This window comes from Methylobacterium sp. NFXW15, assembly GCF_049887755.1.
GTDB lineage: Bacteria > Pseudomonadota > Alphaproteobacteria > Rhizobiales > Beijerinckiaceae > Methylobacterium.
Genome location: NZ_JAGEKG010000005.1, coordinates 168,316 through 223,723, shown reverse-complemented (window position 1 = coordinate 223,723; position 55,408 = coordinate 168,316). Strand labels below are relative to the sequence as shown.

Below are 55,408 nucleotides of genomic sequence, written 5' to 3'. Positions count from 1 at the left end.
TCGGCGAGGCCATGCTGGCGGGAAAGGCCGATCTCCACGATCTCAACCGGCGCTCTCTGGCGTGGCGGGGCAAGCTGGGACGAACCGCATGAGCGCGCCCATCAACGTCGTCGGCGGCGGAGCCTGGGGCACGGCGCTGGCCAATGCCGCAGCTGCGGCAGGCCATTCCGTGACGCTCTGGCTGCGTGATGCGGAGGCCGCTGCGCGGATGCAGACGGAACGCGAGAATCCTCGCTACCTGCCCGGCGTGCCGTTGCACGCCCATGTCCGTGCGACGGCCGTGGCGGAAGACCTCGCGGGAGCCGGGGCGACCCTGCTCGTGGTTCCCGCGCAGACCTTGCGCGGCGTGCTCGGGCAACTCGCCGGGCCGCTCGCGGAGGCGGGGCCGGTGATCCTCTGTGCCAAGGGCATCGAGCGGGGCAGCGACAGCTTCATGAGCGCGGTGGCCGCCGACGTGCTCCCCACCGGGACGCCGGTCGCCGTCCTGTCCGGCCCGAGCTTCGCCGCGGATGTCGCCCGCAACCTGCCGACCGCCGTGACGCTCGCCTGCACCGATGCGGGGCTCGCGGCTTCGCTCAGCGCCCTGCTCTCGGGACCGACCTTCCGGCTCTATCACACCGATGACGTGCGCGGCGTCGAGATCGGCGGCGCAGGGAAGAACGTGCTCGCTATCGCCTGCGGGATCGTCGCCGGGCGCGGCCTCGGGGAGAGCGCCCGCGCCGCCCTGATCGCCCGCGCCTTCGCGGAGCTGATGCGCTTCGCGCGTGCCTTCGGCGGACGGCCGGAGACGCTGATGGGGCTGTCTGGCCTCGGCGACCTCGTGCTCACGGCGGGCTCGCCGCAATCGCGCAACTTCGCCTTCGGCCAGCGTCTCGGCGCCGGGGCAAGCCCCGAGGAGGCGTCGGGCGGCAAGCTCGCGGAAGGCGCCTTCACCGCCGCCGCGCTCACCGGCCTCGCCCGGGCGCGCGGCGTCGAGATGCCGGTCGCCGAGGCGGTCGCCGCCCTGGTCGCGGGCGAGACCGGTGTCGACACGGTCGTCACCAAGCTCCTGGCCCGGCCGCTGCGCGGCGAGATGGATTGAGGATTTCCAAGGACAAGTCCTTGGGTGGGGTCCGGAGGCGAAGCCCCTGGGCTATGCAGGGCGCCGCCCTGCACCCGCCAGAGGGCTCAGCCCTCTGGACACCCATGACTTCCGCGAGACCCCGATGGCGTTTTGGTTGTTCAAGTCCGAGCCCGCGACCTGGTCATGGGACCAGATGGTCGCGGCCGGGAAGGACGGCACGTTCTGGAACGGCGTGCGCAACCACCTCGCCAAGAAGCAACTGATGGCGATGCAGGTGGGGGAGAAGGGCTTCTTCTACCACTCGAACGAGGGCAAGGCCGTCGTCGGCGTGGTGGAGGTAATCCGCCCCTATTACCCCGACCACACGGACGAGACCGGGCGGTTCGGCATGGTCGACGTGCGCGCCGTCGAGCCGATGAAGGTCCCCGTCACCCTCGACGCGATCAAGGCCGAGGCGGCGCTGAAGGACATGGTGCTCGTCAACAACTCCCGGCTGTCGGTGCAGCCGGTGAGCGAGAGCGAATGGGCGCTGGTCCGCGCCATGGGCGGCCTGGGCGCCTGAGGGTCGTCAGCCCCGGCGCAGGGCCTTGGCCTTGCGGGCGAGGTAGCGGGCGTCGCGCTGGGCCTTGAGTTCGGCCTGACGGGCGATGGCGCGCTCCTCGGCGGCGATGCGTTCGGCCTCGACCCGCTCGGCTTCCGCCAGACGCGCGGCTTCCGCCTCAGCTTCGGCCTTGGCGATGGCGGCCAGACGCTGCAACTCGCGCTCGGCATTGCGGACCTCGCGGGCCTCGACGAGGGCGCGGCGGGCGGACTGACGGGCGAGGACGGCCGGATCGTCGGCGGCGGGCCGCGCGCGGAAGCGGGCCAGGGTCTGTGTACGCGCCTTGGTGGCGGCGGCGAGACGGTCGGTCAGGGCTTGGCTGTTCTGAAAGCTCACGAAGTCTCCGGATCGGGCGGGCGGGAGGCGCCTGCCGCTCTGTCGTATCGGAAAAAAAGGAAGCCGCTCCGGAGGGAGCGGCCCTGTCTGGCTGACCCACGATGCGTCCGGCCCGCGAGGGACCGAAGGCACCTTCAGGGATTACTCGGCGCGGAGCTGGCCGGCGGACTTCTTGCCGCTGCGGCGGTCGGTTTCCAGCTCGTAGGAGATGCGCTGACCCTCGTTGAGGGTGCCGAGCCCAGCGCGCTCGACGGCGGAGATGTGCACGAACACGTCCTGGCCGCCATCCTCAGGCTGGATGAAGCCGAAGCCCTTGGTCGCGTTGAACCACTTCACGGTACCGGTCGACATGGATTGGTCTCGATCTTCGCGGGGTCAGGGGTAGAAACGTCGCCGCGAAGCCGCGTGACGTCGGGTCGAACGATAGCGATAGGAGGAAAGAACCGCCCCGCGAAGGAAATTACGGCCCAAAACATCCGAAAACGTACCGATAGAACAACCGTATGCCCCTGCGGAACATTTTGCAAGGGCGCCGAAAATTTGGATTATTTTTGAGAAATCACTTGTATTTTCAGAGATGAACCACTGTCGATACGGCAGTGTCGGGTCGCGTGGCTGAGAAGTTCGGCCCGATCATCCATCCGTCAATGCAGTCCGTTGGACTGTCTCAAGCGGCGCGGCTCACGGGACGTGCGGACTTGGTCCGTTGCGGCGCCTCGATCAACGGCTCCGGCTCTTCGAACGATTCGGCCGGGAGCGTGTCCATCACCCGCGCGGCGGGCAGCGTCACGACGACCTCGGTGCCCTCGCGGGGGCGCGACACGAGATGGAACTGGCCGCCATGCAGTTCCACGAGGCCCTTCACGATCGGCAGGCCGAGGCCGGAGCCCTGTTCGGCGGTCTTGATCGCCAAGGCGCCGCGGCCGAACGAGGACATGACGGTGCCGAGCTCGTCCTCGGGGATGCCGGGGCCGCTGTCGCGCACGGAGAGGTACTGTCCTCCCCGCGCGGTCCAGCCGACCTTCAGCCAGATCTCGCCGCCGGGCGGTGTGAACTTCACCGCGTTGGAGAGCAGGTTCAACACGATCTGGCGCAGAGCCCGCTCGTCCGCCCAGAGCCGCGGCAGGCTGGTGTCGACCATGTCGTGGACGGTCTGGCCCTTCGCCTTGGCGCGCAGGGCCATCATGTGGCGGCACTCTTCCACCACGCTCGCCAGCAGCACCGGTTCCTCGTTCAACTCGTAGCGCCCGGCCTCGATGCGCGACAGATCGAGGATCTCGTTGATGAGGTTGAGCAGGTGCATCCCGCTATCGTGGATGTCGTTCGAATATTCCCGGTAGGCCGGGGCGGTGTGCTGGCCGAACACCTCGCCCTTCATCACCTCCGAGAAACCGAGAATGGCGTTGAGCGGCGTGCGCAGCTCGTGGCTCATCGTGGCCAGAAAGCGCGACTTGGCGAGGTTCGCCTCCTCGGCCCGGCGGCGGGCCTCGTCGGAATTGGCCTTGGCCTGCTCCAACTCGCCGAACACCGCATCCTTCTCGGCACGGGAATGCAGGGCGCCGACCGTGGTGGCGTAGAGCCGCCGGGCGAGTCCCAGGAAGAAGACCTGCGTGCCCGCCGCCATGGCGACGAGCATCAGCGCGTCCATGCTGCTGGAGAAGGCGGTGAGGGAGATCGTGGCGACCGTCAGCGGCACCAGGGCCGCAACGGCGGCGGCGGGCACGGTGGCCGCGAGCATGGTCGTCACCGCCGCCGCGATGACGAGGCCGAACAGGGCGAAGGTCCAGCCGCCCGTGCCGCCGATCGCGGCCATGCCCGACCACGACAGGCCCTGTAGCACCTCGCCGATCACGAAGCGGCGGCGCCAGCGGACGAGGTCGATATGCTCCGGATCGGCCCCGAGGAACTGTCGGCTCAGCACCGAGGTGAGCGTGATCATCAGGAACACGCACAAAGCCCAGGCCGCCGCGAACACCATCGGGACCCAGTAGGTCGCCGCGCCCGCCAGCGCGACGGCGAACAGCCCGAGGGGAATGCCGGATTCGGCCCGGTACTGGGCGTAGTGGCGCAGCAACTCGTGATCGAAGGCCCGTTCCAGCCCGGTGAGCGAGGTCAGCCGTTCGCGGGCCGACCGGATGTCGCGGGCGACACCGAGGCGCCGGGCGGCCTCCTCAGTTGAGGGACCCCGCCCGCGCTGGACCATCTCGACAGTGAGATCGGACATGCGCTCAGGAAGACCGGATTTTCGGGTTTTATTGACGAAATCCGCCCGAGGATGCGGCGAAACTCATAAGAAGCGGTTGCCGGGATCTCTCCAATCGTCCCTAAACGGGGCGGCGTCTCGTTTACCCCCAGCTTCTGTGCGCTGGCGCACCGCCTGGAGGCGGGACGGCGGGTCTAGTTGTGTCTACACGTTCGCGTCAGGCCTGCGAAACCGAAGCTCCGCCATGCCCCAGATCACGATCAACGGCGTGCCGCGTGCGGTCGACGCCGATCCGGACACGCCGCTCCTGTGGGTGTTGCGCGACCACCTGACCCTCACCGGCACGAAATACGGCTGCGGTATCGGCCAGTGCGGCGCCTGCACCGTGCATCTCGACGGGCAGCCGGTGCGCGCCTGCCAGACTCGCCTCGGCGATGTCGGCACCGCACCGGTGGCGACGGTCGAGGGTGTTTCGGGCCGGGTCGCGGAGGCGGTGCGGGCCGCGTGGCGCAAGCTCGACGTGGTCCAGTGCGGTTATTGCCAGTCGGGCCAGATCATGTCCGCCATCGGCCTGCTCTCGGCCAATGCCCGCCCGACCGATGCCGACATCGACGGCGCCATGGACGGCAACATCTGCCGCTGCGGCACCTACCAGCGCATCCGCGCCGCGATTCACGAGGCAGCGAGCCACCTCGCCTGACCGTCCCGCCGGGCCATCTGGGGCTCATGTCCAGCGTAAGCGGGCGGGGAGGACAGCCTCCGCGCCCGTCACGACCGATTCCCTTCACGGTCCAGACCGGAGCATCGCCGCCATGCTGAACGTCCGTCGGCCGACCGGGCCCCACTCCGGCTCCTTGCCCGCCCCCCGTCCGAGCCGCCGGGGCTTCCTCGCCGGGGCCGGTGCCATCGTCGTGGCCTTCCGTCTGGAGACCGGGTCCGCCCGTGCCGCCGGGCTCGACCCGTCCGGCATCCGGCCCGATCCCAACGCCTTCCTGCGCATCGGCGCGGACGACACCGTGACCGTGGTGATCAAGCACCTCGACATGGGCCAGGGGAACACGACCGGCCTCGCCACCATCCTCGCGGACGAACTCGGGGCCGACTGGTCCAAGGTGCGCACCGAGTTCGCCCCCGCCGACGCGGCCCGCTACAACAACCTGCTGATGGGCCCGATCCAGGGCACGGGCGGCTCCACCGCCATCGCCAATTCCTGGGTGCAGTTGCGCAAGGCAGGCGCGGCGGCCCGCGAGATGCTGGTCGCCGCAGCCGCCTTCCAGTGGCGCGTGCCCGTGGCCGAGATCACCGTGGCGGACGGCCTCGTCCGCCATGCCGCCTCGAACCGTCAGGCGCGGTTCGGCGAGCTCGCGGCCTCCGCCGCCACCCTCCCCGTCCCGGCCGAGCCGAAGCTGAAGGATCCGAGCGAGTGGCGCCTCATCGGCAAGCCCGTGAGCCGCCTGGATTCCGCGGCCAAGACGGATGGCTCGGCGGTCTACTCGCTCGACATCCGCCGCCCCGGCCAAGTCACGGCGATGATCGCCCGCGCGCCCGTCTTCGGCGGTACGGTGACGAGCGTCGATGACGCCGCCGCCCGCAAGGTCGCGGGGGTGCTCGACGTGGTGCGCGTGCCCTCGGGCGTGGCCGTGGTCGCGAAGGACACGTGGTCGGCCATGCAGGGCCGCAAGGCGCTGAAGGTGACCTGGGACGAGTCCGCCGCCGAGACGCGCTCTTCCGAAGCGATCCTCGCCGATTACCGGGAGCGGGCGAAATCCCCCGGCCTCACCGCGTCCAAGCGAGGCGACGCGCAGGCGGCGCTGAAGGGCGCGGCGACGGTCATCGAGGCCGAGTTCACCTTCCCCTATCTCGCCCATGCGGCTATGGAGCCCCTGAACGCGACCATCGAGAAGGCGCAGGACGGCAGCTACGACGTCTATGCCGGCTTCCAGTTCCAGACTGTGGAGCAGGCGACCATGGCTGCCATCCTCGGGGTGACCTCCGACAAGGTCCGGCTGCACACGACCTGGGCGGGCGGCTCCTTCGGCCGCCGCGCCACGCCGACGGCGGATTACGCCGCCGAGACGGCGGCCGTCTTCAAGGCGAGCGGCGAAAAGGCGCCGGTCCATCTCGTCTGGACGCGCGAGGACGACATGACCGGCGGCTATTACCGCCCGAGCGTGCTCCACAAGGTCCGGGCGGGCATCGATGCCAAGGGCGCCATCGTCGGCTGGGACCATGTGATGGTCGGCAAGTCCATCATGATCGGCTCGCCCTTCGAGGCGATGATCGTGAAGGACGGCATCGACGCCACCACCGTCGAGGGCGCCTCGGACACGCCCTACGCCCTGCCCGCCTACCGCTTCGGGGTCCATAACGGGCGCGAGGGCGTGCCGGTCCTGTGGTGGCGCTCGGTCGGCCACAGCCACACCGCCCATGTCATGGAGGTGATGATCGACGACCTCGCCCATGCGGCGGGGGCCGATCCGGTCGCCTACCGGCTGGGGCTGCTCGGCAACGCTCCGCGCCTCGCCGCCGTGCTGCAACTCGCCGCCGACAAGGCGGGCTGGGGCGGCGCGCAGGCGAAGGGCAGCGGCCTCGGCGTCGCTGTCCACGAATCCTTCGGCTCCTACGTCGCCATGGTCGCGCAGGTGAGCGCGGGCCAGGGCTCCGTGAAGGTCGAGCGCATCGTCGCCGCCGTCGATGTCGGCATCGCCATCAACCCGGATGTGATCCGGGCGCAGGTCGAGGGTGCGGTCGGCTTCGCCCTGTCCTCGGTGCTGCGCAACCGCATCACCCTGAAGGACGGACAGGTGCAGGAGGCGAATTTCGACGCCTACGAGCCGACCCGGATCAGCGAGATGCCGAAGGTCGAGGTCCATATCGTGCCGAGCGCCGTCGCGCCGACCGGCATCGGCGAGCCTGGCGTGCCGGTCCTGGCGCCCGCCATCGCCAACGCGGTCTTCGCGGCGACGGGGCAGCGGCTGCGCTCGCTGCCGCTCGACCTGTCGGGCCTGAGGGGCGCGTGAGGAATCGCACAATATTTCAGCCTGGGGAGGCGTAGACCGGGTTTGCCTTCCCCCAAGGCAAGAGACTCCACTGCAACGGCGCGGCGCGACCCGCGCCGTTTCTTTTTGCGGTCGTCGCGGCGCTGCCCCGATACCTCGCCAAAGGGCTCGGCCCTTTGGGATCCCTATATTCGCTCCATGCAGCCCTTCGACGAGACCGCCGCGCGCTTGCGCGCTTGCCGCATCTGCCGGGATACGCCGCTCTACGGGCCGCCCTTGCCGCAGGAGCCGCGGCCGATCATCCAGGGCTCGACGGGGGCACGGCTCTGCGTAGCGAGCCAGGCGCCGGGAACGCGGGCGCACCGGACCGGAATGCCGTTCATGGACCCCTCCGGCGTGCGGCTGCGCTCCTGGCTGGGGCTCGACGAGGCCCGGTTCTACGACCCACAAAACATCGCCATCGTCCCGATGGGCTCGTGCTTTCCCGGTCTCGACGAGAAGGGGGGCGACAAGCCCCCGCGCCGGGAATGCGCCGAGCGCTGGCGCGCCGACCTGTTCGCGGGCCTGCCGAACCTCGACCTGATCCTCGTGATCGGCTCCTACGCGCAGACCTGGCACCTCGGGAAGCTGGAGGGTGGGCTCACGGGCACCGTGCGGCGCTGGCGCGAGATCCTCGCCGAGCCCCGCCGTCCCCGGGTGCTGCCCCTGCCCCACCCCTCCTGGCGCAACAACGGCTGGCTCAAGCGCGAGCCGTGGTTCGAGGCCGAGTTGTTGCCGGTGCTTCGTGCGGAGGTCGCGCGGGTGCTGGCCGATTGAGCCGGGTTCGCCGCTATTGCGAGCGGATGCGAAGCAATCCAGGGAACCGCCACGGTTTGAAACGTCCCGCTGCCCTGGATTGCTTCGCTGCGCTCGCAACGGCGTAACGGGTCTGGCAGCTTCCGCTCGACCTCCCTCGGAGACGCCCATGCTGCTCTACGAGCACCCGCTCTCGTCCTATGCGCAGAAGATCAAGATCGCGCTGCGCGAAAAGGGCGTGCCGTTCGGGGCGGAATTGCCGGAGAGCTTCGGCACCGGCCGCCTGGACGGGCCCTTCGCCGCCGCCAATCCCCGCACCGAGGTGCCGGTGCTGATCGACGGGGACGTGACGATCTTCGAATCGACGGTGATCCTCGAATACATTGAGGAACGTTGGCCCGAGCCGCCGCTCCTGCCGCGCGATCCCGCCGCCCGCGCCTTCGCCCGCGTGACGGAGGATGTCTGCGACACCCAATACGAGGCGGTGAACTGGGGCTTCGGTGAGATCCTGTGGTTCAAGCGCGCGACCGGTGATCTCGCCGAGCACCTGCGGGCCGAGGCCGCCGCCCAGACTCGGACGCTTCAGGATTGGCTGACGAAACGCCTGGGCGCGGCCGATTGGTTCGGGGGGGCCGGCTTCGGCTGGGCCGACGCGGCGGTGGCGCCGATGCTCAACCGTTCGGTCCATTACGGCCTCGGGCCGGAGCCCGGGACGCCCCTCGCCGTCTGGCACGCCCGCGTGACGGCGCGCCCCTCGGTCGCCCAGACCTTCGCCGAGTTCGACGCGGCGGCAGCCAGGATGGCGGCGGCCTCCGAGATGTACACGACCGGCGGTCGGCGCCGGGAATACCGGGACCATCGCCTCGAATGGATGATCAAATCCGGCGGTGTCGAGGTGGTCCTTGCGGGTCTGCGCGACGGCAATATCCGCTTCCCCTGGCCCGGCGGCACGCATTGACAGGCCGCCCGCCCCCGTGATCCGTGCGCGCATGAGCCAGACCGACCCGAGAGACCGCCTGATCGTCGCCCTGGACGTGCCGGGGGTGCCCGAGGCCGAGGCGTTGGTGGAGCGCATCGGCGACGCGGCGACCTTCTACAAGATCGGCTACCGGCTGGCCTATGCGGGCGGGCTGGCCCTCGCGGAGCGGATGATCGGCCAGGGCCTGAAGGTCTTTCTCGATCTCAAGCTGCACGACATCGGCAACACGATCGAGGAAGGGGTGCGCTCGGTCTCGGGGCTCGGGGCGACGTTCCTTACGGTCCACGCTTATCCGCAGACCATGCGGGCGGCGGTGAAGGGCCGGGGCAACGGCCTGAAGATCCTCGCCGTGACGGTGCTCACCTCCTACGACGACGCGGATGCGCAGGAAGCGGGCTACGCCCTGCCCGTGGCCGATCTCGTCGCCAAGCGCGCCGCCCAGGCGGCCGAGATCGGCATCGACGGGCTCGTCTGCTCGGCGGCCGAGGCGGCGGGGGTGCGCGGTCTCGTCGGCCCGGACCGGCTGATCGTGACGCCCGGCATCCGCCCGGCGGGGGCCGATGCGGGCGATCAGAAGCGGGTGATGACCCCCGGCGATGCCCGCCGCGCGGGCATCGACCATGTGGTGGTCGGCCGCCCCATCACCGGTGCCGCCGACCCGAGGGCGGTGGCGCGGGCGATCGTCGCCGAGATGGCCTGAGGCGGCGCCCGCCTTATGTGAAGGGCCTCGCCGCCGGGGCGAGCGAAGGGCAGCACCGATGGTCAAGGGTTACTGGATCGCGCGAGTCGATGTCCGCGATGCCGAGGCGTACAAGGAGTACGTGGCGGCCAATGGCGCGGCCTTCGCTCAGTTCGGCGGGCGCTTCCTGATCCGCGGCGGGCGTTACGAGGCGGTGATGGGGCAAGCCCGCAGCCGCAACGTCGTCATCGAATTCCCGAGCTACGAGGACGCCCTCGCCTGCTGGAACTCGGATCTCTACCAGCAGGCCAAGGCCAAGCAGCACGGCGGCGTCGAGGCCGAGATCCTGGTGATCGAAGGCTATGACGGCCCGCAACCGTCCGTCTCGGAGCCCGCCCCGCCCTCGACCCCGGCCTCCGAATAGGATCAGGACCGCGCCAGGGATCGCAAAAGGAAGGCGATCATCGTTTCCAGCGGCGGGATCGGCGGTTGCAGCGGCTGCCCGACCAGCAGCGGATGGGTGTAGCGGGCGATCCCGACATGGATGCAGCCCGCTGCCGCCGCCGGGTCGGAGGTGGCGAATTCGCCCTCGCGGACGCCGTCGCGGATGATGCGCTCGAGCACCGCCGTGAGCTTGGCGACGTGTTCGCTGCACACGTCCCAACTCTCGGACATGGCCGCTTCGACCATTTCGTGGATGCGGGGATAGCGCTCGTAGCGCTCCATGCCGTGCCGGTGGAGGGCGTGAATCGCGGCGACGAGCCGTTCCGTCGGCGTTTGGCCCGGACGCTCCGCGATGGCGATGAGCATCGCCTCGACCTCACCGATCAGCCGTTCGAGCACGGCCTCGTTGATCGCCTTCTTCGAGTCGAAGAAGCGATAGACGTTCGCCGGGCTCATCTTCAGAGCCCGGGCGATGTCGGCGACGGTGGTCTTCTGGTAGCCGATCTCGTGAAAGAACGTGCTCGCCGTCGCCATGATGCGGCAACGGGTGGTCGGCGCGCTCTCGTCGGCGATCGTCGGCTTGAAGTCGGCGGGATGCATGACCCCTGGTAGGGCAGGCGGCCAAACCCGTCAAAACCGGGCCGTCAGGGCCCGGCTTTGGTTCCGCAATCTATTGAGCGCCGGATCAGGATCCGAACTGAGAGCCCAACCGCTCCAGGTACTCGGCGAGGTCCACACCGCCGACGCGCTTACCGTAGTCGAAGCGCATGCCCTGACGGATGTCGACGCTCGCATTCGGCGTGGTGAGGGTGAACGGCCGGACGCAAATCCAAGCCCCATCGCGACGATGCTCGAAGAAGCCCAGGATGTCGTGCTTGGCCATTGTCCCCACCCTCCCGTCGCCCCCCGATTCGCGATTCTGGCGCGAATGAGGCGTCGACCTCGTTGTCTCCTAATTACAACGTCGTTGCAGTTAATTGGTTCTCACCATGCGGCCGATTGTCGTTATTCATCGGGCCGGGCAGCGTTGACCATCTCCGGCGGCTCGACCTCCGGCAACTCCATGCGCTGCGACGGGTCGGGGCGACGGCTGCGGTCGTGGGGTGGAAGGCTCTGCGTCTGTCCGGTGGCGAGCGCCCGCTCCACGGCTTCGAGGATGCGGATGTCGCAGAGGCCCTCTTCGCCATCCGGCTCCGGTACCCGGTCGTTCAGGATGCAGTCGGAAAAGTAGCGCGTCTGGCCGCCGAACTGGTCGACGCTCGGATAGGCGAGGGGCTCGGTCGTACCGCCCCGCGTCAGCCGGCCCGCGAGGCCCATGCCGAACAGGAAGGCGGGTTGCAGGTGCAGGTCGCCTTCCGTGCCCGTGACCCGGTAGGCATCGACGGCCTCGGTCTCGTAGGAGACGGTGAACTGGGCCAGCCGCCCGCTCGGGAAGCGGAGGGTGACGGCAACGGTGCCGTCGAAGGGAAACGGGCTGTCGGGCCGTCGGCTGCCGATGGCCGAGACCTCTACCGGCTCCTCTCCGAACAGATTGCGCGCGGCGTTGATCGGATAGGTGCCCATGTCGGGCACAGGGCCGGCCCAGTAGCCCTGCTTCGCCCGGTGGTTGGCGGCGCTGACCTTCTGGCCGAAGGTCGCGGTGAACATGCGCGGCTCACCGATTGCGCCCGCGCGGATCCGGGCGATGGCATCGAGCGTGCCCGGCTCGAAATGCAGCCGGTAGGCGATCATCAGCTTGGCGCCGCTCGTGCGAGCCGCCGCATTGATCGCCTCGCATTCCGCGACGCTCACCGCCATGGGCTTTTCGAGGAGCACGTGGCACCCGGCGTCCAACGCGGGCACGGCGTAGTCCCGGTGCATGCCGTTCGGCAAGGCGAGATAGACCGCGTCGAACAGGTTCGAAGCCAGGGCTTCCTTGTAGCGATCGTAGGTGAAGGCGGTCAGGCCGTAGGTGTCGGCGAGTGCCTTGCCCTTCTCGGGATCGCCCGTAACGATGGCCGTCATCTCGGAATTGCCGGTCTGGGCCACGCCCGGCATGAAGGCCGCCTGGGAAATCCAGCCGCCGCCCACCACGGCGTAGCGTACCTTGCGCCCCGATACCCGTTTCGCCTGCATGCCCATCTCCGCTGCGGTGCGAAGGCGGAACGCGGGACCAAGCAGGTTGATCCGAGAAGTTCCTGATGAGAACCGCCGCTTTCGGTCGCGTCCCCACGGGGCGGCGCTCACCTATGTGTGCGCTGCAACGGACGGGTTCGACCCGCCTCCCCTCCTCTCAGGAAAGGTCACCATGGCCCTGTTTCACTGGATCGGTCGCATCGTCCGCTTCGCCGGGCATCTCGCCGCAACCGCCTTCTTCAAGGTCGTGATCCTGTTCGGGGCGTCCCTCGACCTCGTCCTCGCGCTCGTCACGCGGGCCTACGAGCGGTTCGATGGGGGCTTTTCCGACCTCGCCGCCGAGTCGCGGCGGCGCAGGGCGGCCAAGGTTCGCGTGGCCGCCCCCGCCGAGTGACCGGCTGATCCAGTCTACTGCACAGTCTTCAGCGCGCCGGTCTTCTCATGGAAGTCCGGCCCGTTGATCGTCTTGGTCACGTGCCCGGCGCGGATCAGGTAATCGCCGAAATGCTCGCCGGCCTGCTTGCCCTTCGCGAATTCGGCGAAGAGCGGATCGAGCGTCGAGACCACCTCGGCCGGTGAAGCATCCTCGCGGTAGAGCTTGCCCAGGCGAGAGCCGTCGAAGGCCGCGCCGAGATAGAGGTGGTAGCGCTCGGGGCCGCGACCCACGAGGCCGATCTCCGCGATGAAGGGCCGGGCGCAGCCGTTCGGGCAGCCGGTCGAGCGGATGGTGATCTCCTCGTCCTGCAGCCCGTACTTGGCGAGGCTCGCCTCCAGATCGTCCATCAGACCCGGCAGGAACCGCTCACTCTCGGCGAGCGCCAGGCCGCAGGTCGGCATGGCGACGCAGGCGATGGAGTTCCGCCGCAGGGCGCCCGCGCCCTTGGTCATCCCGTACTCGTCGACGATCGCCTCGATCGCGGCGCGCTTCTCGGACGGAACGTTGGCGATGATGACGTTCTGGTTGGCGGTCAGGCGGAAATCGCCCTCGTGCTCCTCGGCCACCCGGCGCAGACCCGCCAGGAATTGCGGACCGTCCTCGTAATCCTTGATCCGGCCCGAGGGGACGTAGAGCGTCAGGTGGTGGCGGCCGTCGTCGCCCTCGGTCCAGCCGAAGCGGTCGCCGTTGTTGGTGAAGGTGTAGGGCTTGGGCGCGCCGAGCGTCTTGCCGATGCGCTTCTCCACCTCGGCCCGGAACGCGTCGAGACCGTACCGCTCGATCGTGTACTTCAGGCGGGCGTTCTTACGGTTCTTGCGGTTGCCCCAGTCGCGCTGGACGGTCATCACCGCCTCGGCGACCTTCAGGGCGTCCTCGGGCTTCACGAAGCCCATCACGTCGGCCGTGCGCGGGAAGGTATCCGGCTCGCCATGGGTCATGCCCATGCCGCCGCCCACCGTGACGTTCCAGCCGGTGACAGCATTCTTCTTGTCGAGGATCGCGATGAAGCCGAGATCGTGGGCGAAGATGTCGACCTCGTTCGAGGGCGGCACGGCCACGACCGTCTTGAACTTCCGCGGCAGGTAGGTGCGCCCGTAGATCGGCTCGATCTCGGGGTTCTCCTCGCCGCCGATGACGCGCTCGCCGTCGAGCCAGATCTCGCGCCATGCATTGGTCTTGGGCAGGAGCGAATCCGAGATGTCCTTGGCGAGCTGGTAGGCGGCCTTGTGCGCCTCGACCTGGGCCGGGTTGGTCGCGGCCATGACGTTGCGGTTCACGTCGCCGCAGGCGGCGATGGTGTCGAGCAGGGCCGCGTCGATGGCGGCCATGGTCCGCTTCAGGTTCGACTTGATGACGCCGTGGTACTGGAAGGTCTGGCGGGTCGTCGCGCGGAGCGCATTGCCGGCATAGGTGCGGGCGATGTCGTCCAGCACCAGCCATTGCTTGGGCGTCACGATACCGCCCGCGATGCGCAGGCGGATCATGAAGCTGTAGGCCTTGTCGAGCTTCTTCTTGGTCCGCTCGGGGCGCAGGTCGCGATCGTCCTGCAGGTACATCCCGTGGAACTTCACGAGCTGGCCGTCATCCTCGGAGATGGCGCCGGTCGCGTGCTTCAGAAGCCCGTCCGCGAGGGTTCCGCGCAGGTAGCCGCTGGCGATCTTGATGTGCTCGTTCGCGGCGAGTTTTGCCTCGCGTGCGGCCTCCGCCTCGGTGATCGGGCGGTCGGTCGGCGGGGTCTCGTAGACGCGCTTGGAATTGGTGCCGTCGGTCATGGTGGTCCCGGTATTCTGTGTCGGCGGCGACGGATCCGATCCGCCTCATCCTGAGGTGCCGCAGCGAAGCGGAGGTCCCGAAGGAGAGCTCCAGGCATCGCACGGCCTTGGGAAGTCTCCTGCGGGGCACGCTGGCGCGGGCACCGCAGGATGAGGGCGCGGGTCGGACGAGGGTCGCGATTGACGGTCGGTTCGTGTCAGTAAACGTCCTGCTGGTACTTCTTCGCCCGCTCAAGCCCGGCGACATGCGCCTCGGCCTCGGCGGCGGAGAGGCCCTTCACGGTCTCGAAGGCCCGCACCACGGAGGCGCGCACGTCCTTGGCCATCTGCTTGGCGTCGCCGCAGACATACAGGTGGGCGCCGCCATCCAGCCATTCCACCAATTCTGCGGCGTTCTGGTCGATCCGGTTCTGGACGTAGATCTTCTCCGGCTGGTCCCGCGAGAAGGCCACGTCGATCTTCGTCAGCGCGCCCTCCTCCAGAGCCTCCTGCCATTCGAGCTGGTACAGGAAGTCGTGGGTGAAGTGGCGGTCGCCGAAGAACAGCCAGGAACGGCCGGACGCTTCGGTGGCGCGGCGCTCCTGCACGAAGGCGCGGAACGGAGCGACGCCGGTTCCGGGGCCGACCATGATGATGTCGGTCGCGGGGTCGGAGGGCAGGCGGAAATGCTTGTTCGGCTTCAGCCGCACCCGCAACTTGGCGCCGTTCCTGATCCGGTCCGCCACATGCACCGAGGCGACGCCGGAGCGCTTCCGCCCGAAGGTCTCGTAGCGCACGGCGGCGATGGCGAGGTGAACCTCGTCGCCGACTTCCTTGCGGGAGGAGGCGATGGAATAGGCCCGCGGCGGCAGCGCCCGGGTGATGCTGCCGAGATGCTCGGCCGTGAGCTTGGCCGGGAACCGCTCGATCAGGTCGATCAGGTTGCGGCCCTCGATCCAGGCGCGAACCTCGCCGCCCTCCACGAAGGCCTTGGCATCCTCGGAGCCGGTGGCCTTGGCGAAGCGCTCGATCGTCGCTGCCGAGAGGGTGGTGATGTCGCGCTCGGCCAGCAGCGCCTTGCGCAGGGCCTCGTCCCCCGACAGGCCCGTAGCGGTCAGGATCTCGTCCACTAGCTGGGGGTCGTTCTCGGGGTAGATCTCGAGGGAATCGCCCGGCTCGTAGGCGGGCGCGCCGTCCTCGAAGGCGAGCGCGAGGTGGATCGTCTCCTTGTCGGAGCGCGAGGAATTGAGGTTCACGTGCTCGATCACCTCCACCACGACGGGGTCGCGGCTCGGCTCGGCATCCTCGTCGCCGCCCGCGCGGGCGAAATCGACGGCCACGACGTTGTCGGTGGCGGCGGCGGGCGCCAGCGCCTTGAGGGTGCCCTTGATCCACTCGGCGGCCGGGGTCTCGAAGTCGAGGTCGAGATCGGCCCGCTCGGCGGCGCGCTTGCCCCCCAGGGCCTCGAACCGCGCGTCGAGCGCCTTCCCGATGGCGCAGAACTCCACGTAGGACGTGTCACCCAGCGACAGCACCGCGAACTCGACGCCTTCGAGGCGCGGGGCGCCCTCGCCCATCAGCTCGCCATAGGCCCGCACGGCACGGGCCGGAGGCTCGCCCTCGCCCCAGGTCGCGGCGATGGCGACGAGCTTGCCCGCCTTCGGCAAGGTCGCGACGTCGAGGTCGGCGAAATCCACCACCTTCGGCTTGAAGCCCTGCTTGCGGGCGAGTTTGGCGACATCCCCCGCGAGCTTCTCGGAATTGCCCGACTCGCTCGCGTAGATGACCGTCAGCGGCTCGGAGGCCTTGGCGGCAGGAGCCGTGGCGGCTTGGGGCTGCCCCCCGGCAGCGTCGAGGCCGGCGAGGAAACCCGCCAGCCATGCGCGTTGGACCGGGCTCGCATTCACGAGAACGGCGTCGAGGCTGGCGCGCTCGCCGTCTCCGAAAGGAGCGGTGCGCGGAAGAAGAGCAGAGCGAGACATTACCGGACCATGTCGTCGGGCGCGGGGCCCATGTCAACCAGAAACGTTCTTTTTGCAGAACGGCACGAAATGAGGAGATCGCGTTTGCCGCTCGTGGCGTAGGGAGAAGATCATTCTCCGACCGCAGCGAGGGCCGGAGCCAGTTCCGGCAGATGCCGCGTCGCCTTGGGGGGCGCGGGCAACGGCAGGGCCGTGGTGGATTTCACCTTTTCCATAGCGAAGCGGGACGTGACGTTCTTCAGGGGAAGGACCGAGATGAGGCGCTTATAGAACGCATCGTAGGCCTGCATGTCTGCGACCACGACGCGCAGCATGTAGTCCACATCTCCGGCCATCCGGTAGAATTCCAGTACCTCCGGCATGGCCGAGACCGTATCGGCGAAGCGCTGCAGCCACTCCTGCGAATGGTCTGCGGTCTCGATGGAGACGAAGACCGTCAGCCCGAGGCCGAGCTTCACGGGATCGAGCACGGCGACGCGCCGGTCGATCACCCCGTCCGCCTCGAGACGCTGGATACGCTTCCAGCACGGCGTCTGCGACAGGCCGACCTTCTCGCCGATGGCGGCGATGGACAGGGTCGCGTCCCGCTGGAGCAGGGCCAGGATCTTCAGGTCGATGGCGTCCAAAAGGAACCTCCGCGGGTTCGCCGCCCACTTTCCGGGAAGAAGGAACTTCCCGCTCTATAGGGCTCATGCCACAATTTTGAGAATTATTTTTTACAAACAGGCGGGTGCCGATCGCATTCCATGTGCGTTGACGCACCCGATATCGGCATTCCGTGGGGTGCGAATCGGCCCCCTTGCCTTGACTTCGTTCGGTATAGCGAACATTTCGACTCCATCACAACCGGCGCGGCCCGCCGCTTCCACAGGGCCGACGCAGGAGCTGACCATCATGTCATTGACGGATTCCAGGGCGGCCGAGGCGCAGGCCGGCGAACTCGCCGTCCGCCTCGCCACCCTCGATCTCCCTGCCCGGCTGGATCTGATCGCCCGCGAGGTGCCGGGTCGGCTGGTCTTCACCACGAGCCTCGGCATCGAGGATCAGGTGCTGACCCATGCCATCGCCCTGGCGAAGCTCGCGGGCACGCGGATCGAGATCGCGACCCTCGATACCGGCCGCCTCTTTCCCGAAACCTACGAGACCTGGGTCGAGACCGAGGCCGCCTACGGCATCCGCATCCACGCCTACGTGCCCGAGCGTGAGGCCGAGGAGGCGTTCGTGCGCGAGGAAGGCATCAACGGCTTCCGCAAATCGGTCGCCGCACGGCAGGCCTGCTGTGGCTTCCGTAAGGTCGAGCCGCTGGGCCGGGCGCTCGACGGCGCCGTCGGCTGGCTCACGGGCTTGCGGGCCGGGCAATCGGCCAACCGCTCCGCGACGCCGCTCGCGGCTTACGATGCCGAGCGCGGCCTCGTGAAGCTGAACCCCCTCGCGGACTGGACGCGCGAGCGCGTCGATCTCTTCGTCCGCGAGAACTTCGTTCCCTACAATCCGCTGCACGACCGGGGCTTCCCCTCGATCGGCTGCGCCCCTTGCACCCGTGCGGTGAAGGTCGGCGAGCCGGAGCGCGCCGGGCGCTGGTGGTGGGAGCAGGAAGACAAGAAGGAATGCGGCCTGCACGTCGGCCGCCCCGGCGCCGCGGTGCAGCCGGGCCAGGAAGCCGCCGTATTCGAACCCACATCTGAAACCCGCCAGCCGGAGTTCGCCCGATGAGCGCCGCAACGGCCGCCCTGCGGCCCGAGACCCATGCCCCCTCCCCTGCGCGCCTGAGCCATCTCAAGCGTCTGGAGGCCGAGGCCATCCATATCTTCCGGGAGACGGTCGCCGAGACCGAGAACCCGGTGATGCTCTATTCCATCGGCAAGGACTCGTCGGTCCTGCTGCACCTGGCGCTGAAGGCCTTCGCGCCGGGCAAGCTGCCCTTCCCGCTCCTCCACGTCGATACGACGTGGAAGTTCAAGGAGATGATCGCCTTCCGCGATGCCCGCGCGAAGGAACTCGGCCTCGATCTCCTGGTCCATACCAACCAGGACGGGCTCGCCCGCGGCATCGGCCCGGTGAGCCACGGCTCCGAGGTCCATACCGACGTGATGAAGACGCAGGCCCTGCGTCAGGCCCTCGACCAGCACAAGTTCGATGCGGCCTTCGGCGGCGCCCGCCGGGACGAGGAAGCGAGCCGCGCCAAGGAGCGCATCGTCTCCCTGCGCACGGCCCAGCATCGCTGGGATCCGAAGCGCCAGCGGGCCGAGCCCTGGCATCTGTACAACCTCAAGAAGAAGCGCGGCGAGTCGCTGCGGGTCTTCCCGCTGTCCAACTGGACCGAACTCGATATCTGGCTTTACATCGAGCAGGAGAACATCCCGATCGTGCCGCTCTACTTCGCGGCGCCGCGCCCCGTGGTGGAGCGCGACGGGCAGCTTCTCATGGTCGATGACGACCGTCTGCCCCTCAACCCCGGCGAGACCCCGCAGCAGCGGGTGGTCCGCTTCCGCACGCTCGGCTGCTACCCGCTGACCGGCGCGGTCGAGAGCGAGGCCGCGAGCCTGCCGGAGATCATCGCCGAGACGCTGGCCGCCCGCACCTCGGAGCGTCAGGGCCGGGTGATCGACAAGGACGGCGCGGGCGCCATGGAACGCAAGAAGCAGGAGGGCTACTTCTGATGACCATTCATCAGTCCAAGGACGCGTTCCAGGCCGCTGGCCTCGCGAAGGATTACGCGACGTTCCTCGAAACCCACCGCAACAAGGAAGTCTTGCGCTTCATCGCCTGCGGCTCGGTGGATGACGGCAAGTCGACGCTGATCGGACGCCTGCTCCACGACACGAAGCAGATCTTCGACGACCAGATCACCGCGCTGCGCCGGGATTCCCGCAAGCACGGCACGCAAGGCCAGGAGATGGATCTCGCGCTGCTGGTCGACGGCCTCCAGGCCGAGCGCGAGCAGGGCATCACCATCGATGTCGCCTACCGCTTCTTCTCGACGGACAAGCGGTCCTTCATCGTGGCCGACACGCCCGGCCACGAGCAGTACACCCGCAACATGGCGACCGGCGCCTCCACCGCCGACGTCGCCGTGATCCTGGTCGATGCCCGCCAGGGCCTCACCCGCCAGACGCGGCGCCACGCCCTGCTGGTCTCCATGCTGGGCATCCGGCGCGTGGTGCTGGCCGTCAACAAGATGGACATGATCGGCTGGGCGCAGGACCGCTTCGCCGAGATCGTGAAGGGTTTCTCGGAGTTCGCCGCTGGCCTGAACTTCGCGGAAATCCGGGCGATCCCGCTCTCGGCCAAGAACGGCGACAACGTCGTGGAGCCGGGGGTGAACATCCCGTGGCACACGGGCGGCACCCTGCTCTCCTTCCTGGAGACCGTGCCGGTGCGCGAGGAGGCGCTGAATGCGCCGTTCCGCATGGGCGTCCAGTGGGTCAACCGGCCAGACTCGGAGTTCCGGGGCTATAGCGGGCGCATCGCCAGCGGCACCGTGCGGCCGGGCGACCGCGTGAGCGTGCAGCCGGGCGGCCGGACCGCCACGGTCGAGCGGATCTACACCGCCGACGGCGACTTGGCCGAAGCCGGGGCCGACCTCTCGGTCACCCTGGTTCTGGCAGAGCAGATCGATGCGTCGCGGGGTCAGGTGATCGCCGCCGAGGCGTCGCCGCTCCACGCCCTCGACCGGCTCGACGCGCGCCTGTTCTGGGCGGCGGAGACCGACCTCGCGCCCGGCGCGAGCCTCTACGCCAAGATCGGCACCGCCACGGTGACGGCGACGGTGGAGTCGATCGTCTCGCGCATCGACCCGGAGACGGGCAAGCCCGGCCCGGCCGACAAGCTCTCGGCCAACGACATCGCGGATGTGCGCCTGACGCTCGACCGGCCCGTGGCCGTCGATGCCTATGCCGCCAACCGCGAGACCGGCAGCTTCATCCTCATCGATCGCGAGACCACCGACACGGCCGCCCTCGGTCTCGTCCTGGCCCCGCATCAGGAGGAAAAGGTCGCGCCGCAGCCCGTGCCCCGTCCGGAAGCGCCGTCCTCCGGCGGTTTCCTCGGCAGCCTGAAGCGCCTGTTCGGGCGCTAAAAAACCCTCGGCGCCTTGCAACGATCCGACCGGTCCCGCGTTTCGCGGACCGGTCGAGCCGCTTCGCGAGCCGGAGCGGCGCCGGATCGCAAGGACATACCGATGACGAAGTCGTTCCTCGGCCTCGCTGCCGCCCTGGCCCTCGGCGGCCTCGGAGCCATCTCTTCCGCCCAGGCTGCTCCCCTGGCTGCGGGCTTCGCGACGACGCTGGCGGGCGGCGCGCAGGTCGAGACCGTGGCGATGGGCTGTGGTCCGGGCTGGGCTCGCGGCCCCTATGGCCGCTGCCGCCCGATGTACCGCCCGCGTCCCTTCTACGGCCGCCGCTGCTTCATCCGCCCGACGCCCTATGGGCCGCGCCGCATCTGCCGCTACTGAGATCGCGGGTTCTTAAGGACGAGAGGGTGCGGGGCTGAAGCCCTGCACCCTCTCGTGATCCAGAGCCGTCTTCGACCAAGTTGGCTCACGTGCCACCGTCTTTGCTTCGCTGCGCTCGCAAGGACGACCGGGACTCCATCGACGGGGGCGGCTCAACGCGGTCGGAGACGGATCTAGAGCTGCGCCAGCAGGCGATAGGAGTCGTGCCGGGCCTTCTGGTCCGGTACGGCCGTCACGATCATCAACTCGTCGGCCCCGGTAGACTCGGCCAGTGCCGTCAGGCGTGCCCGCAGCGTCTCCGGCGAGCCGACATGCAGCCGGTCCCGGCCCTGCTCGATCCGCGCCCGCTCGGAGGGCGTGTAGGGATAGGCCAGCGCCTCCTCCAGGCTCGGCAGGGGCCGATACTCGCCCCGCTCGCGCCTCAGGGTCGAGAGGCGGGCGCTCGAGGCCAGCCGTTCTGCCTCTTCGTCCGTCTCGGCGCAGATCGCCGCCACCGCGAGGATCGCCTGAGGCTCGGCGCCGAGCCGCGACGGGGTGAACCCGCTCCGGTAGGCGCGCATCGGCCCCTCGGCGGGGATGCCCGCGAAATGCTGCGCGAAGGCGAAGCCCGCACCGATCTGCGCGGAGAGTTGCGCGCTGTAATCGGACGAGCCGAGCAGGAAGAGCGGCGGCATCGGCACGCCCGCCGGGCTCGCCTCGATCCGGCCGAACGGATGGCCTTCGGGAAAGCCCCCGTCCCAGAAGATCAACTCCTGCAACCGGTCGAGGAAATCGTCGCCGCCCTGCCCGGACGGCGCCTCCCGCCGCCGGAGGGCGCGGGCGGTGATCCCGTCCGTGCCGGGGGCCCGGCCGATTCCGAGATCGATCCGGCCGGGGAACAGGGCTTCCAGCACCCGGAACCGCTCGGCCACCATCAGCGGCGCGTGGTTCGGCAGCATGATCCCGCCCGAGCCGACGCGGATCCGGTGCGTCGCGGCGGCGATCTGACCGATCATGATTTCCGGCGCCGGGCTCGCGACATTCGGCAGGGCATGATGCTCGGCGAGCCAGTAGCGGCGATAGCCGAGCCCATCGACATGGCGGGCGAGCGCCAGCGTGTCGTGCAGCGCCTGCGTCGGCGTGGAGCCGGACGAGACGAAGGAGAGGTCGAGGACGGAAAGGGGAAGCATGCCCGTCAGATGGGGGCACGGGGGGCGATGCGGGAGGGCACGCTAGGGCGCCTCCTCACGGACATCATAGAGATGCTCGAAGTCTCGTCCTCGGTAGAAGACGTTCGTGATGCGGACCTGCCCCTGATCAATTCTGTAGGCGATGACGGCCGAGCGTTCGAACGCAATGGTCCGCAGGCCGATCTCCAGATCGTCGCGGGGACGCCCACCATAGGGGGCATCGCCGATCCGATCGCAGCGATCCTTGATCCGCTGCACGTACATTCGGGTTGTCGTGACATCCTGGCTTCGATCCAGGACAGCTCGAAAGATGTCCCTTAGATCATTCCGCGCCTCAGGGCGGAACGTCACGCGCATTCTACGCACGGCGGACATTGCGCTCCGCTTCGGCGAACATCAGGTCGAGGTCTTCCTGAACCTCTTCGCTCGTCAGATCCGGCCGGGGGTCGTCCAAAGAGCGCCGGATCCGCGCGCGAATCGATTCGAGATGCTCCGCCGCCTCCCGGCGCTGGCGCTGGAGGGCGCGCACGGCGTCGTCAAGAGCCGCATCGACCGATTCGTATTCCCCCGCCTCGACGCTCTCGCGAACGGCGCGCAACGTCTCCGGTGCCATGGTCACGCTGATCGTCTCGCCGCGCGGCATATCCGTCTCCCGATCACCCGGGCAGCATAGCAAAAAACCCGTGCGCCGCACGATGCTTGCCGGCTTACGGGTGCGGGACTAGGGTCCGCCCGATTTCAACGGAGCGGAGCACGATCATGGCCTTCCTCGCCGATGTCCTTTCGCGGGTGAAGCCGTCCGCGACCATCGTCATGACGCAGAAGGCCCGCGAGCTGAAGGCGTCCGGTGTCGACGTGATCTCGCTCTCGGTGGGCGAGCCCGATTTCGATACGCCGGAGCACATCAAGGAAGCGGGCATCGAGGCGATCCGGCGCAACGAGACCCGCTACCCGCCGGTCTCCGGCATCGTGCCCCTGCGCGAGGCCATCTCCAAGAAGTTCAAGCGCGAGAACGGTCTCGACTACAAGCCGTCGCAGACCATCGTCGGCACCGGCGGCAAGCACATCCTCTACAATGCGCTGCTGGCCACCCTGAATCCCGGCGATGAGGTCGTGATCCCCCGCCCCTACTGGGTCTCCTACCCGGAGATGGTCGGGCTGTGCGGCGGCACGCCGGTCTTCGCCGAGACGCGGATGGAGGAGGGCTTCAAGCTCCAGGCTGCCGAACTGGAGCGGGTGCTGACCCCTAAGACCAAGTGGCTGATCCTCAACTCGCCCTCGAACCCGTCGGGCGCCGCCTATTCGCGCACCGAGATGAAGGCGCTCACCGACGTGCTGATGCGCTACCCCGACGTGCACGTGCTCACCGACGACATCTACGAGCACCTGACCTACGGGGATTTCGAGTTCGTGACCCCCGCTCAGGTCGAGCCCGGCCTCTATGACCGGACGCTGACCATGAACGGCGTGTCGAAGGGCTATGCCATGACCGGCTGGCGCATCGGCTATGCCGGCGGCCCGGAAAAGCTCATCAAGGCCATGGACTTCGTGCAGGGCCAGCAGACCTCCGGAGCGGCGACCGTGGCGCAATGGGCGGCGGTGGCCGCCCTCGACGGACCGCAGGACCACCTTGCCCGCTTCCGCGCCGCCTTCCAGGCGCGTCGCGACCTCGTGGTCTCGATGCTGAACCAAGCCAACGGCCTCACCTGCCCGACGCCGGAGGGCGCGTTCTACGTCTACCCGTCCTGTGCCGGGTTGATCGGCCGCCGCACCGAGGGCGGGAAGGTGATCGAGACCGACGAGGATTTCGTCACCGAACTGCTCATGGCCGAGGGCGTCGCGGCGGTGCACGGCTCGGCCTTCGGGCTCGGCCCCAACCTGCGCATCTCCTACGCCACCTCGGATGCGGTGCTGGAGGAAGCCTGCCGCCGCATCCAGCGCTTCTGCGGCTCGCTGCGCTGAGCCGTCTCGCACCACCGGCGCCGATGCAAAGCCCGCATGCGGCGCCGGGTCACCACGGCTTCGGTTGCCGGCTCGCCTGCGAGCCCTTACACGGGCCTTCCCCGCGGCCGATGCGCCTGAAGGTTTCGCGAGCCCGCTCGGGCCTGCATGGAAGTGGGGTCGGCAGTGACGGGGCGGTCCGGACCAGTTCTCTGGGCCGCGCCTGTGAGGCTTAGTGGGCCGAGCGGCTGCAGGGGTGTCGGACACGCGGGGAACAGGAACCGCGGATCAGGCGCAAGGCCCACTTGAACAATTTCGGCCCATCCCGAATCCGGCCATGTCTGTGTGTGTCCCAAAGCGGGCCAGTAGAACTCGCCCGCTTTTCGGCTTTCTTCAGCCTCCTGCGCGATGATGCGACAGGCCGGGGGATCCGGTCCTTTGTACCGGCGTTCATTCGGGTTCCGTCGCATGCGTGCGCTGCTCACCAGCGGGATCAAGGCCATCCTGGCCGTGGCCGCCCTCTCCACCGCCGTTCATTGGGCCCTGCGGTTGCAGCGCGATTCCAACGGACTGACCACTCCGGCCATCGCCAGCATCGCCGATCCCGAGACCACAGGCTCGATCTCGCCGCGTGCGAGCGGACCTTCTCCGATGTCGGCCCCTTCTGCGGTGGTCGAAGAGGCGAGGCAGGCCGTGGCTCCCGCCGCCCCGCGCGTGGAGGCCCGTAAGGCTCCGCCCGCCGGGCTTGATCAGTCCCACCTCGCCGCCCTCATCGCCACCGCCTCGACGGTACCGAAGAAGGCCGCGAAGCGCTGATCCGTTCGAGCGTTAAGGAAAGGTGAGCGGCGCAGACTCGGCCTGCGCCCTCGCCGCATGGTTCGGTTGCGCCGCGCCGTCTACCGGCGGACCAGTTCGCGTGCCACGACTTGTCAAGCGCCGCATAGGCCGCGCCCCTGCCGATTCGATTCGATGGCCACGACCGCCTCCCCCCTTCCGGCTTCCGCCCAGGTGTCCGGTTCTCAAGCCACCGGTTCCAGTGAGGCCGAGACGGCCCGCCGCCGCCGTCTGGTCGGCATCGCGCTCATGTGCGGGGCGGTGGCTTTCTTCGCGAGCCTCGATGCCTGTGCCAAGACGCTGGCGCGGGCGGGTGTCGATCCGGTGGTGACGACCTTCATGCGCTACGCGGCCAGCGTCGCCATGATCTCCCTGTTCGTGAATCCCGTCCGCACCCCGAGCGTGGTGCGCAGCCGCCGCCTCGGTCTGCAGATCGTGCGCTCGCTCCTGCTCTTCGCCTCGACGGCGCTGAACTTCGTGGCCTTGCGCTACCTGCAGATGGCCGAGACCATCTCGATCCAGTTCGCCGCGCCGCTCACCGTTGCGCTTCTCGCCGGGCCGCTGCTGGGCGAGTGGTCGTCCCGCGCGCGCCTCGCGGCGATCGGCGTCGGTTTCCTGGGTGTGCTGGTGATCGTTCAGCCCGGCGTCGGCGCCGTCCATCCGGCGACGCTGCTCTGCGTCGGCAACGTGATCGTCTACGCCTTCTACGCGATCATCACCCGCAAGCTGGCGGCCTTCGATTCGACCGCGACGACGATGTTCTACACCGGTCTCGCGGGCGTGGCGCTGATGGCGCCGCTGCTGCCGTGGATCTGGTCGAACCCGACCGAGTGGACCCATTGGGCGCTGCTGATTGCGGTCGCCCTGTTCGGCACGCTGGGCCACTGGCTCCTCGTGCTCGCCCATGCACGTGCGCCGGCCAATGTGCTGGCACCCTTCATCTACACGCAACTTCTGTGGTCGGTGACGCTGGGCTTCCTGCTGTTCGGGGACCTGCCGGGCCGCTGGACCATCGTCGGCGCGATGATCGTCATCGGCTCCGGCCTGTATCTCCTCGCTCAGGACACGCTCCGCCGGGACGCATGATCCCGAAGGCCAGGGTCCAGGAGCCGAGCCCCTGGAGGCTCCGGTTTCAGCGGTGATGACGCCGATGGTGCCGGACAGGGCGCCGGGAGCGCATGTCGGTGCGGTAGGCGCGACGGCCGGGATCGATCCCGAGGGCACCGTTGACGGTACCGACAGCGCCCCCCACGGCTCCGCCGACCACACCGCCGATGGGACCGCCCACGCGGTTGCCCTCGGCCGAGCCGCGCTGGACGCCGCCGACGAGGCCCTGCGCCTGAGCCGGGATCGCGAGAGTGAGGGAGCCGGCGGCGAGCGCCGCGGCGAGAAGGGCCGTCTTGAGCGAATGTCTCACGGGGGTTCCTCCTGAAGCGTGGCCGGTCGATCGGCCCCGTTGCCAGCGAACTTCCGCCATCACGAATCGTTGCACGGTCCCTGCGGCCGGGACGGGATCGGCGGTGGATGAAGGCGCGCTGGCGTCCGCCGGGGGCGGCTGCTAGAGAGGCGCGATGTCCGCGTTCCGCGCCCTGTGCCCCGCCTCCGGCGGACGGCGAATTACAAGCCCGGCCGCCGCCTGAGGGCCGCCCGCGTCAGACGCGGCGGGGCTCCGCGGAAGGCCGGGATCCGCCGCCCGCCCCCGCCGGCGCCGCGCCGGCAAAAGACGCCCGACCCAAGCGAGACCCGATGACCACCCCCGACACGAACGCGCCCGCCGCGCAGGCCCGCGACTATTCCAAGACCCTGTTCCTGCCGAGCACCGAGTTCCCGATGCGCGCCGGGCTCCCGACCCGCGAGCCGCTGCTGCTGGAGCGCTGGGCTCGGATCGGCCTCTACGAAAAGATCCGGCAGGCGGCGGCGGGGCGGCCGAAATTCGTGCTGCACGATGGCCCGCCCTACGCCAACGGCAACATCCACATCGGCACGGCGCTGAACAAGATCCTGAAGGACGTGATCGTCCGCAGCCAGGGCGCGCTCGGGCATGATGCCAATTACGTTCCCGGTTGGGACTGCCACGGCCTGCCGATCGAGTGGAAGATCGAGGAGCAGTACCGGGCCAAGGGCCGCAACAAGGACGACGTGCCGGTGATCGAGTTCCGGCAGGAATGCCGGACCTTCGCCGCGCATTGGCTCGACGTGCAGCGCGAGGAGTTCAAGCGGCTCGGCGTCACGGGCGATTGGGACCATCCCTACGCGACCATGGCCTTCCCGGCCGAAGCCGCCATCGCCGATGAGCTGATGAAGTTCGCCGTGACGGGCCAGCTCTATCGCGGCTCCAAGCCGGTGATGTGGTCGGTGGTCGAGAAGACCGCGCTCGCCGAAGCCGAGGTCGAGTACGAGGAGCACGTCTCCGACACGGTGTTCGTGGCCTTCCCCGTCACCAAGGGTGGCGAGGGGCTCGACGGTGCCCGTGTCGTCATCTGGACGACCACCCCCTGGACGATGCCCGGCAACCGCGCCGTCGCCTACTCGAAGAAGATCTCCTACGGGCTGTACCGCGTGACGGCGGCGCCGGAAGACAACTGGGCCACGCCCGGCCAGACCTACCTGCTGGCGGATTCTCTCGCCGCGACGGTGTTCGAGGCGGCCCGGGTCGAGGCGTTCGAGCGCGTCGCCGACGTGTCGGCCGCGACGCTGGCGGGCCTGACCCTCGCCCATCCGCTGGCGAGCCTCGGCTACGGCTTCGACGTGCCGATGCTCGACGGCGACCACGTCACCGACGAATCCGGCACGGGCTTCGTCCACACCGCGCCGGGCCACGGCCGCGAGGATTTCGAGATCTGGATGGCGTCCGGCCGGGCGCTCCAGATGCGCGGCATCGACACGGCGATCCCCTACACGGTGGATGCCGACGGCACGCTGACCAAGGCGGCGCCGGGCTTCGAGGGACGGCGCGTCTATACCGAGAAGGGCGAGAAGGGCGACGCCAACAAGGCGGTCATCGCCGCGCTGACCGAGGCGGGGGCGCTGGTCGCCCGCGGGGTGCTGCGCCACCAGTATCCGCATTCCTGGCGCTCGAAGAAGCCGGTCATCTTCCGCAACACGCCGCAATGGTTCATCGCCATGGACCGGCCGGTGGAGTCTCTCGGCAACCGCACGCTGCGCGAGGTTGCGACCCAGGCGATCAACGACACGCAATGGGTGCCGCCGCAGGGCAAGAACCGCATCGATGGCATGGTCGGCAACCGGCCGGATTGGGTGGTGTCGCGCCAGCGCGCCTGGGGCGTGCCGATCACCGTGTTCGTTCACAAGGAGACCGGCGAGGTCCTGAAGGACGAGGCGGTGAATGCCCGCATCCGCGACGCCTTCGCGTCCGAGGGGGCCGATGCGTGGTTCAGGCCCGATGCCGCCGCGCGCTTCCTCGCGCCCGGGCATGATCCGGCCGCCTACGAGCAGGTGATGGACGTGCTCGACGTGTGGTTCGATTCGGGCTCGACCCACGCTTTCGTGCTGGACGATCCGGAGCAGTTCCCGGGCCTGTCGGGCGTCACCCGTCTCCGCGACGGCGGCCGCGACAAGGTGATGTACCTCGAAGGGTCGGACCAACATCGCGGCTGGTTCCAGTCCTCGCTGCTCGAATCCTCCGGCACGCGCGGCCGGGCGCCCTACGACGTGGTGCTGACCCACGGCTTCGTCCTCGACGGCAAGGGCCTGAAGATGTCGAAGTCGAAGGGCAACGTCGTCGCGCCGCAGAGCGTCATCAAGGATTCGGGCGCGGACATCCTGCGCCTGTGGGTCGCCGCCTCGGACTATACCGACGACCTGCGCATCGGCCCGGAGATCATCAAGACGTTTGCCGAGACCTATCGCAAGCTCAGGAATTCGTTGCGCTGGATGCTGGGCTCCCTGGCGCATCGGGTCGAAGGCGACGATGTCGATCCGAAGAAAATGCCGGAACTGGAGCGGCTGGTCCTGCACCGGCTGGCCGAGCTCGACGGCGAGATCCGCGAGGCCTACGCCACCTACGACACCAAGCGGGTCGTGGCCCTGCTCAACGGGTTCATGACGGGCGACCTGTCGTCCTTCTACTTCGACGTCCGCAAGGATGCGCTCTATTGCGATCCGATCTCCTCGGTGACGCGCCGCGCGGCGCTGCAGGTCATCGACGAGACCTTCCGGCGCGTCGTGGTCTGGCTCGCCCCCGTGCTGGCCTTCACGGCCGAGGAGGCGTGGCTCGACCGGTACCCGTCCGAGGATAGCTCGGTCCATCTCCAAACCCTGCCGGACACGCCCTCCTCCTGGCGCGACGACGCTCTGGCGGCCAAATGGCAGAAGATCCGCCGGGTCCGCCGGGTGGTGACCGGCGCCCTCGAGATCGAGCGCGCGGCCAAGCGCATCGGCGCGAGCCTCGAAGCCGCTCCCCAGGTCTTCATTGCCGATGCCGACCTGAAGGCGGCGGTGGATTCGCTCGGGCTGCCCGCCTTCGCGGATACCTGCATCACCTCCGCCATCACGGTGGAATCGGGTGAGGGTCCCGCCGAAGCTTTCCGCCTCGACGAGGTGAAGGGCGTCGCCGTGGTGCCCACCCCGGCGCAGGGGCGCAAATGCGCCCGCTCCTGGCGGGTCAGCGCGGAGGTCGGCAGCGATGCCGAGTTCCCCGAGGTGACCCCGCGCGACGCGCAGGCCCTGCGAGAATGGGATGCGGCGCATCCGGAGGCCAGCGCGGCGTGAGGGGCCTTCCCGCCCGCGCGGGGCTCCTCGCCCTCGTCCTCACCTTCGTCGCCGATCAGGCGACGAAGCTCGGGCTGTATTTCGGCACGGATCTCGTGCTGACGCAGCCCTGGCGCTACGGGCCTTATGCAGACCTCGTGGTGGTGTGGAACCGGGGCGTCTCCTACGGGATGTTCCAGCAGGATGGGGCGTTCGGCCGTTGGCTGCTCGTGGCCTTGTCGCTCGCCGCCGCCCTGGCCCTGGGGTTCTGGATGATGCGGGCGGGTTCGCGCCTGCTCGCCGTCGCGCTCGGCCTCATCGTCGGCGGGGCGCTCGGCAACGCCGTCGACCGGGCGGTCTACGGGGCGGTGTTCGATTTCGTCCACCTCCATGCGGGGGGATGGTCCTGGTACGTGTTCAACGTCGCCGACGCGGCGATCGTGGCGGGCGTGATCGGCCTGATCCTCGACAGCCTCATCCCCTCGGCCGAGGGCCGGGCGCGCGACAACGCCGCGCCGCGCGCGTGATCCGCACAACACACAGGGGCCTCTGCTCCCATCGGACTGGCTTGGCGTGGCCAAGGCGCCATACGATCGCCGGAAACCGGTTTCAGGCCGGTACCCGTCGGATCAGGCCGCGTCGCGGCCATTCCCGCGCCGAATTCCCGGCCGGCACAGGTGAGGCAGCATGACCGCGCAACGCAGGCTTCGTTTCCTCCTCTCCGTGGTGGCCCTCTCCCCCCTCGTCGCGGCAGGCGCCGCGCAGGCCCAGGAGAGCGGGGCGCTCATGCGCGACGCGCTTTCCGGCATCGGCCTTCTGGAGAAGCAGCAGGCGCCGATCGATTATCACGAGCGCGCGCCCCTGGTGATGCCGCCCAAGCTCGACGGCAACGCCCTCCCCGCTCCCCGCGCCCGCTCCAAAAGCGCCGCGTGGCCGAAGGATCCCGAGATCGCCGCCCGTGAGCGCGAGGTCGAGGAGCGCCGGGTGCCGAAGGGCAACCAGACGGCCGGTCGCTACAACGACAACAACGTCACCCTCTCGGTGGACGAGATGCGCGCGGGCCGCCGCGCCGGGGCGAATCTCACGACCTCCGCCGAGGACAAGCCCGGCGACAACACCCGCCGCAGCACGTGGCTCGACCCGCTCGAACTGTTCAAGGGCAAGAGCGACGACGCCCAGGCCTCCGAGGTCGAGCCGCCCCGCGAGTCGCTGGTCGAGCCGCCGGTGGGTTACCGTCAGGCGCCGAAGAAGATCGTGCGCAACAACGGCGACCCGGTGAAGAACGCGAGCGCGGAGCGCGAGGAATCCGATCCGGGGACCTATCTTCGCGCCCAGCAGCGGCGCTGACCGGGGGCGCTTCCGGGCGAGATGCTGTGGCGCAGTTGCGACAGCGGCTAACGACGGCAACATAGGGACTTTCCCGGTACGGCTCTTGCCGCCGGGAATCGCAAAGGTCCCGCATTCCGGTCATCCCTCAGGGAAGACCGACGAGGGCGGGGCCGGGTAAGGACAGGCTGATGTACCTTTTCAGGCAGGCGACGCCCTCCCTCTTCCCCCGGTTCGGGGCCACCGCCGGGCGTGGGGAGGCCGCCGCCTTCGGGGGCTCGGAAGCCGGCGGACCCGAGGTCGCGTCCTTCACCCTCGACAACAATCTCGACGTGGTGGTGGTGCCCGATCACCGGGCCCCGGTGGCGACCCACATGATCTGGTACCGCAACGGTTCGGCGGATGATCCGCTCGGCCAGTCGGGCATCGCCCACTTCCTCGAACACCTGATGTTCAAGGGCACCGAGCAGCACCCGGTCGGCGCCTTCTCCAAGGCCGTGTCCGGCCTCGGCGGGCAGGAGAACGCCTTCACAAGCTACGACTACACCGCCTATTTCCAGCGCGTCGCCCGCGACCATCTCGGCACGATGATGGCGTTCGAGGCCGACCGGATGCACGGCCTCGTGCTCGATGACGCCGTGGTGGCGCCCGAGCGCGACGTGGTGCTGGAGGAGCGCCGGATGCGGGTCGAGACCGATCCGTCCGCGCAGCTTTCCGAGGCGATGGCCGCGTCGCTCTTCGTGCACCACCCCTACGGCATCCCGATCATCGGCTGGATGCACGAGATCGAGGGGCTGAACCGCCAGCACGCCCTCGATTACTACAACCGCTTCTACACGCCCGAGAACGCGATCCTGATCGTGGCCGGCGACGTGACCCCGGACGAGGTGCGGCGGCTCGCCGACGACACCTATGGGCGCGTCACCCCTCGCGGCGCCCGGCCGGAGCGCCGCCGTCCGCGCGAGCCGGAGCCCAAGGCCCTGCGTCGGGTCGCGGTGGCCGATCCCAAGGTCGAGCAGCCGACGCTGCAGCGGCTCTACCTCGCCCCGTCCTGCATGACCGCCACCGATGGCGGCTGCCACGATCTCGAATTGCTGGCCGAGGTGCTGGGCGGCGGGTCGACCTCCTACCTCTACCGCAAGCTGGTCCTGGAACAGGGGATCGCGGTCAATGCGGGCGCTTGGTACATGGGCTCCGCGATCGACGATACGCGCTTCTCGGTCTACGCCATCCCCGCCGAGGGCGTGAGCCTGGAGCAACTTGAGGCCGCCCTCGACCGTGTGCTCGCCCGTGCCCCGTCGGACGCCCTGGCCCACGACGCGATCGAGCGGGCCAAGACCCGGCTCGTGGCCGAGACGGTCTATTCCTCGGACAGCCAGTCCTCGCTCGCCCGCATCTACGGCTCGGCGCTCGCCATCGGCGAGTCGATCGAGGACGTGCGCCGCTGGCCGATCGACATCGAGGCGGTGACGCAGGAGCGCCTGAAGGCGGCCTGCGAGCGCTGGCTCTCCCCCGCCCGTTCCGTGACCGGATACCTGACCAAGGCCCGGGAACCCGACGCCCCGGTCGCGATGGCCGCCGAGTAGGTTCGCGCGAACCTCCTCCCTCCGCGACCGCAACGAGAACATACGAGGCTGCCATGAACCTGGCCGACACAGACACGCAGATCGCCACCAGCCCGACGACGGCCTTGCCGGTCGTGGCCGTTCCGGGCGTCGAGGCGTGGCACGTCGAGTCCAACGTCGTGCCGATGATCGCCCTGTCCTTCACCTTCGAGGGCGGCGCGGCCCAGGATCCCGAGGGCAAGGCCGGGTGCGCGCAGATGCTCGCCCGCCTGCTCGATGAGGGCGCGGGCGACCTGACCTCCGACGCCTTCCAGGAGCGGCTCGCCGCGCGGGCGATCGAACTCTCGTTCCATGCCGGGCCGGACGCCCTCGGCGGCTCGCTGAAGATGCTGCTGAAGCATGCCGACGAAGCGATCGATCTCCTCGCCCTGGCGCTGGCCAAGCCCCGCCTCGACCAGGACGCCATCGAGCGGGTGCGGGCACAGGTGATCGCGGGGCTGCGCTACCAGCAGAACGATCCGGGTGTGATGGCCTCCCGCCGTTTCTTCCGGGAAGCCTTCGCGGGCCATGCCTATGCCCGCCCCTCCTCCGGCACCATCGAGAGCGTGGCGGCGATCACCCGCGACGACCTCGTCGCCATGCATGCGCGCCTGATCGGTCGCGGGCGGATCAAGGTCGCGGCGGTCGGCGCCATCGGGGCCGATTCCCTGGCCGAAGCCCTTACCCGCGCCTTCGGGTCGCTCGCCGAGGCGGGTGAACTGCAGGTTGTGCCGCGTACGGAGATCGCGGAACTCGGCCGCCGCATCGTGGTCGATCTCGACGTGCCACAATCGGTGATCCGGTTCGGCATGAAGGGCATTCCGTGGCGCGATCCGGACTTCATTCCGGCCTACGTGCTGAACCACGTGCTCGGTGGTGGCGCCTTCACCTCGCGCCTGTTCCAGGAAGTGCGTGAAAAGCGCGGCCTCGCCTATTCGGTGGGCACGTCGCTGGTCAGCCACCGCTCGGCTGCGATGATCTGGGGTTACACGGCCACCAAGAACGAGCGGGTGGGCGAGGCCCTGTCGGTGATCGGCGACGAGATCGGCCGCCTCATCACGGAAGGCCCCTCCGACGAGGAGTTGCAGAAGGCCAAGGATTACCTGACCGGTTCCTACGCGCTCGGCTTCGATACCTCGACCAAGATCGCCCACCAGCTGGTGCAGATCGCCTTCGAGGATCTGGGGATGGACTACATTTCCCGCCGCAACGCCATGGTCGAGGCAGTGAGCCAAGCCGACATCCGCCGCGCCGCCGCCCGCACCTTCGCTGACGGCCAAATGCTCGTCGTCGCCGCCGGACGGCCCGTGGGGCTCTGAGGACGGGTCAGGCCAAACGCCTCGCTGCCGCCACAGCCTCGTCGTCGACCCTGTCGACATCCGGGGCGTCGATGTGACGGTAGCGGGCCTGGATGAGGCCGAAGGCACCGAACGCGGCATGGCCGGCGGCGACGATGGCGAGAAGCCACGTGCCGTAAGGCTGCGCCCGTAGCAGCACGAAGGCGTCGCCCAGGCCCTTCGCCTCGGCCGAACTCTGATGCCACGCTGCGGCGGCGACGAAGCCGCCGATGATCAGGAAGGCGATGCCCCGCGCCGCATAGCCGAAGCGCCCGGTAGGCTCGGCCCAGCGCCGCCGCGTCTCCCCGTTCAGGGCGAGCCGCGCGGTGGTATCGCCCCGCCAAGCCTTGGCGAGATAGCCGAAGGCTGTCGCCGCGATGGCGAGGCCGACCAACGCCACGAGCCAGCGCCCCATCGGCTTCGACAGGAGCCACGCGGTGCCGTCATGTACCCCGTCGCCCCCGCCGAAGCCGAGACCGAGGCTGAGCGAGGCCGCCGTACCCGCGAGGCCGACATACAGGATCGCGCTGACGAGATGGGCGCCGCGCACCACCAAGCCCTTGAGCGAGGTGCCGCGCCGGTCGGCATCCGTCACGGCCTCCACGGCGCGCCACACGGCGAAGGCCAGGAGACCCAAGGCGATCAGGCCCACCAGCACCGCCCCGAACGGCCCGACGAGGACCTTACGCAGGGCATCGTGGCTGTCGCCGGGACGCCCGCCGCCGAACGCGGCGAGCAGGGCGAGACCGCCCACGAGGACGTAGACCGCGCCGCGCGCGCCGTAGCCGAAGCGCGCGAGGCGCTCCAGGGTGTTGCGCCCGCCGGGCAGGGTCGATGCGGACGGGACGCTGATCATGGCACACTTTGCGCGAGGAGACCGCTCAACGCGCGAGCGTGGCGCTTCGTTCAGGGGGCTGCCTTCTCGGCGCGGCCGGACAGGGCGACGTAGAAGCCGAGCCCGTCCTGTGCGGGCAGGGTCTGCAGGCGCTCCACGAGACCCCGGCGCTTCGCATCGAGGAGAAGCCGCCCGGTGGGCTGGAACAGGGTTTCGCCGCCACCCTCCGGCGGCGCGTCGAGCCGCACGGCGACGGTCTTGCCCTTCGCGAAGCGGCTGCGCTCGATCATGTCCTTGAGCGAGGCTTCGGCGGTCGCCTTGTTGGCTCCACGCAGGTCGAGCACCGATTCGGCGTCCGTGACGCCCAGCGAGCCGCGCAGCTTGGCGGCATAGAAGTCATCGAAATGGGGCAAAGGCTCTGCGCTCGCGCGTTGGAGAATCCACTGTCCCGCCAGATGTCGCGCAAAGGCGTGCCGCCGTCGAGTTCTCCGTGCGCCGGAGGGGCGATCAGCCGCCGTTCAGATGCGGCGCGTCGAGGACGCGCCCGGCATCCAGGAAGCGCTGCGGGTCCACCGGCTCCCCCTCGATCCGGGTCTCATAATGCAGGTGGGAGCCGGTGGACCGGCCCGTGGAGCCGACATAGCCGATGATCTCGCCCGCCGCGACGCGCTGGCCCGGCCGCACCGCGATGCGAGCCAGATGGCCGAAGCGGGTGGCGAGTCCGTGGCCGTGGTCGATGCCGACCATGTTGCCGTAGCCCCCGGCCCATTCGGCCTCGGTGACGACTCCCGGTGCCGTGGCCCGGGCGGGCTCACCCGATTCGGCCTTGAAGTCCAGGCCGGTATGCAGGGCGAGGCCGCGGGTGAAGGGATCGAGCCTCGGCCCGAACGGGCTGGAGAGGGCCACGCTCCCCTCCAGCGGCTTGCGCAGGGGCAATTCGTCCACGAGCTGCCGCAGGCGCTGCCCCTGACCGATCAGGCGGCCGACGAGGGTCATGCCGCCGTCGAAACCGTAACGCTCGACCCCGCCCGCGCCGATCGGCACCAGAGGACCGCCGATCCCCTCGGCCGACACACGCGGCAGCAGGCGCGACGGATCGAGGCCGACCCGCGCGATGACGGCCCGCAGGCGGTTGATGCCGGTCTCGGCGCTGCGGGCGATCCGACCGAGTTCGGCGCCCTGTGCCTCGTCCAGCCTGCCGAGGCGGGCTTCGAGGCGGAGCAATCCATCCTCGGCGGCGAGGCTGTACTTGGGCTCCTGGCTGTTTCTGGGCTCCAGGCTGTTCTTGGCCTCCAGGCTGTTCTTGGCCTCCAGGCTGTTCTTGGGCTCGAGGGCGCTACGGCGGTCCGGCCAGGGCTGAGCGGCCTCGGCGGGGGCATCCTGGCGAAGCTCGAACCCGGTCAGGGGCGTCGTCCGGCCCGCCGGGGATGCATAAGCCCGGGCCGTCGCGGGGAGCGAGCCGGTCGCTGCGGTATCGAGAAGGCCGGAGAGGGCGGCCTGCCGCCGCTCCAATTCGGTTTGCCGGGCAAGGGCGGCGCGCAGGCGGGCGCCGATATCGGCCTGCGCCTCGGCCCCCTCGGCGCGAACGCCGTCGATCTTCTCTTGAAGGGTGGCGATGCGCGCCTCGTAGGCGTTGCGCATCGCCATCTGGCCGGACATGACCCGGCCCAGGGCTTCGTCCCGGAACAGGACGAGATAGGTGGAAGCGCCCGACCACAGGAGGCTCACCGCCAGCCCGGCGCCGAGCCATGGCCCGAGGCGCCGGGGCGCCCGCTCCTGACTGTCCTGGGGGGTCGTTCTGGTCATCGGGAAGCCCCACGGCGATCCCGGCATCAGACCCGAACAGGGTTAAGGAACCGTGCGGAGCCCGGCACTTACGGCAGGGCGCGGGCCGCCGCGAGCACCTCCTCGGCATGGCCGGGCACCTTCACCTTCGGCCAGAGACGGGCGATCTTGCCCTCCCGGTCGACGAGCACGGTGGTGCGCTCGACGCCCATGTACTTGCGCCCGTACATGCTCTTCTCGACCCAGACGCCGTAGGCGCCGAGCACCTCCTTGTCCTCGTCGGAAGCGAGGGGGAAGGCGAGCCCGTACTTGCCGCAGAACTTGTCGTGGCTCTTCACCGGATCCGGCGATAGGCCGACGATTCGCGTATCGGCGCCCTCGAACTCGCCGAGAAGGGCGTTGAAGCCCTGGGCTTCGAGAGTACAACCGCTCGTGTCGTCCTTGGGATAGAAGTACAACACGACCTTGTGTCCTTTAAGCGCAGACAGCGCGATGCGCCCTCCGCCGGAGGCGGGCAGGTCGAAATCCGGGGCCGCAGCCCCCTCGCTCAAGGCCATCGTGCCTTCCTTTCGGCCGATTGATGGTGTGGGTGGAAACCGGTTCCGGTCCCCTTCGCGGAGTACCAAACCCGGAGCGAAGCCGCTGTAAAGGCCGCTTCACCTCCGCATCCACCGCAACCGGGCATCCCGTCCCGCGCTGCGATCACCGAACGAGAACACCCGCATCAAGGGGCTCGATGGCGGATCTGAAGATCACGGGTCGCCCGCCGAGGACGAGAGCGCGGCACTGGGGCTGGCGTTGCCTTCTGGGCATGACCGGCACGGTGACCCTGTTGGCCCTCGTGATCGGGGTCGCGGCGATCCGCCTGTCGAACGGCCCGATGCGCATCGATGGCCTCTCGGCCGCCGTGGCCAAGGCCGTGGCCGAGCGGATCGGCCCCGGCTGGTCCATCGCGCTGCGCGGCAGCAGCCTCGAGCTCGACCGCGAGAACGCCCTGGCCCTGCGCTTCACCGGGCTCGACATCCGCAACCCGCAGGGCGCGCTGGTCGTGCGCGCGCCGCTGGCGCTGGTCAGCCTCGACCCCTGGGGCTTGCTGACCCTCAGTCTGAAGCCGCGCTCGATCGAGTTCCGCGACACCCAGACCACGGCCCTCGTCCACAAGGACGGCTCCATCGCCTTCGCCGCCTCGGAGGCGGCCCAGCCGGTCGATGTCGAGCCGCATACCCCTCCGAGCGTCGATGCGCTGCGGGGCAACGTCTCGCCGCTCTCGGCGGCGCTCGCCTCCATCTTCGGCGTGGTGCTCGATTCCGGCGGCGTCGTCGGGGCCCTCGACCGGGCGCGGATCACCGATGCGAAGATGCGCCTCATCGACGATGACGGGCGCGAGCGCGCGGTCTTCGCCCGGGTGAACGGCCTGTTCGGGCGCGATCCGGTGAACGGCACTCGCAGCTTCGAACTCCGCCTCGATGGCCCACACGGCGAGTGGCGCTTCGGCGGCAGCCTGCATGAGAACGGCGACGGCGCCCGTTCGGGCCGGATCACCCTGGACGATCTGCCTGTCGCCGACTTCCTGCTGCTGGCGGGCCAATCCGGCCTGCCGCTCACCACGGACCTGAAGCTGTCGGCCCGTGCCGACGTGGCCCTGCTGAACGGCCGCATCACCACGATGAACGCCAAGGTCCATACCGGCGAGGGCACGTTCCTCATCGAGGAGAAGGATTTCAACCCGGTCACGATCGACGATCTCGCCGCCACGCTGAGCTGGGACGAGAATGCCCGGACCATGGCGCTGGACAGCCTCGACTATACCGGCGGCGGCAATGCCCTGCGCCTCGCCGGGCGCTGGGCGCAGAGCCCGGCAGGCGCCGACACGACCTGGACCGCCAGTCTTTCCGGCCGCGACGGCATCCTGCGCGGTGCCACGTCCAAGGACCTGCCGGTGAAGATCGACAGCCTCGACACCCGCCTGTCCGGCCGGGCCGGGGGCATCGCCATCGAGGATTTCGCCGTGTCCGGCCCAGGCGTGAAGGGCCACATCACCGGCACGATCGGCACCGAGGCCGACGATGGCGGCATCAACCTGCGCATCCTCGCCAGCGAAGGCGAGGTGCGGACCTTCCTGCGCCTCTGGCCGGAGCATATCGCCCCGGCCGTTCGCTACTACCTCGCCGACCAGCTTCGCGCGGGCCGGGTCGACCGGGCCGACATGAAGGTGGTGATGACCGGTCAGGAGATCGCGGAGGCGACCAAGGGCGCCCCCCTCCCCGACAAGGGGCTGAACATCGCCTTCAAGGTGTCGAACGCGGCCATCGACGTGTCCGCCGACGCGCCGCCCCTCGTGAAGGGCAGCGTCACGGGCCTGATCACCGGCCGCACCACCACGGTCCGCGGAGTCACCGCCGATGTGAAGGGCCCGGACGGACGCACCATCTCCCTGTCGGACGGCAGCTTCGTCATCGCCGAGGCGACCCCGGACCATACGGTGGCGCAGATCGGCCTGCGGCTCTCCGGCGGCGCGGACGGCTTGGCGAGCGTCCTCGAATCCAGGCTGTTCAAGAGCGTGCTCAGTGCCGAGGTCGACCCGGCGACCGTCAAGGGCAATGTCGACCTGCGCGTCGACTTCCCCCTCGACCTCAAGCACATCCCCGACCTCGCGGAGATCCCGATCACGCTCACGGGCAATCTCACCGACCTGTCGGTCGATAAGGTGGTCGGCAAGGACAGGCTGGAGGCGGGCCGCTTCGCGGTGAGCTACGACAAGGGCGCCGTGGTGGTGAAGGGCGAGGGCAAGGTCGGCGGCGCGCCGATCGCCGTCGATATGCATCAGGCCAAGATCGGCGCGCCCGGCGAGGTGGTGGTGAGCCTCGCCCTCGATGACGCCCTGCGGGCGAAGAAGGGGCTCCCGGCCTCGCCGCAGCTGACCGGCACCGTGCCGGTGCGGGCGGTGATCGCCTTCGGCAAGCCGGGTGCCACCAAGACGCCCGTGCGGATCGAGGCGGATCTCACCAAGGCGGGGATCGACGGGCTTCTGCCGGGCTTCACCAAACCGGCGGGCCGGGCGGGCAAGCTCGCCCTGACCCTGACCGACCGCGAGGGTGGCTACGACCTGCGCGACATCGCCCTCGATGCCGGGCAGGCCATGGCGCGGGGCAACGCCTCGCTCTCGTCCGAGGGCGGGCTGGAGCGGGCCGAGTTCACCAGCCTGAAACTCTCGCCGGGGGACGACCTTCGCGTCGTCGTGGACCGCAACGGCAACGCCTACAAGGTCACGGTGCGTGGCGCCGTGGTCGATGCCCGGCCCTTCCTGAAGTCCCTCTCGGGCCCTGAAGGCAAGGGGGGCAAGGAGGCGGCGCCGAAGGATGTCGAGGCCGACATCCAGGTTCCGATCGTCGCGGGCTTCAACGACGAGGCGATCACCAACGCCAATTTCAAGCTGTCTTTACGGGGACACGACCTCCGCTCGGGCACGATCTCCGGCCGGTTCCGCGCCGCGCCCATCGCCGCCAGCGTGACCCGGGCCGAGCGCGGCGCGGCGCCGACCCTCTCGGTCGAATCCGCCGATGCGGGGGCGACCCTGCGCTTCCTCGATATCTACAAGCGCATGTATGGCGGGCGGCTCGTCGCCGGGATCGGCCTCAATGACGGGCCGCAGGCGGGCGTCGTGCAGATCCGCGACTTCACCCTGCGCAACGAGCCCGCCCTGTCGAGCATCATGGCTCAGGGGCCGGACCCGGCCGAGGCCCAGCCGCCCGTGCGGGGGCGCAAGGGCGCGATGGCGCCGCCCGCCACCGCCGCCTCGGTCTCCTTCGACCGGATGCGGGCGAACTTCGTGCGCACGGGGACGCGGGTGGATTTCTCCGATGCGGCGATCTCCAACGCAGCGCTCGGCTTCACCCTGTCCGGCTATCTCGACACCGGGAAGGAGCGCACGGACATCAACGGCACCTTCGTTCCGCTTTACGGGCTGAACAATGTCGCGGCGCAATTGCCGATCGTCGGGCCGCTGCTGGGTGGAGGCAACAACGAAGGCCTGTTCGCTGTGAACTTCCGGGTGTCGGGTCGCCTGTCGAGCCCGGACGTGACCGTGAACCCCCTCTCGGCTATCGCCCCCGGCTTCCTGCGCAAGCTGTTCAGCGCGGGTGGCGGCCCCTTCGCCCAGGGCATGCCCGGCGCGCCGCCGGTCGAGGACCGCTGACATCCACGAATAAGCCCGGCGCGGAGGACCGGCCGGGCTTGGCGATGGAAGCCGAGCGACTCTTATTGAGCCGAGCGACCCTCGCGGATCGCTCGTCGGACTTTTCGGACTACTTCTCGACGAAGGCTTTCTCGATGACGAAGTGGCCGCCCTCGCCGTGGTTGCCCTCCTCGTAGCCACCCTCGGCCAGGAGTTGGCGGGTGTCGCGGATCATGTCCGGCGAGCCGCACAGCATGAAGCGGTCGTTCTCGATCGACATCGGCGGCAGGCCGATATCCTCGAACAGCTTGCCCGAGACCATCAGGTCGGTGATCCGCCCGCGGTTGCGGAACGGCTCGCGGGTCACGGTCGGGTAGTAGATCAGCTGGTTCGAGATCATCTCGCCCAGGAACTCGTGCTTCGGCAGATCCTGCGTGATCGTCTCGCCATAGGCGAGTTCCTGCACCTGGCGGCAGCCGTGGACCAGCACGACCTTCTCGAACCGGTCGTAGGTCTCGGGGTCCTTGATGATCGACAGGAACGGCGCGAGGCCGGTGCCGGTGCCGAGCAGGTAGAGGTGCTTGCCGGGCAGCAGGTTGTCGAGCACCAGGGTGCCGGTCGGCTTCTTGCCGACGATGATCGGGTCGCCGACCTTGAGATGCTGGAGCTTGCTGGTCAGCGGGCCGTCCTGCACCTTGATCGAGAAGAACTCGAGCTCCTCCTCGTAGTTGGCCGAGACGACCGAGTAGGCGCGCAGCAACGGGCGGCCATCGACCTCGAGGCCGATCATCGTGAACTCGCCGTTGCGGAAGCGGAAGGCCGGGTCCCGCGTGGTGCGGAACGAGAACAGGTTGTCGGTCCAGTGGTGCACCGACAGCACCCGTTCCTCGTAAAACTTGCTCATCGCGACATCAGTCCCCACAGGCTCGTATAGTCTGGCGATTTCGGATTTGGGGGCTTTTCCCGCGCTGCGTCATGCGCGTCAAGGCACGCGACGCCACAGCCGACGCATAACTGAACCCCCTGGAATCATTCGAAATTCTTAACGACGCGGCGAGGCCTCCAGCGGCACCAGCCCAGCCTCGATCTCGGCCCGGCGCGGTTCGAGGAACGGGGGCAGGGCGAGACGCTCGCCCAGGCTCTCCATCGGCTCGTCCGAGGCGAAGCCCGGCCCGTCCGTGGCGATCTCGAACAGGATGCCGTTCGGCTCCCGGAAGTACAGGCTACGAAAGTAATATCGGTCCACCGGGCCGCTCGACGGGACCCGGTTCGTGCGCAGGCGATCGGCCCAGTCGCCATATTCCGCATCGGGGATGCGGAAGGCGACGTGGTGTACGCCCCCGGCTCCCGCACGGGCGGGCGCCGACGTGTCGTGCAGCAGTTGGATCTCCGCCGCCGGACCACCCCCGCCCATGGCATAGACCTCGATCCGCCCCTCCGGCGCATCGAAGGTTCGCTCCCGGCGCATGCCCATCAGGCCGGTCAGCACGGCGCCCGTCCGATCCGGCGCGGCCACGGCAAGGCGAATCGGGCCGAGGCCACGGATCTGCTCGGGCGCCGGGACCGGCGAGCGACCCCAGGGATGGGCGTCGCCCGCGCCGCCATCGTCCACCAGGGCGAGGCGCTGGCCCTCCGGATCCTCGAAGTCGAGGGTGAGGCGCCCGTCCCGCATTTCCGGCGCGGCCCGCTTCACCCCGGCTCTGTCGAGTCGCTCGCACCACGCATCCAGGGCGCCCGCCACGCGCAGATGCGTGCGGGCGATGCTGCCGGAACCGCGCCGCTCCGGTGCCGCCGGCCAATCGAAGAAGGTGATGTCGGTGCCGGGGCTCGCGAGCCCGTCCGCGTAGAACAGGTGATACGCCGAGACGTCGTCCTGGTTCACCGTCTTCTTCACGAGGCGCAGGCCGAGTACGCCCGTGTAGAAGGCGAGGTTGTCCGCCGCACGGGCCGTGACGGCCGTCAGGTGATGGATGCCGGTGAGTTGCATGGCTGGTTCGGGGGGCGCCTCGTGATCGCCCCCACATGGCGCTCCGCCGCCGTCATTGCGAGCGGAGGCGAAGCAATCCAGGGATGCGCCCCGCTTGGACGGGGACCGTGCTCAGAGGTCCCCGAAGGCGAGTTGGCCCTGGTTGCGGCGCGTTTGCGGAGCCGCTTTGTCCTTTGCCTTGGCGGGCGCCTTGGACGAGGCGGCCTTGCGCGGCTTCGGCTCTCCGCGGAGGCGGGCGACGGCCCTGTCGCGCGCCACGGCCTCCGGCGCGTGCGGATCGTCGGTCAGCCACTTGCCGCGCTTGATCACCTCGTTGACCCGGCCCTGGTTCACGCCGACCTTGAAGGCGATCTCCTGCTGGGTCATGCCCGTGCTGGCATGAAGCTCCAGGATCGAGCGGGCGAGTTCGGGCGTCATCTTCTGGCCTGTGAGGCGCCGGGCGGGCTTCACCGTGCGGGTCGCGCGGTCGCGTTCCCGCAGGCGCTCCAGCAGCGCCAGGGCCATGTTCATGCCGTGCTCGCGCAGGGCGTCCTCGAATTCCTTGAGCGTCGCCATGGGCGCCGTCCTCCGTCGGCCCAGCCTCGTCTCACGGAGAGAACGTGCCGGGAACGGCGAAGTTGCGCAAGCACAGGCGTCCCCGTGCAACCCACTCGGGAAGGGCCTGAGGCGGTCATCCACCGGAAACGGCGCTGGCCCGGCACGCCGGAGCGGGCTACAGCCCGGCCCGCCCCGTTTCCGGCGGCGACCGCGACAGCATGACGATTGCCTGGCTCCCCCTCATCGCCGTGCCCTTCGCCGCCTTCCTCTCGGCGGGGCTGATCCTGCGGCTGAGGCCGCTCCTGCGCCGCTACGCGCTGGCCCGGCCGAACGCCCGGTCCAGCCATGTCGAGCCGACGCCGCAGGGCGGGGGCATCGCGGTGGTGACGGCCCTCATCACCGTCTCGGGCCTGCTCGCAGGGGCGCCGGAGGCCGGGCCGCGCGATGCCTGGACCTGGCTCGCGGGCTGCACCCTGGTGCTCGCCGTGCTCGGTGCGGTGGACGACCTGCGTCCCCTCCCCGCCCTGCCCCGGCTGGCGGTGCAGATCCTCGTTGTCGGCCTGTTTGTCTCGCATCTCGACGGGCGGCTCGTGCCGGAGAGTCCCCTTTGGCTGGAGCGCGGCCTCGCGACCCTCGCCGGGCTCTGGTTCGTCAACCTCACGAACTTCATGGACGGGCTCGACTGGATGACGGTCGCCGAGTTCGTCCCCGTCTCGGCGGCCTTGGCCCTCCTCGGTCTCGCCGGATATCTACCGCTGATGCCGACGCTGGTGGCGGCCTCCCTGCTCGGAGCGATGCTCGGCTTCGCTCCGTTCAACCGGCCGGTGGCGGGGCTCTTCCTCGGGGATGTCGGATCCCTGCCGATCGGCCTCGTGAGCGCGTGGTTGCTCTGGCACCTCGCGCTCGCAGGGGGCTTCGCGGCGGCGATCCTCCTGCCCCTGGTCTACCTCGCCGACGCAAGCCTGACGCTGATTGCCCGCGCCGCCCGGCGGGAGCGGATCTGGGAGGCGCATCGCGGCCATTTCTACCAGCGGGCGACGGTGAACGGGCTCACCGTGACGGGCGTCGTGGGGCGGGTCTTCCTCGCCAACCTCATCCTGGCGGGCCTCGCGGCGGCGAGCGTGGTATGGCCGTCCTGGCCGGTCTCGCTGGGCGCCCTCGCGGCCGGGTGCGGGTTCGTCGCCATCCTGCTGCGCCGCTTCGCCCGGCCGTGACGGAGGTCATCCCATGACGGGTCTCGTGGCGCTCACCGGGGCGACGGGCTTCATCGGCCGTCATCTCCTCGCCGCCCTGACGGCGCGCGGCTACCGGGTGCGGGTGCTCCTGCGTCGTCCGGTCGAGGTGCCACCGGGGGCCGCGAGCGCCGTGGTCGGCGACCTGACCCGCCCGATCAACATGGCCGCCGCCCTCTCGGATGTGGACGCCGTGGTCCATTCCGCGGGGCTGGCCCATGCGATGTCCGGCGCGCCGGAGGACGATTACCGGACCCTCAACACCGAGGCGACGGCCCGCCTCGCGCAGGCCGCCGAGCGGGCGAAGGTCCGCCGCTTCGTGTTCCTGTCCTCGATCCGGGCCCAGACCGGGGCGAGTGCGCCGGGCCTCGTGACCGAGGCGGACGAGCCGCGCCCGACCGATCCCTACGGACGCTCCAAGCGCGAGGCCGAATTGGCGCTTGCCGCCAGCGGGCTCGATTGGGCGGCTCTGCGGCCGGTCCTCGTCTACGGCGCGGGCGCGAAGGGCAATCTGGAAGCCCTGCTGCGGCTCGCCCGCTCGCCCTATCCCCTGCCCCTCGGGGGCCTGCGCGCGAAGCGCTCGCTGATCTCCCTCGACAGCCTCGCGGAGGCGGTGGACACGCTGCTGAAGGCGCCCGAGCCTCTGCGCGCACCCTTCATCGCCGCCGATCCCGACCCTCTCACCCTGCCGGAAATGATCGCCGCCCTGCGCGAAGGCCTCGGCCGTTCGCCGGGCCTGCTGCCGATGCCGGAGCCGCTCCTGGGCCTCGCCTGCCGCCTCACGGGGCGGGGCGAGGTCTTCGAGCGGGTGGCGGGCGGCCTCGTCGCCCGCAGCGACGGACTCGTACGCCTCGGATGGCAGCCAACGATGACGACGCGCGAGGGTCTGGCGCGGCTGGCGCGGGGCTAGCCGAGAGCAGCGGGGGCTGCGGCGGGGATGGCCTGCGCGGCCGGGGCGTCGGCCTGGGCCCGTGCGATCCCGCGCTCGCGGAAATGCGGCACCGCCTCCTCGAACACGGCATCCGCCGCCGCCCGATCGCCCTCGGCCACGGCGTCGCGCAGGCGGGCGATCCAGGCGTCGAGGCGGGGCCTGTCGGCGAAGATCGGCTGCGCGGCCATGACGCCCTCGATACCCGGCAGGCCGACGCGCGGCTCCTCACGGGCGAACAGGATCTCGTTCAGCCGCTCGCCAGGCCGGGCGCCGGTGAAGGCGATCTCGATCTCGCTGCCGGGCTCGAAGCCCGCGAGGCGGATCATCCGCTCGGCGAGGTCAGCGATGCGCACCGGCTGGCCCATCTTCAGCACGTAGACAGCGGCCTGCTCGCCCCCCTCCGTCCGCGCCTCGCCATCGGCATGGGAGGCGGCGGTGAGCACGAGATCGCAGGCCTCGCGCACGGTCATGAAGTAGCGGACCATGTCCGGGTGGGTCACCGTCAACGGGCCACCACGGGCGATCTGCGCCTTGAACACCGGCACCACCGAGCCCGCCGAGCCGAGCACGTTGCCGAAGCGCACGGCGATCAGTCGCGTCGGATGGCCGGGCTTGCGCGCCTGCGCGGCGTCGAGGGATTGCGCGATCATCTCCGCGAACCGCTTGGTGACGCCGAGTTGCGAGACCGGCTCGATCGCCTTGTCGGTGGAGATCATCACCAGGGCGCGGGCGCCCGCCGCCACGGCCGCCTCGGCGACGTTGAGGGAGCCGAAGACATTGGTCTTGATGCCCTCCTGCCAGTCCCGTTCGAGGAACGGCACCTGCTTCAGCGCGGCAGCGTGCATCACGTAATCGGGCCGGAACGCCGCGATCACCGCGAAGATGCGCTCCCGGTCGCGGATGTCGGCGATGACGCCCGTCACCTCGGCCTCGGCCTCGAGGATCGCCGGGTGGCTGAGAATGCCGTGGAGCGCCGGCTCGGAGGATTCGAGAACCAGAACGGCGGAGGCGCCGAAGGCGACCGCCCGCAGGCAGATCTCCGAGCCGATCGAGCCGCCGCCGCCCGTCACCACCACGCGGCGGCCGGTGAGGAATCCCTCCAGGCGCGGCCTGTCGATGGCGACGGTGGGGCGCAGCAGGAGATCCTCGATCTCCAGCGGCGCCAGTTCCGGGCCCTGCGGCCCTTCCCCCAGCCCGACCACGCGGGCGAGCGGCAGGCCGAGGCGCCGGGCGCGGGCGATGAGGTCGTCGGGGGCGGATTCCGGGGCGAGCGCGCTCGGCGCGGCCACGAGGCGGCGGATCGGCTCGCCGCGCGCGCCGCTATCCATCACCACCTGCTCCAGATCCGCGAAGCCACCGAGCACCGGCACGCCGCGCATGTACTGCCCGGCCTCGTTCCGGCGCGGCGACAGGATGCCCCTGGGCGCGAGCTTCTTGACCGAGCCGGTCTCGATGGCGCGCAGCAGAACGTCGATATCCGAGCCACGTCCGAGCAGCAGGGTCGGCACCGTGGCGGCCCTGGCGTTCGTCTGGCGCGAGCGTGTGTATTTCAGGTAGCGGAAGGCGGCTCGCGTTCCGCCGAGCAGGAAGATCTGCAACACCCAGTAGAGGGGAATGGCGATCTTGCCGAAGAAGTAGAAGCCGTAGAGATCGGCCGAGACCAGCACCCAATCGACGACGAGGAGCACCAGGGCGAGCACGCTCGCCGCCCGCACGATCCCGGCGAGGTCCGGCAGGGAGGCGAAGCGCCACTTGGTCCGGTAGAGCCCGAACCGGACATAGACCAGCCCGGCGACGATCAAGAACGGCGGCAGCAGCAACGGCAGGGCGTGCAGACGCTCGGCGAGCATCGCCCCCTGGAAGCGGAACAGGAAGGTCAGCACCACGGCTGCGGCCGTCGCCGCGAGATCGTGGGCCACCATCACCGCGGTCTTGGCGAGGCGCTGCTGCATCGGATCGGCGGGGGTATCCGCCTCGACGCGAGGCGTGTCAACGCTAGGCTATGTGGACTCTTTGGCTTCCCGTTTGAGTATCCGAGTGATTCAAGGCGCTCTGGATGGCTTCGCTCCGCCGGCAAAGACGGAGCTTCCCTTGGAAGCGATGCCCCGGCCCCGGACGAGTGGAGCGGAAAGGCCCCTAACCCGGCGCGAAATGGCCCCGGTACCGTGCCCCGATCCGCTCGACGGGGAGCGCGACGAACACGTCCGTCGTGCCGAACTGGCGGTCGATCACCGCGCCGTCACCGAAGGTGGCACCGAGGCGCAGGTAGCCCTTGATCAGGGGCGGCAGGGCCTGCAACGCCGCCTTCGGGTCCACCGCCTCCTTCGACAGCCGGTCCATCCGCACTCCCCGCTCCGGCAGGGCGCAGGCACGCCACGGCTCGGGGGCGCGGGCATGGTGGTGGAGGAAGGACAGGGGAAGGGCGAGCCGGTCGGGATCTGTCCCTTCCAGGGAGGCGCAGCCGATCAGCGCGTCGATCCGGTGGTGCAGGATGTAGGCGTAGATGCCCTGCCAGAGCAATTCGACCGTACGCTTGCCGCGGTAGGGCTTCAGCACACAGGATCGACCCAGTTCCAGAAGCCGCTTCCCGCCCTGGGCGGCGAGAACGGGGGAAAGGTCGTACTCGCCCTCGGAATAGAAGCCGTGGTGGCGCTCGGCCACCTCTCCGCGCAGCAGCCGGTAGGTGCCGACCACTTTGGGCCGGGGCGCGCGGAACGGCGTCTTGGCAGGCTTCAGCTTGTCGTGGTCGAGCACCAGAAGGTGGTCGCAGAAGGCATCGTAGGCGTCCGAATCCCGGCGGGACAGGGACGCGAGACCGGTCGGCACCGCCGACATCTCCTCGTAGAACACCTTGAAGCGCAGGCGCTGCGCCCGGCGGATTTCCGAACGGCTCGTCGCGAGGCGCACTTCCAGATTGCCAATGCGGCCGAGGCTGCGGCCCTTCAAACCCCCCGTGCCGGTCTCCGGCAGGCGGATCGCATCGGCCTCAGCCAGGACGTCGGCGATGTCGGCGGGGGTGGGCTTACGCTTCAGCTTGGCGAGCGGAGCGGCGACGCCCCATTGGACGCCGCGGTGCAGACCGGCGCCGAGGGCCGCATAGGCCTCGCGGTGGAACAGATTCGTGGCCATCGCCCCCTCGCATCGCACGCCCGTCCCGGGCGCCGCGAGATTCGACATCAGCATGCCGTGGCCACGGCATTATGACAGTCACCACGACATGCAAGAGGGCATGCAAAGGGGCATGCAAGTGAACACGGAAACGCCCCGGCCCTGAGGCCGGGGCGCTCCCCTCACGCGGAGGGTGCGGCGGCTTATGCCGCCTGACGGTCGCCCTCGGAGACCTGGCCCTCGATCACCGGCGTGGCGGCACGACGGCCCGAGGCGATCTCGATGCGACGGGGCTTCTTGGCCTCGGGGACCTCGCGGACGAGATCGACGTGGAGGAGGCCGTTCTCAAGGACAGCGCCGGTCACCTGCACATGGTCCGCGAGCTGGAAGCGGCGCTCGAAGGCCCGGGCGGCGATGCCCTGATGCAGGAACTCGACGCGCTTCTCGGCCTCGCCCTTACGCTCGCCGCGCAGGGTCAGGGCGTTCTCCCGAACCTCGATGGAGAGGTCTTCCTCGGTGAAGCCCGCCACCGCGACGGTGATACGGTAGGCATTCTCGCCCGTGCGCTCGATATTGTACGGCGGATAGCTCGGAGCGGTCTCGGTGCTCGCAAACTGATCGAGGGCGGAGAACAGACGGTCGAAGCCGACGGTCGAACGGTAAAGGGGAGCAAGATCGAACTGACGCATGACATATCCTCTTGAAGAGCAACATGTTTTCTGGTCCGCCCATTGGGCCGGACCGGTCTTCAGTGCCGCCTGACGGCCGACACGAGTGAGATATCGGGGTGGCCGATCCGGGTCGCAAGACCTCCTGAACGGCCGAGGGAACGGATTTTTTCAGGGGCGCGGTCCATGCTGCGCCGGGGGCGCCACGGGAGTCGGCGAGACGTGACACGGTTCGACGGACGGAGCGGGGCCGAGCCTCCGCTGCTTACCCTGCGCGACACGCCCGACAACCCGGCGCCGCCAGGCGGGACCATCACCATGGTCGGCACGAGCGACGATTGCAGCCTGCGCGCGGCGACGTGGCGGCCCACCACCCGGACCTGCCGGGGCACCGTCACCCTGCTCCAGGGCCGGGCCGAGTTCATCGAGAAGTATTACGAGACCATCCGCGACCTGCGCGGACGCGGCTTCGCGGTGGTGGCGTTCGATTGGCGCGGCCAGGGCGAATCCGACCGGCGGGTGGACGATCCGCACAAAGGTCATGTCGACCGGTTCGACGATTACCGCGTCGATCTCCTGGCGGTCGCGGAAGCGGTCCTCACGGGAATGCCGCAGCCGCATCTCTGCCTCGCCCATTCCATGGGCGGCTGCATCGCCCTGACCGGTGCCCTCGACGGCTGGCTGCCGTTCAAGCGCATGGTGACGGTGGCGCCGATGCTGTCGATCCGCATGGTTCGCTTTCCCGCTGCCGCCTCGCTGCTGGCTAGAAGCCTGCACCGGCTGGGTTTCGGCGCGCGCTACATTCCCTTCGGCAAGCCGGTCTCGATCGCCACCAAGCCCTATCCCGGCAATCGCCTGTGCCGCGATCCGCAGCGTTACGCGCGCAACGCCGCCGCCGCGCAGCAGGTGGGTGCCGGGGCCGTGGGCGATCCGACCATCGCGTGGCTCGCGGGAGCGTTCCGGGCCATGGCGCGCCTGCGCGACCCCCGCGCCGCGCCGCGCATCGACCTGCCGGTGCTGATCGTGGCCGCGGGCGCCGACCCGGTCTGCGGCACGCCCGTCACCGAGCGTTTCGCCGGACGGCTGAAGGCCGGGCACATCCTCGTCCTGCCGGATGCGCGCCACGAGATCCTGAGCGAGCGCGACGCCATCCGCCAGGATTTCTGGGCGGCGTTCGATGCCTTCATGCCGGGCACGGCCCTTCCCACCCACGAGGAGGTCGAGCGGCACGCGGCCCCGGTGCCCGTCTAAGAGGACCCCAAAGGATGAGTCCTGTGGTGGGGGCCAGGGGCAAGACCTCGGGGGTTCGCAGGGCTCTGCCCTGCACCCGCCAGAGGGCTCGCCCTCTGGACACCCCGTCTCAGCCCGCGAGGTCGGGGTCGATGTCGCGGGGGCGGACATAGTGTTCGAGGCTGCCGCGACTGGGAGCGATGCTCGCCCAGGTCTCGGCCTCGAAGGCGATCACCGCGAAGGCGGCGGTCGGGAACTCGGTCGCGAGCAGCGCGCGCAGACCCTTCGGCCCCGCACCCGTGAGCGTCGCCGCGAGATCGCCGAGGCCGGGATTGTGCCCGACCACGATGAGCGTACCCACCTCATCGGGCGCCCGTCGGATCGCGGCGAGGATATCGCCCGCAGCGGCCTCGTAGATCTCCGGCACGATCTCGAGCCGGGGATCGCCAAGGGCGTCCTTCACGGCAGCCCAGGTCTCCTGCGTACGCTGGGCGGGCGAGACCAGGGCGAGGTCCGGCCGCAGTCCCTCCTCCGCGATCCGTGCGCCGACGACGGGGGCGGCCCGCCGCCCGCGCTTGTTCAGCGGACGCTCCAGATCGCGAACGCCCGCAGGCCGGTCGGACTTGGCATGGCGCAGGAGGATGAGGCGGCGCATGGCGTTCGGCTCGCTCATCCCTTCCGTCCCTCGCGCCGGGTCATGAAGGCGAGCTTTTCGAACAGGCTCACATCCTGCTCGTTCTTGAGCAGGGCGCCGTGCAGCGGCGGGATGAGCTTGCGGCCGTCCTGCTCGCGCAGGGTCTCGGGCGAGATGTCCTCGGAGACGAGGAGCTTTAGCCAGTCGAGCAGTTCCGAGGTCGAGGGCTTCTTCTTGAGGCCCGGCACCTCGCGGGTTTCGAGGAAGACCCGCAGGGCCTCCTCCACGAGGCGGCCCTTGATGCCGGGGTAATGAACCTCGACGATGGCACGCAGCGTGTCCGCATCGGGGAAGCGGATGTAGTGGAAGAAGCAGCGGCGCAGGAACGCGTCCGGCAACTCCTTCTCGTTGTTGGAGGTGATGATCACCACCGGCCGCCGCACGGCCTTCACCGTCTCGCCGGTCTCGTAGACGTGGAACTCCATCCGGTCGAGTTCGGTCAGGAGGTCGTTCGGGAACTCGATATCGGCCTTGTCGACCTCATCGATCAGCAACACCGGCCGCTCGGGGGCGGTGAAGGCCTCCCACAGCTTGCCCCGGCGGATGTAGTGGGAAATGTCCGAGACGCGTGGGTCGCCGAGCTGCGAGTCGCGCAGGCGCGAGACCGCGTCGTACTCGTAGAGCCCTTGCTGCGCCTTGGTCGTGGACTTGACGTTCCAGACGATCAGCGGCGCCTTCAGGCCTTTCGCGATCTCTTCCGCCAGCACGGTCTTTCCGGTGCCGGGTTCGCCCTTCACGAGAAGCGGACGCTCCAGCGTGACGGCGGCGTTCACCGCAGCCGTCAGGTCGGGGGTGGCGACGTAGGTGTCGGTGCCGGAAAAGCGCATCGCGGTCTCGGAGGCTGGCCTGAACCGGAGTTACGTGCGGGGCGGCGGCGCGGCAAGACCACGCCGTCGTTGCGAGCGTCAGCGAAGCAATCCAGGGACGCGCCACGTTTTGAGGCGTCCCGTTGCCCTGGGTCGCTTCGCTGACGCTCGCGATGACGGCGTGGGACCGGCTACCCCTTGTCGTGCCACACGCAGTTGCGCGCCAGGATCTCGAGGTTCACATCGGATTTCTGCGGCTGCGGCAGGGTCTTGCCGTCCATGGCGAGGTCGATCTTCAGCTCGACCTGTCCCTTGCTCTCGTTGGAGCGCCGGGAGAAGTAGCAATATTGCTGATAGGGCTGATCGACCCCGTCCTTGAAGTTCCAGCCGGTGACGATCTGCCCGTCGAGGTAGGGCACCTGCTTGAACACCGTGAAGGTGGTGTTCACCTGCGCCTTCGAGGCCGGGCTCGCCTGCTCGCCGAGCTGGGCCTTGCTCGGCGTCGGGGCGCCGCCGAGCTTGGGCAGGCCCTCCAGCTTCAGGGTGTTATCGGTGAGCGTGACCTCGCCCTTGGTCTTGAGGGTCACGTCGGCCAGCGCGGCCTGCATCGCCGCAGCGATCTTCTCGGCCGCCGTGTCGAACTGGTTCATCGTCGCCCAGCCATAGGCGGCGGCGCCGATCCCGGCCCCGGTCAGGCACAGGAACACACCGGCCCCAAGCGCCCGGAACAGGAAGGCGCGAGCGGCGACGTAGCTCGAATCCGCGCGCAGGCGGGTGTTCACCTGCTGCGCAAGGGCGATGTTCTCAGGAGTGCCGGAGGCGACGTAGTTCATGCGCCGGCTCCCGCGGCAGGAAGGGTCGGACCGGGCAGGCCCTGGTTCGCGGCGGTCTGGCCCGGCAGGCTCTGGGGCGGCTGGGCTGCCGCCGGACGGTTCATCGGGATGACGGCGGCCTGCTGCGGAGCGGCCTTCGGCAAGGGCGGGGTCGAGCGTAGGGCATCGGCGATGGCGTCGAGCATGTACGGCGCCGCCTCGGGGTTCACCGCCGCGCCGAGATCGTCCTCATCCATGAAGGTCCGGCGGGTCGAGACCGCGCAGAGGGCCAGGATCGTCGAGGCGAAGGCCGCGCAGAGGGCGGGCACGAACACGAAGATGCGCAGGAAGGCGTGGACTTGGCTCTCGGTCACGTCGATCGGGTCGACGCCGTAGACCATGGCCGTGAAGGAATGCAGCTGCGAGCGGTTCACCGCGTTCCGGTAGGCCTGTTCGGCATCGGCGACGCGACGATCCGCGGCGCCCCGGTCGAGGGCCGCGCGGTCCTTGCGGGCCGCTTCGAGGTCCTTCACCAGCGCGGTGCGGTCGGCATTCGCCTTGGCAACGCCCGCCGAGAGGGCGGCGACGCGCGGGTCGGTCACGCATTTCAGGTTCTGGTAGCGCACGCCCTTGGAATTGGTGCCGAACACCTTCTCGCAGCGCTGACCCGGAAGGCCCGCGAGCTGCTGGGCGTTGTCGCCCGCACGCTTCTCGATCTGGTCGAGTTCGGCGGTGTACTGGGCGACGCGGTTGTCGGCGGCCTTGATGCGGTCCTCGATCGTCGCCCGGTCGGCCTGGGCGTCCTTCAGGGTCGTCTTGGTGCGCGCGGCGTCCATCAGCCGCGGATGGAACATCATCTCGCCGAGCTGCGAGACCGACTTCGTGGTCACGCCCGCCGCGAAGATAATGCCGAGGATCGCGAGCGCCCGCACGAAATACGAGCGCTGCGTGCGCGCGAGGATGCCGAGCGGAACCCGGCACAGTTCCACCGCCGCGTAGACCAACGGCGCGAGCAGCATGAAATAGAAGGCGTGCCAGTCACCGTCGCTGTAGACGCCCGCGAAGAGCCACGCCCCGGCGAGCGAGGCGCCGATGACCATGAACTCCACGAGATAGGCGATGGCGACGTAGCCCCACTTGATGCGGTAGCCCTTCTCGACATGCCGCTGGTGCGTCCACCGGTCGGATTCCAGCCGCCATTCCCGGCGCTCGCGGGCGACCTCACGGCTCGGTGGAGCCTTCGGGACCCTCTCGGCCCGTGAGAAGATCGACTTCAGCGAATTCATCGGTCTCGTCACATCCAGGGCCCGGTCCGGGTCGAGCACAAGCTCTCTTCATTGTTTCCTTACGCTTGCATTGTGCCGATTTTGAGCCACACCACCGGTTGTACCCACTTTGTGCCCGCCGCCACCGGAAGGGATCGTCGCCCGGATACGATTCAACCTCCGGGGCGGTTGCCGCGCGGGGATCCAGCGCCCATGATCCGGCCGTCCCCACCGTCGAGATCACGCGAGGCTAGAGCCGCCGCCGATGCCAGAAGTCCATGCCGGCTCCTACAAGGAAGCGATCCTGTTTCTCGTCACGGCGGGGATCGTGGTCCCGCTGTTCCACCGGCTGCGGATTTCTCCGGTCCTTGGATTCATCGGAGCGGGTGCGCTCCTCGGCCCGTTCGGCCTCGGGCGGCTGGCCGACCAATGGCCGGGCGTGCATCTCTTCACGATCGGTAACCGGACGGAGATCTCGCACCTCGCCGAATTCGGCGTGATCTTCCTGATGTTCATGATCGGGGTGGAGCTGTCCTGGGAGCGGTTGCGCACCCTGCGGCGGCTCGTCTTCGGCCTCGGATCGTTGCAGGTCGGCTGCTCGGCCCTGATCCTCGGCGCCATCCTGTTCGGGCTCGACGTGCCGCTGACCGGCGCGGTGATCGTCGGCATCGGCCTCGCCCTGTCCTCGACGGCGGTGGTGCTGCCAGTGCTCGCCGAGCAGCGGCGGCTCAACACGCCCACGGGGCGCGCGAGCTTCGCCGTGCTGCTGTTCCAGGACCTCGCCGTGGCGCCGGTGCTGTTCGCCATCGCCGTGCTCGGCCACGACACGGGGGGCGACAAGGGCCTCGCCCTCGTCCTGGCCCTCGGCCAGGCGGCCATCGCCCTGGTGCTGATCGTGGTGGCGGGCCGCCTCGCCCTGCGCCCGCTCTTCCAACTCGTCGCCCGCACCCGCTCGACGGAACTGTTCATGGCGGCCTGCCTCCTCGTCATCGTCGGCACGGCGCTGACGGCGGCGGCGAGCGGCCTGTCGATGACGCTCGGCGCCTTCGTCGCCGGGTTGCTGCTGGCCGAGACCGAGTATCGCCGGGCGATCGAGGCGACGATCGACCCGTTCAAGGGCCTGCTCCTCGGGGTGTTCTTCGTCTCGGTCGGCATGAACCTCGATCCGAAGCAGCTCATGGCCTCGCCGGGGGCGATCCTCGGCCTGTCCCTGGCCCTCGTCCTGATCAAGGGAGGGGTCGTGGTGATGGCCGGGCCGGTGCTCGGCCTGTCGCGGGCCGTGGCGCTGGAAGCCGCGCTGCTGCTCGGGCCAGGAGGCGAGTTCGCCTTCGTGCTCATCGGCGGTGCCATGGCCACCGGCCTCGTGCCCGAAGAGGTCGGCGCGGCGGCGCTCATCGTCACCACCGTGACGATGATCCTCATTCCCGCCCTCGCTGCCATTGGACGGCGAATGGGTAGCCATGCGGCGGCCACGGCGCGCGGCCGGATCGAGGCCGAGCCGCTGCCGGAGAAGGTCGAGAACCGGGTGATCGTCGCGGGCTATGGCCGGGTCGGTCGGCAGGTCGGCGAGATGCTGGCCCGCCACCG

General features: G+C 69.4%; 53 protein-coding genes and 1 pseudogene (2 of these 54 running past the window's edge). 27 read left to right on the top strand and 27 right to left on the bottom strand.

Annotated elements, in window-relative coordinates; translation table 11 throughout:
* The 3 genes and pseudogenes from J4O73_RS13595 to J4O73_RS13585 form a co-directional block, all read left to right on the top strand.
* Positions 1-77, top strand: a pseudogene (locus J4O73_RS13595) (GNAT family N-acetyltransferase); its annotated part reaches 223 nt to the left of the window's first position; the annotation flags it as partial.
* Positions 78-88: 11 nt separating this feature from the next.
* Positions 89-1,081 carry an NAD(P)H-dependent glycerol-3-phosphate dehydrogenase gene (locus J4O73_RS13590; protein WP_426218094.1) on the top strand — a complete coding sequence of 331 codons (993 nt, stop codon included), beginning with the start codon at positions 89-91 and terminating at the stop codon, positions 1,079-1,081.
* Between the two features lie 124 nt (positions 1,082-1,205).
* Positions 1,206-1,625 (top strand): EVE domain-containing protein, encoded by a 420-nt coding sequence (locus J4O73_RS13585; RefSeq protein ID WP_426218093.1) that lies wholly within the window; start codon positions 1,206-1,208, stop codon positions 1,623-1,625.
* Positions 1,626-1,631: 6 nt separating this feature from the next.
* On the opposite strand, the gene J4O73_RS13580 is transcribed toward J4O73_RS13585, so the two are convergent.
* The 3 genes from J4O73_RS13580 to J4O73_RS13570 all read right to left on the bottom strand — a co-directional run bounded on the left by J4O73_RS13580 (position 1,632) and on the right by J4O73_RS13570 (position 4,224).
* Entirely contained in the window at positions 1,632-2,000 is a 369-nt protein-coding gene (locus J4O73_RS13580) for a DUF6481 family protein (RefSeq protein ID WP_426218092.1), read from the bottom strand.
* A gap of 141 nt (positions 2,001-2,141) precedes the next feature.
* On the bottom strand, positions 2,142-2,351 hold the full coding sequence (locus tag J4O73_RS13575; protein ID WP_378972538.1) for a cold-shock protein: 210 nt from the start codon (positions 2,349-2,351) through the stop codon (positions 2,142-2,144).
* Between the two features lie 316 nt (positions 2,352-2,667).
* A complete protein-coding gene (locus J4O73_RS13570) occupies positions 2,668-4,224 on the bottom strand; it encodes a sensor histidine kinase (RefSeq protein ID WP_426218091.1) in 1,557 nt (518 codons plus the stop codon).
* A 223-nt stretch (positions 4,225-4,447) separates the two neighbouring features.
* Here J4O73_RS13570 and J4O73_RS13565 point away from each other — a divergent pair, with 223 nt between their 5' ends.
* The 6 genes from J4O73_RS13565 to J4O73_RS13540 all read left to right on the top strand — a co-directional run bounded on the left by J4O73_RS13565 (position 4,448) and on the right by J4O73_RS13540 (position 10,079).
* Positions 4,448-4,903, top strand: coding sequence for a (2Fe-2S)-binding protein (locus J4O73_RS13565; protein ID WP_426218090.1), 456 nt, complete (start codon positions 4,448-4,450; stop codon positions 4,901-4,903).
* 112 nt (positions 4,904-5,015) lie between these two features.
* Positions 5,016-7,223 (top strand): molybdopterin cofactor-binding domain-containing protein, encoded by a 2,208-nt coding sequence (locus J4O73_RS13560; protein ID WP_426218089.1) that lies wholly within the window; start codon positions 5,016-5,018, stop codon positions 7,221-7,223.
* Between the two features lie 177 nt (positions 7,224-7,400).
* A complete protein-coding gene (locus tag J4O73_RS13555; RefSeq protein WP_426218088.1) occupies positions 7,401-8,018 on the top strand; it encodes a uracil-DNA glycosylase family protein in 618 nt (205 codons plus the stop codon).
* Positions 8,019-8,166: 148 nt separating this feature from the next.
* Positions 8,167-8,955, top strand: a complete 789-nt coding sequence (locus J4O73_RS13550; RefSeq protein ID WP_426218087.1) for a glutathione S-transferase family protein — start codon at positions 8,167-8,169, stop codon at positions 8,953-8,955.
* A gap of 31 nt (positions 8,956-8,986) precedes the next feature.
* A complete protein-coding gene (pyrF, locus tag J4O73_RS13545; protein WP_426218085.1) occupies positions 8,987-9,676 on the top strand; it encodes an orotidine-5'-phosphate decarboxylase in 690 nt (229 codons plus the stop codon).
* A 58-nt stretch (positions 9,677-9,734) separates the two neighbouring features.
* Complete coding sequence (locus J4O73_RS13540) at positions 9,735-10,079, top strand: DUF1330 domain-containing protein (RefSeq protein ID WP_426218084.1); 345 nt, start codon at positions 9,735-9,737, stop codon at positions 10,077-10,079.
* 2 nt (positions 10,080-10,081) lie between these two features.
* On the opposite strand, the gene J4O73_RS13535 is transcribed toward J4O73_RS13540, so the two are convergent.
* From J4O73_RS13535 to J4O73_RS13525, 3 genes are all read right to left on the bottom strand, one after another.
* Positions 10,082-10,699: a TetR family transcriptional regulator gene (locus J4O73_RS13535; protein WP_426218082.1), complete on the bottom strand. Its 618-nt coding sequence runs from the start codon at positions 10,697-10,699 to the stop codon at positions 10,082-10,084.
* 85 nt (positions 10,700-10,784) lie between these two features.
* Positions 10,785-10,982, bottom strand: coding sequence for a hypothetical protein (locus J4O73_RS13530; protein ID WP_378972521.1), 198 nt, complete (start codon positions 10,980-10,982; stop codon positions 10,785-10,787).
* A 122-nt stretch (positions 10,983-11,104) separates the two neighbouring features.
* The gene (locus J4O73_RS13525; protein ID WP_426218080.1) at positions 11,105-12,214 is read right to left on the bottom strand and encodes a Gfo/Idh/MocA family protein; all 1,110 of its coding nucleotides are present in this window, start codon (positions 12,212-12,214) and stop codon (positions 11,105-11,107) included.
* Positions 12,215-12,386: 172 nt separating this feature from the next.
* Between J4O73_RS13525 and J4O73_RS13520 the strand changes: the two genes are divergently transcribed.
* On the top strand, positions 12,387-12,608 hold the full coding sequence (locus J4O73_RS13520; protein ID WP_426218078.1) for a hypothetical protein: 222 nt from the start codon (positions 12,387-12,389) through the stop codon (positions 12,606-12,608).
* 14 nt (positions 12,609-12,622) lie between these two features.
* On the opposite strand, the gene J4O73_RS13515 is transcribed toward J4O73_RS13520, so the two are convergent.
* The 3 genes from J4O73_RS13515 to J4O73_RS13505 all read right to left on the bottom strand — a co-directional run bounded on the left by J4O73_RS13515 (position 12,623) and on the right by J4O73_RS13505 (position 17,009).
* Positions 12,623-14,422: an NADPH-dependent assimilatory sulfite reductase hemoprotein subunit gene (locus J4O73_RS13515; protein ID WP_426218076.1), complete on the bottom strand. Its 1,800-nt coding sequence runs from the start codon at positions 14,420-14,422 to the stop codon at positions 12,623-12,625.
* Positions 14,423-14,619: 197 nt separating this feature from the next.
* Entirely contained in the window at positions 14,620-16,383 is a 1,764-nt protein-coding gene (locus J4O73_RS13510) for a diflavin oxidoreductase (RefSeq protein WP_426218074.1), read from the bottom strand.
* Positions 16,384-16,493: 110 nt separating this feature from the next.
* Entirely contained in the window at positions 16,494-17,009 is a 516-nt protein-coding gene (locus J4O73_RS13505; RefSeq protein ID WP_378972511.1) for an Lrp/AsnC family transcriptional regulator, read from the bottom strand.
* Positions 17,010-17,277: 268 nt separating this feature from the next.
* On the opposite strand from J4O73_RS13505, the gene J4O73_RS13500 reads away from it, so the two are divergent.
* The 4 genes from J4O73_RS13500 to J4O73_RS13485 all read left to right on the top strand — a co-directional run bounded on the left by J4O73_RS13500 (position 17,278) and on the right by J4O73_RS13485 (position 20,836).
* Positions 17,278-18,096 carry a phosphoadenylyl-sulfate reductase gene (locus J4O73_RS13500; protein ID WP_426218072.1) on the top strand — a complete coding sequence of 273 codons (819 nt, stop codon included), beginning with the start codon at positions 17,278-17,280 and terminating at the stop codon, positions 18,094-18,096.
* Positions 18,093-19,043 carry a sulfate adenylyltransferase subunit CysD gene (cysD, locus tag J4O73_RS13495; RefSeq protein WP_426218070.1) on the top strand — a complete coding sequence of 317 codons (951 nt, stop codon included), beginning with the start codon at positions 18,093-18,095 and terminating at the stop codon, positions 19,041-19,043. The genes J4O73_RS13500 and cysD overlap by 4 nt, the downstream gene beginning before the upstream one ends.
* Positions 19,043-20,461 carry a sulfate adenylyltransferase subunit CysN gene (gene cysN, locus J4O73_RS13490; protein WP_426218068.1) on the top strand — a complete coding sequence of 473 codons (1,419 nt, stop codon included), beginning with the start codon at positions 19,043-19,045 and terminating at the stop codon, positions 20,459-20,461. The genes cysD and cysN overlap by 1 nt, the downstream gene beginning before the upstream one ends.
* A 102-nt stretch (positions 20,462-20,563) precedes the next feature.
* Positions 20,564-20,836 (top strand): GCG_CRPN prefix-to-repeats domain-containing protein, encoded by a 273-nt coding sequence (locus tag J4O73_RS13485; protein WP_426218067.1) that lies wholly within the window; start codon positions 20,564-20,566, stop codon positions 20,834-20,836.
* A gap of 173 nt (positions 20,837-21,009) precedes the next feature.
* Here J4O73_RS13485 and J4O73_RS13480 read toward each other — a convergent pair whose 3' ends face one another.
* The 3 genes from J4O73_RS13480 to J4O73_RS13470 are packed head-to-tail and all read right to left on the bottom strand — an operon-like array spanning position 21,010 to position 22,648.
* Entirely contained in the window at positions 21,010-22,005 is a 996-nt protein-coding gene (locus J4O73_RS13480) for an LLM class flavin-dependent oxidoreductase (RefSeq protein WP_426218065.1), read from the bottom strand.
* Positions 22,006-22,047: 42 nt separating this feature from the next.
* Positions 22,048-22,362 (bottom strand): type II toxin-antitoxin system RelE/ParE family toxin, encoded by a 315-nt coding sequence (locus J4O73_RS13475; protein ID WP_426218064.1) that lies wholly within the window; start codon positions 22,360-22,362, stop codon positions 22,048-22,050.
* 1 nt (position 22,363) lies between these two features.
* Complete coding sequence (locus J4O73_RS13470; protein ID WP_426218062.1) at positions 22,364-22,648, bottom strand: ribbon-helix-helix domain-containing protein; 285 nt, start codon at positions 22,646-22,648, stop codon at positions 22,364-22,366.
* 116 nt (positions 22,649-22,764) lie between these two features.
* On the opposite strand from J4O73_RS13470, the gene J4O73_RS13465 reads away from it, so the two are divergent.
* The 3 genes from J4O73_RS13465 (at position 22,765) to J4O73_RS13455 (ending at position 25,866) form a co-directional block, all read left to right on the top strand.
* Positions 22,765-23,967, top strand: coding sequence for a pyridoxal phosphate-dependent aminotransferase (locus J4O73_RS13465; protein ID WP_378972501.1), 1,203 nt, complete (start codon positions 22,765-22,767; stop codon positions 23,965-23,967).
* 447 nt (positions 23,968-24,414) lie between these two features.
* Positions 24,415-24,762 (top strand): hypothetical protein, encoded by a 348-nt coding sequence (locus tag J4O73_RS13460; protein ID WP_426218060.1) that lies wholly within the window; start codon positions 24,415-24,417, stop codon positions 24,760-24,762.
* Positions 24,763-24,915: 153 nt separating this feature from the next.
* Positions 24,916-25,866, top strand: coding sequence for a DMT family transporter (locus tag J4O73_RS13455; protein ID WP_426218058.1), 951 nt, complete (start codon positions 24,916-24,918; stop codon positions 25,864-25,866).
* 46 nt (positions 25,867-25,912) lie between these two features.
* Here J4O73_RS13455 and J4O73_RS13450 read toward each other — a convergent pair whose 3' ends face one another.
* Complete coding sequence (locus tag J4O73_RS13450; RefSeq protein ID WP_426218056.1) at positions 25,913-26,197, bottom strand: hypothetical protein; 285 nt, start codon at positions 26,195-26,197, stop codon at positions 25,913-25,915.
* A gap of 329 nt (positions 26,198-26,526) precedes the next feature.
* On the opposite strand from J4O73_RS13450, the gene ileS reads away from it, so the two are divergent.
* From ileS to J4O73_RS13425, 5 genes are all read left to right on the top strand, one after another.
* Positions 26,527-29,511 carry an isoleucine--tRNA ligase gene (ileS, locus tag J4O73_RS13445; RefSeq protein ID WP_426218054.1) on the top strand — a complete coding sequence of 995 codons (2,985 nt, stop codon included), beginning with the start codon at positions 26,527-26,529 and terminating at the stop codon, positions 29,509-29,511.
* Positions 29,475-30,017, top strand: coding sequence for a signal peptidase II (gene lspA / locus J4O73_RS13440; protein ID WP_426218052.1), 543 nt, complete (start codon positions 29,475-29,477; stop codon positions 30,015-30,017). The genes ileS and lspA overlap by 37 nt, the downstream gene beginning before the upstream one ends.
* A gap of 160 nt (positions 30,018-30,177) precedes the next feature.
* Positions 30,178-30,837 carry a hypothetical protein gene (locus J4O73_RS13435; RefSeq protein WP_426218050.1) on the top strand — a complete coding sequence of 220 codons (660 nt, stop codon included), beginning with the start codon at positions 30,178-30,180 and terminating at the stop codon, positions 30,835-30,837.
* A 170-nt stretch (positions 30,838-31,007) separates the two neighbouring features.
* Complete coding sequence (locus J4O73_RS13430; RefSeq protein WP_378972489.1) at positions 31,008-32,402, top strand: M16 family metallopeptidase; 1,395 nt, start codon at positions 31,008-31,010, stop codon at positions 32,400-32,402.
* Between the two features lie 53 nt (positions 32,403-32,455).
* On the top strand, positions 32,456-33,739 hold the full coding sequence (locus tag J4O73_RS13425) for a M16 family metallopeptidase (RefSeq protein WP_426218048.1): 1,284 nt from the start codon (positions 32,456-32,458) through the stop codon (positions 33,737-33,739).
* A gap of 7 nt (positions 33,740-33,746) precedes the next feature.
* On the opposite strand, the gene J4O73_RS13420 is transcribed toward J4O73_RS13425, so the two are convergent.
* The 4 genes from J4O73_RS13420 to J4O73_RS13405 form a co-directional block, all read right to left on the bottom strand.
* Entirely contained in the window at positions 33,747-34,613 is an 867-nt protein-coding gene (locus J4O73_RS13420; RefSeq protein WP_426218046.1) for a DUF1206 domain-containing protein, read from the bottom strand.
* A gap of 50 nt (positions 34,614-34,663) precedes the next feature.
* The gene (locus tag J4O73_RS13415; protein WP_378972478.1) at positions 34,664-35,005 is read right to left on the bottom strand and encodes a hypothetical protein; all 342 of its coding nucleotides are present in this window, start codon (positions 35,003-35,005) and stop codon (positions 34,664-34,666) included.
* Between the two features lie 94 nt (positions 35,006-35,099).
* Complete coding sequence (locus J4O73_RS13410; protein WP_426218044.1) at positions 35,100-36,398, bottom strand: M23 family metallopeptidase; 1,299 nt, start codon at positions 36,396-36,398, stop codon at positions 35,100-35,102.
* A gap of 68 nt (positions 36,399-36,466) precedes the next feature.
* Positions 36,467-36,934 carry a peroxiredoxin gene (locus J4O73_RS13405; protein WP_426218043.1) on the bottom strand — a complete coding sequence of 156 codons (468 nt, stop codon included), beginning with the start codon at positions 36,932-36,934 and terminating at the stop codon, positions 36,467-36,469.
* A gap of 179 nt (positions 36,935-37,113) precedes the next feature.
* On the opposite strand from J4O73_RS13405, the gene J4O73_RS13400 reads away from it, so the two are divergent.
* Positions 37,114-40,572, top strand: coding sequence for an AsmA-like C-terminal region-containing protein (locus J4O73_RS13400; RefSeq protein ID WP_426218041.1), 3,459 nt, complete (start codon positions 37,114-37,116; stop codon positions 40,570-40,572).
* 109 nt (positions 40,573-40,681) lie between these two features.
* On the opposite strand, the gene J4O73_RS13395 is transcribed toward J4O73_RS13400, so the two are convergent.
* The 3 genes from J4O73_RS13395 to J4O73_RS13385 form a co-directional block, all read right to left on the bottom strand.
* Positions 40,682-41,455 (bottom strand): ferredoxin--NADP reductase, encoded by a 774-nt coding sequence (locus J4O73_RS13395; protein WP_426218039.1) that lies wholly within the window; start codon positions 41,453-41,455, stop codon positions 40,682-40,684.
* 138 nt (positions 41,456-41,593) lie between these two features.
* Positions 41,594-42,538, bottom strand: coding sequence for a ring-cleaving dioxygenase (locus J4O73_RS13390; protein ID WP_426218037.1), 945 nt, complete (start codon positions 42,536-42,538; stop codon positions 41,594-41,596).
* A gap of 111 nt (positions 42,539-42,649) precedes the next feature.
* Positions 42,650-43,093, bottom strand: a complete 444-nt coding sequence (locus J4O73_RS13385; RefSeq protein WP_426218035.1) for an RNA polymerase subunit sigma-70 — start codon at positions 43,091-43,093, stop codon at positions 42,650-42,652.
* 200 nt (positions 43,094-43,293) lie between these two features.
* On the opposite strand from J4O73_RS13385, the gene J4O73_RS13380 reads away from it, so the two are divergent.
* Entirely contained in the window at positions 43,294-44,289 is a 996-nt protein-coding gene (locus J4O73_RS13380; RefSeq protein ID WP_426218033.1) for an MraY family glycosyltransferase, read from the top strand.
* Positions 44,290-44,302: 13 nt separating this feature from the next.
* Positions 44,303-45,217 carry an NAD-dependent epimerase/dehydratase family protein gene (locus J4O73_RS13375; protein WP_426218030.1) on the top strand — a complete coding sequence of 305 codons (915 nt, stop codon included), beginning with the start codon at positions 44,303-44,305 and terminating at the stop codon, positions 45,215-45,217.
* Here J4O73_RS13375 and J4O73_RS13370 read toward each other — a convergent pair.
* The 3 genes from J4O73_RS13370 to J4O73_RS13360 form a co-directional block, all read right to left on the bottom strand.
* Positions 45,214-47,190: an SDR family NAD(P)-dependent oxidoreductase gene (locus J4O73_RS13370; RefSeq protein ID WP_426218029.1), complete on the bottom strand. Its 1,977-nt coding sequence runs from the start codon at positions 47,188-47,190 to the stop codon at positions 45,214-45,216. The genes J4O73_RS13375 and J4O73_RS13370 overlap by 4 nt on opposite strands.
* Before the next feature lie 184 nt (positions 47,191-47,374).
* Positions 47,375-48,367, bottom strand: coding sequence for a GNAT family N-acetyltransferase (locus tag J4O73_RS13365; protein ID WP_426218027.1), 993 nt, complete (start codon positions 48,365-48,367; stop codon positions 47,375-47,377).
* Positions 48,368-48,549: 182 nt separating this feature from the next.
* Positions 48,550-49,035, bottom strand: a complete 486-nt coding sequence (locus J4O73_RS13360) for an Hsp20 family protein (RefSeq protein WP_378972461.1) — start codon at positions 49,033-49,035, stop codon at positions 48,550-48,552.
* 240 nt (positions 49,036-49,275) lie between these two features.
* Here J4O73_RS13360 and J4O73_RS13355 point away from each other — a divergent pair, with 240 nt between their 5' ends.
* Positions 49,276-50,265, top strand: coding sequence for an alpha/beta fold hydrolase (locus J4O73_RS13355; RefSeq protein WP_426218373.1), 990 nt, complete (start codon positions 49,276-49,278; stop codon positions 50,263-50,265).
* A 109-nt stretch (positions 50,266-50,374) separates the two neighbouring features.
* Here the strand turns inward: J4O73_RS13355 and J4O73_RS13350 are convergent, their stop codons facing one another.
* The 4 genes from J4O73_RS13350 to J4O73_RS13335 all read right to left on the bottom strand — a co-directional run bounded on the left by J4O73_RS13350 (position 50,375) and on the right by J4O73_RS13335 (position 53,842).
* Positions 50,375-50,899: a SixA phosphatase family protein gene (locus J4O73_RS13350; RefSeq protein WP_426218372.1), complete on the bottom strand. Its 525-nt coding sequence runs from the start codon at positions 50,897-50,899 to the stop codon at positions 50,375-50,377.
* Between the two features lie 14 nt (positions 50,900-50,913).
* Positions 50,914-51,765 (bottom strand): AAA family ATPase, encoded by an 852-nt coding sequence (locus J4O73_RS13345; RefSeq protein WP_426218025.1) that lies wholly within the window; start codon positions 51,763-51,765, stop codon positions 50,914-50,916.
* Between the two features lie 170 nt (positions 51,766-51,935).
* Positions 51,936-52,577: a hypothetical protein gene (locus tag J4O73_RS13340; protein WP_426218023.1), complete on the bottom strand. Its 642-nt coding sequence runs from the start codon at positions 52,575-52,577 to the stop codon at positions 51,936-51,938.
* Entirely contained in the window at positions 52,574-53,842 is a 1,269-nt protein-coding gene (locus J4O73_RS13335) for an ATPase (RefSeq protein ID WP_426218021.1), read from the bottom strand. Before J4O73_RS13335 ends, J4O73_RS13340 begins: the two co-directional genes overlap by 4 nt.
* 244 nt (positions 53,843-54,086) lie before the next feature.
* Between J4O73_RS13335 and J4O73_RS13330 the strand changes: the two genes are divergently transcribed.
* A protein-coding gene (locus J4O73_RS13330; protein ID WP_426218019.1) for a cation:proton antiporter crosses the window boundary here: on the top strand, positions 54,087-55,408 show its 5' portion. Its footprint extends 520 nt past the window's final position; the window shows 1,322 of its 1,842 coding nt (coding positions 1-1,322); its start codon is at positions 54,087-54,089; its stop codon lies off the right edge, out of view.

Coding starts and splice junctions, on each gene's coding strand:
- J4O73_RS13460 (WP_426218060.1), top strand. CDS start 24,415: ATGCGTGCGCTGCTCACCAGCGGGATCAAGGCCATCCTGGCCGTGGCC.
- J4O73_RS13480 (WP_426218065.1), bottom strand. CDS start 22,005: ATGCTTCCCCTTTCCGTCCTCGACCTCTCCTTCGTCTCGTCCGGCTCC.
- J4O73_RS13565 (WP_426218090.1), top strand. CDS start 4,448: ATGCCCCAGATCACGATCAACGGCGTGCCGCGTGCGGTCGACGCCGAT.
- J4O73_RS13560 (WP_426218089.1), top strand. CDS start 5,016: ATGCTGAACGTCCGTCGGCCGACCGGGCCCCACTCCGGCTCCTTGCCC.
- J4O73_RS13455 (WP_426218058.1), top strand. CDS start 24,916: ATGGCCACGACCGCCTCCCCCCTTCCGGCTTCCGCCCAGGTGTCCGGT.
- J4O73_RS13370 (WP_426218029.1), bottom strand. CDS start 47,190: ATGCAGCAGCGCCTCGCCAAGACCGCGGTGATGGTGGCCCACGATCTC.
- J4O73_RS13395 (WP_426218039.1), bottom strand. CDS start 41,455: ATGAGCAAGTTTTACGAGGAACGGGTGCTGTCGGTGCACCACTGGACC.
- J4O73_RS13375 (WP_426218030.1), top strand. CDS start 44,303: ATGACGGGTCTCGTGGCGCTCACCGGGGCGACGGGCTTCATCGGCCGT.
- J4O73_RS13390 (WP_426218037.1), bottom strand. CDS start 42,538: ATGCAACTCACCGGCATCCATCACCTGACGGCCGTCACGGCCCGTGCG.
- J4O73_RS13535 (WP_426218082.1), bottom strand. CDS start 10,699: ATGCATCCCGCCGACTTCAAGCCGACGATCGCCGACGAGAGCGCGCCG.
- J4O73_RS13550 (WP_426218087.1), top strand. CDS start 8,167: ATGCTGCTCTACGAGCACCCGCTCTCGTCCTATGCGCAGAAGATCAAG.
- J4O73_RS13385 (WP_426218035.1), bottom strand. CDS start 43,093: ATGGCGACGCTCAAGGAATTCGAGGACGCCCTGCGCGAGCACGGCATG.
- J4O73_RS13585 (WP_426218093.1), top strand. CDS start 1,206: ATGGCGTTTTGGTTGTTCAAGTCCGAGCCCGCGACCTGGTCATGGGAC.
- J4O73_RS13435 (WP_426218050.1), top strand. CDS start 30,178: ATGACCGCGCAACGCAGGCTTCGTTTCCTCCTCTCCGTGGTGGCCCTC.
- J4O73_RS13515 (WP_426218076.1), bottom strand. CDS start 14,422: ATGACCGACGGCACCAATTCCAAGCGCGTCTACGAGACCCCGCCGACC.
- J4O73_RS13570 (WP_426218091.1), bottom strand. CDS start 4,224: ATGTCCGATCTCACTGTCGAGATGGTCCAGCGCGGGCGGGGTCCCTCA.
- J4O73_RS13555 (WP_426218088.1), top strand. CDS start 7,401: ATGCAGCCCTTCGACGAGACCGCCGCGCGCTTGCGCGCTTGCCGCATC.
- J4O73_RS13350 (WP_426218372.1), bottom strand. CDS start 50,899: ATGCGCCGCCTCATCCTCCTGCGCCATGCCAAGTCCGACCGGCCTGCG.
- J4O73_RS13340 (WP_426218023.1), bottom strand. CDS start 52,577: ATGAACTACGTCGCCTCCGGCACTCCTGAGAACATCGCCCTTGCGCAG.
- J4O73_RS13405 (WP_426218043.1), bottom strand. CDS start 36,934: ATGGCCTTGAGCGAGGGGGCTGCGGCCCCGGATTTCGACCTGCCCGCC.
- J4O73_RS13425 (WP_426218048.1), top strand. CDS start 32,456: ATGAACCTGGCCGACACAGACACGCAGATCGCCACCAGCCCGACGACG.
- J4O73_RS13530 (WP_378972521.1), bottom strand. CDS start 10,982: ATGGCCAAGCACGACATCCTGGGCTTCTTCGAGCATCGTCGCGATGGG.
- J4O73_RS13410 (WP_426218044.1), bottom strand. CDS start 36,398: ATGACCAGAACGACCCCCCAGGACAGTCAGGAGCGGGCGCCCCGGCGC.
- J4O73_RS13420 (WP_426218046.1), bottom strand. CDS start 34,613: ATGATCAGCGTCCCGTCCGCATCGACCCTGCCCGGCGGGCGCAACACC.
- J4O73_RS13540 (WP_426218084.1), top strand. CDS start 9,735: ATGGTCAAGGGTTACTGGATCGCGCGAGTCGATGTCCGCGATGCCGAG.
- J4O73_RS13360 (WP_378972461.1), bottom strand. CDS start 49,035: ATGCGTCAGTTCGATCTTGCTCCCCTTTACCGTTCGACCGTCGGCTTC.
- J4O73_RS13475 (WP_426218064.1), bottom strand. CDS start 22,362: ATGCGCGTGACGTTCCGCCCTGAGGCGCGGAATGATCTAAGGGACATC.
- J4O73_RS13470 (WP_426218062.1), bottom strand. CDS start 22,648: ATGCCGCGCGGCGAGACGATCAGCGTGACCATGGCACCGGAGACGTTG.
- J4O73_RS13380 (WP_426218033.1), top strand. CDS start 43,294: ATGACGATTGCCTGGCTCCCCCTCATCGCCGTGCCCTTCGCCGCCTTC.
- J4O73_RS13590 (WP_426218094.1), top strand. CDS start 89: ATGAGCGCGCCCATCAACGTCGTCGGCGGCGGAGCCTGGGGCACGGCG.
- J4O73_RS13465 (WP_378972501.1), top strand. CDS start 22,765: ATGGCCTTCCTCGCCGATGTCCTTTCGCGGGTGAAGCCGTCCGCGACC.
- J4O73_RS13500 (WP_426218072.1), top strand. CDS start 17,278: ATGTCATTGACGGATTCCAGGGCGGCCGAGGCGCAGGCCGGCGAACTC.
- J4O73_RS13430 (WP_378972489.1), top strand. CDS start 31,008: ATGTACCTTTTCAGGCAGGCGACGCCCTCCCTCTTCCCCCGGTTCGGG.
- J4O73_RS13335 (WP_426218021.1), bottom strand. CDS start 53,842: ATGAATTCGCTGAAGTCGATCTTCTCACGGGCCGAGAGGGTCCCGAAG.
- J4O73_RS13510 (WP_426218074.1), bottom strand. CDS start 16,383: ATGTCTCGCTCTGCTCTTCTTCCGCGCACCGCTCCTTTCGGAGACGGC.
- lspA (WP_426218052.1), top strand. CDS start 29,475: ATGGGATGCGGCGCATCCGGAGGCCAGCGCGGCGTGAGGGGCCTTCCC.
- J4O73_RS13485 (WP_426218067.1), top strand. CDS start 20,564: ATGACGAAGTCGTTCCTCGGCCTCGCTGCCGCCCTGGCCCTCGGCGGC.
- ileS (WP_426218054.1), top strand. CDS start 26,527: ATGACCACCCCCGACACGAACGCGCCCGCCGCGCAGGCCCGCGACTAT.
- J4O73_RS13365 (WP_426218027.1), bottom strand. CDS start 48,367: ATGGCCACGAATCTGTTCCACCGCGAGGCCTATGCGGCCCTCGGCGCC.
- J4O73_RS13400 (WP_426218041.1), top strand. CDS start 37,114: ATGGCGGATCTGAAGATCACGGGTCGCCCGCCGAGGACGAGAGCGCGG.
- J4O73_RS13525 (WP_426218080.1), bottom strand. CDS start 12,214: ATGCAGGCGAAACGGGTATCGGGGCGCAAGGTACGCTACGCCGTGGTG.
- pyrF (WP_426218085.1), top strand. CDS start 8,987: ATGAGCCAGACCGACCCGAGAGACCGCCTGATCGTCGCCCTGGACGTG.
- cysD (WP_426218070.1), top strand. CDS start 18,093: ATGAGCGCCGCAACGGCCGCCCTGCGGCCCGAGACCCATGCCCCCTCC.
- J4O73_RS13520 (WP_426218078.1), top strand. CDS start 12,387: ATGGCCCTGTTTCACTGGATCGGTCGCATCGTCCGCTTCGCCGGGCAT.
- J4O73_RS13575 (WP_378972538.1), bottom strand. CDS start 2,351: ATGTCGACCGGTACCGTGAAGTGGTTCAACGCGACCAAGGGCTTCGGC.
- J4O73_RS13345 (WP_426218025.1), bottom strand. CDS start 51,765: ATGCGCTTTTCCGGCACCGACACCTACGTCGCCACCCCCGACCTGACG.
- cysN (WP_426218068.1), top strand. CDS start 19,043: ATGACCATTCATCAGTCCAAGGACGCGTTCCAGGCCGCTGGCCTCGCG.